Annotated in this window: 56 protein-coding genes (2 of these 56 running past the window's edge); 19 read left to right on the top strand and 37 right to left on the bottom strand. The window is 68.0% G+C overall.

The window, feature by feature from the left end; all coding sequences use genetic code 11:
* The 6 genes from D5S18_RS32135 to D5S18_RS32110 form a co-directional block, all read right to left on the bottom strand.
* Positions 1-639, bottom strand: partial view of an acetylornithine transaminase gene (locus D5S18_RS32135; protein ID WP_120044873.1) — the 5' portion only. It extends 567 nt beyond the left edge of the window; only the first 639 of its 1,206 coding nucleotides appear in the window; it begins with the start codon at positions 637-639; its stop codon lies off the left edge, out of view.
* Positions 636-1,562, bottom strand: coding sequence for an acetylglutamate kinase (gene argB / locus D5S18_RS32130; protein ID WP_120044872.1), 927 nt, complete (start codon positions 1,560-1,562; stop codon positions 636-638). Before argB ends, D5S18_RS32135 begins: the two co-directional genes overlap by 4 nt.
* Positions 1,559-2,770, bottom strand: coding sequence for a bifunctional glutamate N-acetyltransferase/amino-acid acetyltransferase ArgJ (argJ, locus tag D5S18_RS32125; protein WP_120044871.1), 1,212 nt, complete (start codon positions 2,768-2,770; stop codon positions 1,559-1,561). Before argJ ends, argB begins: the two co-directional genes overlap by 4 nt.
* Positions 2,767-3,825: an N-acetyl-gamma-glutamyl-phosphate reductase gene (gene argC, locus D5S18_RS32120; RefSeq protein ID WP_120044870.1), complete on the bottom strand. Its 1,059-nt coding sequence runs from the start codon at positions 3,823-3,825 to the stop codon at positions 2,767-2,769. Before argC ends, argJ begins: the two co-directional genes overlap by 4 nt.
* A gap of 60 nt (positions 3,826-3,885) precedes the next feature.
* The gene (locus D5S18_RS34650; RefSeq protein ID WP_147404328.1) at positions 3,886-4,191 is read right to left on the bottom strand and encodes a hypothetical protein; all 306 of its coding nucleotides are present in this window, start codon (positions 4,189-4,191) and stop codon (positions 3,886-3,888) included.
* Positions 4,192-4,338: 147 nt separating this feature from the next.
* Complete coding sequence (locus D5S18_RS32110) at positions 4,339-5,043, bottom strand: ArsR/SmtB family transcription factor (protein ID WP_239004132.1); 705 nt, start codon at positions 5,041-5,043, stop codon at positions 4,339-4,341.
* Between the two features lie 97 nt (positions 5,044-5,140).
* On the opposite strand from D5S18_RS32110, the gene D5S18_RS32105 reads away from it, so the two are divergent.
* Complete coding sequence (locus tag D5S18_RS32105) at positions 5,141-5,917, top strand: isocitrate lyase/PEP mutase family protein (RefSeq protein ID WP_120044867.1); 777 nt, start codon at positions 5,141-5,143, stop codon at positions 5,915-5,917.
* Positions 5,918-6,000: 83 nt separating this feature from the next.
* Here the strand turns inward: D5S18_RS32105 and D5S18_RS32100 are convergent, their stop codons facing one another.
* Positions 6,001-6,492, bottom strand: a complete 492-nt coding sequence (locus tag D5S18_RS32100) for a pyridoxamine 5'-phosphate oxidase family protein (protein ID WP_120044866.1) — start codon at positions 6,490-6,492, stop codon at positions 6,001-6,003.
* A 62-nt stretch (positions 6,493-6,554) separates the two neighbouring features.
* On the opposite strand from D5S18_RS32100, the gene D5S18_RS32095 reads away from it, so the two are divergent.
* Positions 6,555-7,523: a helix-turn-helix transcriptional regulator gene (locus tag D5S18_RS32095; RefSeq protein ID WP_120044865.1), complete on the top strand. Its 969-nt coding sequence runs from the start codon at positions 6,555-6,557 to the stop codon at positions 7,521-7,523.
* Between the two features lie 58 nt (positions 7,524-7,581).
* On the opposite strand, the gene D5S18_RS32090 is transcribed toward D5S18_RS32095, so the two are convergent.
* On the bottom strand, positions 7,582-8,682 hold the full coding sequence (locus tag D5S18_RS32090; protein WP_120044864.1) for an FAD-dependent monooxygenase: 1,101 nt from the start codon (positions 8,680-8,682) through the stop codon (positions 7,582-7,584).
* Between the two features lie 118 nt (positions 8,683-8,800).
* Here D5S18_RS32090 and D5S18_RS32085 point away from each other — a divergent pair, with 118 nt between their 5' ends.
* The gene (locus tag D5S18_RS32085; protein ID WP_120044863.1) at positions 8,801-9,430 is read left to right on the top strand and encodes a TetR/AcrR family transcriptional regulator; all 630 of its coding nucleotides are present in this window, start codon (positions 8,801-8,803) and stop codon (positions 9,428-9,430) included.
* On the opposite strand, the gene D5S18_RS32080 is transcribed toward D5S18_RS32085, so the two are convergent.
* The 4 genes from D5S18_RS32080 to D5S18_RS32065 are packed head-to-tail and all read right to left on the bottom strand — an operon-like array spanning position 9,387 to position 14,300.
* Positions 9,387-10,790, bottom strand: a complete 1,404-nt coding sequence (locus tag D5S18_RS32080) for a GntP family permease (RefSeq protein WP_120044862.1) — start codon at positions 10,788-10,790, stop codon at positions 9,387-9,389. The genes D5S18_RS32085 and D5S18_RS32080 overlap by 44 nt on opposite strands.
* An 11-nt stretch (positions 10,791-10,801) precedes the next feature.
* Entirely contained in the window at positions 10,802-11,431 is a 630-nt protein-coding gene (locus D5S18_RS32075; RefSeq protein WP_120044861.1) for a bifunctional 4-hydroxy-2-oxoglutarate aldolase/2-dehydro-3-deoxy-phosphogluconate aldolase, read from the bottom strand.
* A complete protein-coding gene (locus tag D5S18_RS32070) occupies positions 11,428-13,041 on the bottom strand; it encodes an N-acyl-D-amino-acid deacylase family protein (RefSeq protein WP_120044860.1) in 1,614 nt (537 codons plus the stop codon). Before D5S18_RS32070 ends, D5S18_RS32075 begins: the two co-directional genes overlap by 4 nt.
* A gap of 11 nt (positions 13,042-13,052) precedes the next feature.
* Positions 13,053-14,300, bottom strand: coding sequence for a type III PLP-dependent enzyme domain-containing protein (locus D5S18_RS32065; RefSeq protein ID WP_120044859.1), 1,248 nt, complete (start codon positions 14,298-14,300; stop codon positions 13,053-13,055).
* A 166-nt stretch (positions 14,301-14,466) separates the two neighbouring features.
* On the opposite strand from D5S18_RS32065, the gene D5S18_RS32060 reads away from it, so the two are divergent.
* From D5S18_RS32060 to D5S18_RS32050, 3 genes are read left to right on the top strand one after another with little or no spacing between them, the layout of a single operon-like run.
* On the top strand, positions 14,467-15,501 hold the full coding sequence (locus D5S18_RS32060; RefSeq protein WP_239004131.1) for a sugar kinase: 1,035 nt from the start codon (positions 14,467-14,469) through the stop codon (positions 15,499-15,501).
* A gap of 31 nt (positions 15,502-15,532) precedes the next feature.
* Positions 15,533-16,300: an IclR family transcriptional regulator gene (locus tag D5S18_RS32055; protein WP_120044857.1), complete on the top strand. Its 768-nt coding sequence runs from the start codon at positions 15,533-15,535 to the stop codon at positions 16,298-16,300.
* Between the two features lie 2 nt (positions 16,301-16,302).
* Positions 16,303-16,704 (top strand): RidA family protein, encoded by a 402-nt coding sequence (locus D5S18_RS32050; RefSeq protein ID WP_120044856.1) that lies wholly within the window; start codon positions 16,303-16,305, stop codon positions 16,702-16,704.
* A gap of 47 nt (positions 16,705-16,751) precedes the next feature.
* On the opposite strand, the gene ppc is transcribed toward D5S18_RS32050, so the two are convergent.
* The 17 genes from ppc to infC form a co-directional block, all read right to left on the bottom strand.
* The gene (ppc, locus tag D5S18_RS32045; protein WP_120044855.1) at positions 16,752-19,580 is read right to left on the bottom strand and encodes a phosphoenolpyruvate carboxylase; all 2,829 of its coding nucleotides are present in this window, start codon (positions 19,578-19,580) and stop codon (positions 16,752-16,754) included.
* A gap of 85 nt (positions 19,581-19,665) precedes the next feature.
* On the bottom strand, positions 19,666-20,226 hold the full coding sequence (locus tag D5S18_RS32040) for a GTP-binding protein (protein WP_120044854.1): 561 nt from the start codon (positions 20,224-20,226) through the stop codon (positions 19,666-19,668).
* Between the two features lie 28 nt (positions 20,227-20,254).
* Entirely contained in the window at positions 20,255-20,701 is a 447-nt protein-coding gene (locus D5S18_RS32035; protein ID WP_120044853.1) for a DUF742 domain-containing protein, read from the bottom strand.
* A complete protein-coding gene (locus tag D5S18_RS32030; RefSeq protein WP_120044852.1) occupies positions 20,698-21,126 on the bottom strand; it encodes a roadblock/LC7 domain-containing protein in 429 nt (142 codons plus the stop codon). Before D5S18_RS32030 ends, D5S18_RS32035 begins: the two co-directional genes overlap by 4 nt.
* Before the next feature lie 64 nt (positions 21,127-21,190).
* The gene (locus tag D5S18_RS32025; protein ID WP_239004130.1) at positions 21,191-23,698 is read right to left on the bottom strand and encodes a sensor histidine kinase; all 2,508 of its coding nucleotides are present in this window, start codon (positions 23,696-23,698) and stop codon (positions 21,191-21,193) included.
* A 388-nt stretch (positions 23,699-24,086) separates the two neighbouring features.
* Entirely contained in the window at positions 24,087-24,590 is a 504-nt protein-coding gene (locus D5S18_RS32020; protein WP_239004129.1) for a hypothetical protein, read from the bottom strand.
* A complete protein-coding gene (locus D5S18_RS36005) occupies positions 24,577-24,897 on the bottom strand; it encodes a hypothetical protein (protein WP_239004128.1) in 321 nt (106 codons plus the stop codon). Before D5S18_RS36005 ends, D5S18_RS32020 begins: the two co-directional genes overlap by 14 nt.
* A gap of 54 nt (positions 24,898-24,951) precedes the next feature.
* Entirely contained in the window at positions 24,952-25,440 is a 489-nt protein-coding gene (locus tag D5S18_RS32015) for a hypothetical protein (RefSeq protein WP_120044851.1), read from the bottom strand.
* Positions 25,441-25,629: 189 nt separating this feature from the next.
* The gene (locus tag D5S18_RS32010; RefSeq protein WP_120044850.1) at positions 25,630-26,406 is read right to left on the bottom strand and encodes an alpha/beta hydrolase; all 777 of its coding nucleotides are present in this window, start codon (positions 26,404-26,406) and stop codon (positions 25,630-25,632) included.
* A 40-nt stretch (positions 26,407-26,446) separates the two neighbouring features.
* A complete protein-coding gene (locus D5S18_RS32005) occupies positions 26,447-26,947 on the bottom strand; it encodes a hypothetical protein (RefSeq protein ID WP_147404326.1) in 501 nt (166 codons plus the stop codon).
* Between the two features lie 47 nt (positions 26,948-26,994).
* Entirely contained in the window at positions 26,995-28,617 is a 1,623-nt protein-coding gene (locus D5S18_RS32000; protein WP_147404324.1) for a hypothetical protein, read from the bottom strand.
* A 517-nt stretch (positions 28,618-29,134) separates the two neighbouring features.
* Positions 29,135-31,642 (bottom strand): phenylalanine--tRNA ligase subunit beta, encoded by a 2,508-nt coding sequence (pheT, locus tag D5S18_RS31995; protein ID WP_120044847.1) that lies wholly within the window; start codon positions 31,640-31,642, stop codon positions 29,135-29,137.
* A gap of 33 nt (positions 31,643-31,675) precedes the next feature.
* Positions 31,676-32,737 (bottom strand): phenylalanine--tRNA ligase subunit alpha, encoded by a 1,062-nt coding sequence (gene pheS / locus D5S18_RS31990; RefSeq protein ID WP_120044846.1) that lies wholly within the window; start codon positions 32,735-32,737, stop codon positions 31,676-31,678.
* A 112-nt stretch (positions 32,738-32,849) separates the two neighbouring features.
* Positions 32,850-33,674 carry a TrmH family RNA methyltransferase gene (locus D5S18_RS31985; RefSeq protein ID WP_239004127.1) on the bottom strand — a complete coding sequence of 275 codons (825 nt, stop codon included), beginning with the start codon at positions 33,672-33,674 and terminating at the stop codon, positions 32,850-32,852.
* A gap of 7 nt (positions 33,675-33,681) precedes the next feature.
* Positions 33,682-34,062 carry a 50S ribosomal protein L20 gene (gene rplT, locus D5S18_RS31980; protein ID WP_120044844.1) on the bottom strand — a complete coding sequence of 127 codons (381 nt, stop codon included), beginning with the start codon at positions 34,060-34,062 and terminating at the stop codon, positions 33,682-33,684.
* 109 nt (positions 34,063-34,171) lie between these two features.
* Positions 34,172-34,366, bottom strand: coding sequence for a 50S ribosomal protein L35 (gene rpmI, locus D5S18_RS31975; protein ID WP_120044843.1), 195 nt, complete (start codon positions 34,364-34,366; stop codon positions 34,172-34,174).
* A 58-nt stretch (positions 34,367-34,424) separates the two neighbouring features.
* Positions 34,425-35,033, bottom strand: coding sequence for a translation initiation factor IF-3 (gene infC, locus D5S18_RS31970; protein WP_120044842.1), 609 nt, complete (start codon positions 35,031-35,033; stop codon positions 34,425-34,427).
* Positions 35,034-35,443: 410 nt separating this feature from the next.
* Between infC and D5S18_RS31965 the strand changes: the two genes are divergently transcribed.
* Positions 35,444-35,782 (top strand): DUF1844 domain-containing protein, encoded by a 339-nt coding sequence (locus D5S18_RS31965; RefSeq protein ID WP_120044841.1) that lies wholly within the window; start codon positions 35,444-35,446, stop codon positions 35,780-35,782.
* 260 nt (positions 35,783-36,042) lie between these two features.
* Positions 36,043-36,759, top strand: a complete 717-nt coding sequence (locus tag D5S18_RS31960; RefSeq protein WP_120044840.1) for an alpha/beta fold hydrolase — start codon at positions 36,043-36,045, stop codon at positions 36,757-36,759.
* A 52-nt stretch (positions 36,760-36,811) separates the two neighbouring features.
* Here D5S18_RS31960 and uvrA read toward each other — a convergent pair whose 3' ends face one another.
* Positions 36,812-39,868 (bottom strand): excinuclease ABC subunit UvrA, encoded by a 3,057-nt coding sequence (gene uvrA, locus D5S18_RS31955; protein ID WP_120044839.1) that lies wholly within the window; start codon positions 39,866-39,868, stop codon positions 36,812-36,814.
* A 203-nt stretch (positions 39,869-40,071) separates the two neighbouring features.
* On the opposite strand from uvrA, the gene D5S18_RS31950 reads away from it, so the two are divergent.
* Positions 40,072-40,701, top strand: a complete 630-nt coding sequence (locus tag D5S18_RS31950; RefSeq protein ID WP_120044838.1) for a response regulator — start codon at positions 40,072-40,074, stop codon at positions 40,699-40,701.
* On the opposite strand, the gene D5S18_RS31945 is transcribed toward D5S18_RS31950, so the two are convergent.
* A complete protein-coding gene (locus tag D5S18_RS31945; RefSeq protein ID WP_120044837.1) occupies positions 40,698-41,492 on the bottom strand; it encodes a sigma 54 modulation/S30EA ribosomal C-terminal domain-containing protein in 795 nt (264 codons plus the stop codon). The genes D5S18_RS31950 and D5S18_RS31945 overlap by 4 nt on opposite strands.
* 89 nt (positions 41,493-41,581) lie before the next feature.
* On the opposite strand from D5S18_RS31945, the gene D5S18_RS31940 reads away from it, so the two are divergent.
* Complete coding sequence (locus D5S18_RS31940; protein WP_120044836.1) at positions 41,582-42,811, top strand: GAF domain-containing sensor histidine kinase; 1,230 nt, start codon at positions 41,582-41,584, stop codon at positions 42,809-42,811.
* A gap of 18 nt (positions 42,812-42,829) precedes the next feature.
* On the opposite strand, the gene D5S18_RS31935 is transcribed toward D5S18_RS31940, so the two are convergent.
* Entirely contained in the window at positions 42,830-43,972 is a 1,143-nt protein-coding gene (locus D5S18_RS31935; protein ID WP_120044947.1) for a beta-ketoacyl synthase N-terminal-like domain-containing protein, read from the bottom strand.
* 226 nt (positions 43,973-44,198) lie between these two features.
* On the opposite strand from D5S18_RS31935, the gene D5S18_RS31930 reads away from it, so the two are divergent.
* A complete protein-coding gene (locus D5S18_RS31930; RefSeq protein ID WP_239004126.1) occupies positions 44,199-45,578 on the top strand; it encodes a diguanylate cyclase domain-containing protein in 1,380 nt (459 codons plus the stop codon).
* A gap of 157 nt (positions 45,579-45,735) precedes the next feature.
* Positions 45,736-48,048, top strand: coding sequence for a HelD family protein (locus D5S18_RS31925; protein ID WP_239004149.1), 2,313 nt, complete (start codon positions 45,736-45,738; stop codon positions 48,046-48,048).
* Between the two features lie 53 nt (positions 48,049-48,101).
* Here D5S18_RS31925 and D5S18_RS31920 read toward each other — a convergent pair whose 3' ends face one another.
* Both D5S18_RS31920 and D5S18_RS31915 read right to left on the bottom strand, forming a co-directional pair.
* Positions 48,102-48,554, bottom strand: a complete 453-nt coding sequence (locus D5S18_RS31920) for a universal stress protein (RefSeq protein WP_120044835.1) — start codon at positions 48,552-48,554, stop codon at positions 48,102-48,104.
* 333 nt (positions 48,555-48,887) lie between these two features.
* Positions 48,888-49,730 carry a helix-turn-helix domain-containing protein gene (locus D5S18_RS31915; RefSeq protein ID WP_120044834.1) on the bottom strand — a complete coding sequence of 281 codons (843 nt, stop codon included), beginning with the start codon at positions 49,728-49,730 and terminating at the stop codon, positions 48,888-48,890.
* 79 nt (positions 49,731-49,809) lie between these two features.
* Between D5S18_RS31915 and D5S18_RS31910 the strand changes: the two genes are divergently transcribed.
* Complete coding sequence (locus D5S18_RS31910; RefSeq protein WP_120044944.1) at positions 49,810-50,280, top strand: VOC family protein; 471 nt, start codon at positions 49,810-49,812, stop codon at positions 50,278-50,280.
* 41 nt (positions 50,281-50,321) lie between these two features.
* On the opposite strand, the gene uvrB is transcribed toward D5S18_RS31910, so the two are convergent.
* A complete protein-coding gene (gene uvrB / locus D5S18_RS31905) occupies positions 50,322-52,496 on the bottom strand; it encodes an excinuclease ABC subunit UvrB (RefSeq protein ID WP_120044943.1) in 2,175 nt (724 codons plus the stop codon).
* A 360-nt stretch (positions 52,497-52,856) separates the two neighbouring features.
* On the opposite strand from uvrB, the gene D5S18_RS31900 reads away from it, so the two are divergent.
* The 5 genes from D5S18_RS31900 to D5S18_RS31880 all read left to right on the top strand — a co-directional run bounded on the left by D5S18_RS31900 (position 52,857) and on the right by D5S18_RS31880 (position 55,483).
* Positions 52,857-53,501 (top strand): ribonuclease FAU-1 family protein, encoded by a 645-nt coding sequence (locus D5S18_RS31900; RefSeq protein WP_120044833.1) that lies wholly within the window; start codon positions 52,857-52,859, stop codon positions 53,499-53,501.
* Between the two features lie 67 nt (positions 53,502-53,568).
* A complete protein-coding gene (locus D5S18_RS31895; RefSeq protein WP_120044832.1) occupies positions 53,569-54,090 on the top strand; it encodes a ribonuclease FAU-1 family protein in 522 nt (173 codons plus the stop codon).
* Positions 54,091-54,182: 92 nt separating this feature from the next.
* Positions 54,183-54,509, top strand: a complete 327-nt coding sequence (locus D5S18_RS31890) for an ArsR/SmtB family transcription factor (RefSeq protein ID WP_120044831.1) — start codon at positions 54,183-54,185, stop codon at positions 54,507-54,509.
* Positions 54,510-54,512: 3 nt separating this feature from the next.
* On the top strand, positions 54,513-55,040 hold the full coding sequence (locus D5S18_RS31885; protein ID WP_239004125.1) for a pyridoxamine 5'-phosphate oxidase family protein: 528 nt from the start codon (positions 54,513-54,515) through the stop codon (positions 55,038-55,040).
* Positions 55,040-55,483: an SRPBCC family protein gene (locus D5S18_RS31880; RefSeq protein ID WP_158608039.1), complete on the top strand. Its 444-nt coding sequence runs from the start codon at positions 55,040-55,042 to the stop codon at positions 55,481-55,483. The genes D5S18_RS31885 and D5S18_RS31880 overlap by 1 nt, the downstream gene beginning before the upstream one ends.
* 7 nt (positions 55,484-55,490) lie before the next feature.
* Here the strand turns inward: D5S18_RS31880 and coaE are convergent, their stop codons facing one another.
* On the bottom strand, positions 55,491-56,696 hold the full coding sequence (gene coaE / locus D5S18_RS31875; protein ID WP_120044829.1) for a dephospho-CoA kinase: 1,206 nt from the start codon (positions 56,694-56,696) through the stop codon (positions 55,491-55,493).
* Positions 56,697-56,995: 299 nt separating this feature from the next.
* On the opposite strand from coaE, the gene D5S18_RS34645 reads away from it, so the two are divergent.
* On the top strand, positions 56,996-57,211 hold the full coding sequence (locus D5S18_RS34645) for a hypothetical protein (RefSeq protein ID WP_147404322.1): 216 nt from the start codon (positions 56,996-56,998) through the stop codon (positions 57,209-57,211).
* Between the two features lie 117 nt (positions 57,212-57,328).
* Here the strand turns inward: D5S18_RS34645 and D5S18_RS31870 are convergent, their stop codons facing one another.
* Positions 57,329-57,671: the final stretch of a phospholipase C gene (locus D5S18_RS31870; RefSeq protein ID WP_120044828.1), read on the bottom strand. Its footprint extends 1,199 nt past the window's final position; 343 of the gene's 1,542 nt are visible here — the last part of the coding sequence; its start codon lies off the right edge, out of view; its stop codon occupies positions 57,329-57,331.

Below are 57,671 nucleotides of genomic sequence, written 5' to 3'. Positions count from 1 at the left end.
GATCTCCCGTGCCCGGACCAGGTAGTCGATCGGCGGGACCACCACGCCGCTCTCCCCCATGATCGGTTCGAGGAAGACCGCGGCCGTCTGGTCGTCGACGGCGCGTTCCAGCGCGTCCGCGTCGCCGTAGGGCACGAATTCCACACCGGGCGGCATGGGTTCGAAGGGGGTGCGCTTGGCGGGTTGGCCGGTGAGCGCGAGCGCGCCCATGGTGCGGCCGTGGAATGCCTCGTGGCAGGCGATGATCTTGGGGCGGCCGGTGAGTCGGGCGATCTTGAAGGCCGCCTCATTGGCCTCCGCGCCGGAATTGCAGAACAGCGCGCGCGAGGTGTGCCCCGGCCCGATCCCGTCACCGAAGTGGGCGAGCAGCCGCTCCGCCAACTCGATCGTCGGCTCGGCCATATAGAAGTTGGAGATGTGCCCGAGGGTGCCGAGTTGGGCGGTGACCGCCTCGATGATCGCCGGATGGGCGTGGCCCAGGCTGTTGACCGCGATACCGCCCAGGAAATCGACGTAGCGCTTGCCGTCCGCGTCGTAGACCACCGCACCTTCGCCTCGGGTCAGCGCCAGCTTCGGGGTGCCGTAGTTGTTCATCAGCGCGGCGGACCAACGCTGCTGCAGGGCTTCGACTTTGGTCATTGTTTCGTTCCGTCCGGTGTGTCCGCACCCGCGGGCGAGGACGTCACCATCGTTCCGATTCCTTCTCCGGTGAACAGTTCGAGCAGGACCGCGTGCGGGACGCGGCCATCGATGACGTGCGCGGTGGGCACGCCCGCCCGGACCGCGCGCAGGCACGCCTCCATCTTGGGCACCATGCCCGCGTCGAGGCTCGGCAGCAGCCGCGCCAGCGCGTCGGTGTCGATGCGGGTGGTCAGCGAGGTGCGGTCGGGCCAGTTCGTGTACAGCCCTTCGACATCGGTGAGCACCACCAGTTTCTCCGCGCCGATGGCGGCGGCCAATGCGGCGGCGGCGGTGTCGGCATTGATGTTGTGCACCACGCCCGCCGCGTCGGGGGCGATGGTGGACACCACCGGAATGCGGCCCGCCGCGATGAGATCCAGCACCGCGTCGGCATTGACGGAGGTGACGTCGCCGACCAGGCCGATATCGGTGGGTGCGCCGTCCACCACGACGGTGCGGCGGGTGGCGGTGAACAGGCGGGCGTCCTCACCGGAGATGCCGACCGCGTAGGGGCCGTGGGAGTTGATCAGGCCGACCAACTCCCGACCCACCTGACCGAACAGCACCATCCGCACCACATCCATCACCTCGGGTGTGGTGACCCGGAAGCCGCCGCGGAATTCCCCCCGCAGGCCGAGCTTTTTCAACATGGCGCTGATCTGCGGGCCACCACCGTGCACCACCACCGGATGCACGCCGACGGTGCGCAGGAAGGCCATATCGGCGGCGAACGCGCGCTTGAGCTCCTCGTCGATCATGGCGTTGCCGCCGTACTTGACGACCACGATCCGATCGCGGAATTTCTGCAGCCACGGCAGGGCGTCGGCCAGCACGTGCGCCTTGTCGAGGGCCGAAAGGTCCTGCACCGCTTGGCCGGTCATGAGCTGTAGGCCGAATTCTCTTCGACGTAGCCGTGCGAGAGGTCGGTGGTGCGGATCATCGCCGAGGCCGCACCGACATTCAGGTCGATGAGCACATCGATATCCGCGCCCGAGAGATCGACCTCACGCGCGCCCGGCGCGCCGACGCTGTCCACGCAGACCGGATTCCCGTTGAACGACACCGAGATCCGGTCCGGATCCAGGGTGACCGGGGCCATGCCGACGGCGGCGAGGACCCGACCCCAGTTCGGATCCGAGCCGAACAGCGCGGTCTTGACCAGGCTGTCGCGGGCCACGCAGCGGGCGGCAGCGACCGCCTCGTCCTCGGTCAGCGCACCCGCCACGGTGACCCGGACACGTTTGGTGACGCCTTCGGCATCGGCCATCAACTGGGCGGCCAAATCGTCACAGACGGCGAGGACGGCGGCATCCAACTCCTCCTGCGAGGGGGTGACCGCGCTCGCGCCATTGGCCAGCAGCAGCACCGTGTCATTGGTCGAGCAGGAGCCGTCCACATCCAAGCGGTCGAACGTTTTCCCGGTGGCCTTGCGCAGTGCCGCGTCGAGCTGCTCCGCGCCGACGACGGCATCGGTGGTGAGCACCACGAGCATGGTGGCCAGCGACGGGGCCATCATGCCCGCGCCCTTGGCCATACCGCCGACATTCCACTTGTCGCGATGGTGGTAGGCGGCCTGCTTGGGCACCGTATCGGTGGTCATGATGGCGTGGGCGGCATCGCTGCCGCCGCAGATGCCGCCCGCCATCTCGTGCACGATCTCGGTGACGGCCGGGATCACCTTGTCCATCGGCAGCCTGTCACCGATCAAACCTGTTGAGCAGACAGCGATTTCGCCCGCGCCGGTGTCGGTGCCCCAGTTGCTCAGCGCCTTCGCCAATTCCTCGGCGGTGCGGTGGGTGTCCTGGAAGCCGAGTGGACCGGTGCAGGCATTGGCCCCACCGGAATTGAGGATCACCGCGCGCAGCCTGCCGGTTTTGAGCACCTGCTGCGACCATCGCACAGGGGCGGCCTTCACCTTGTTGCTGGTGAACACCCCTGCGGCCGCGTACTCCGGACCTTCACTGAAAACCAGTGCCAGGTCCGGCTTTCCGCTCTTCTTGATACCCGCAGCGATACCCGCGGCGCGGAAGCCGAGCGGGGCGGTGACGCCCTGGCTGCGGACCAGCTTGCTGCCTTCGATCGTCGTCACGGTGCCACTCCTACGGTGGAAAGTCCTGCGGTCTCGTCGTATCCGACGGCCAGATTCATCGATTGCACCGCCGCCCCCGCGGTGCCCTTGGTCAGGTTGTCGATCGCGCCGATCACCACGAGCTGTCCGGCGTCGGCGTCCACCGCCACCTGGAGGGTGACGGCATTGGAACCGAGCACCGAACCCGTCTGCGGTAGGCGGCCTTCCGGCAGTAGATGCACGAAAGGTTCTTCGGCGTAAGCCTTTTCGTAGACGGCACGGGCCTGTGCGGCGTCCACGGTGGTGGGTGCGGTGCAGGTGGCCAGGATGCCGCGCGGCATCGGGGCCAACACCGGGGTGAACGAGACCGCGACATCGACACCGCCCGCCGCGCGCAGATTCTGCGCGATCTCCGGGGTGTGCCGGTGCGCGCCCGCGATCCCGTAGGCACGGGCCGAGCCCATGACCTCCGAGGCGAGCAGGCCGGTATCGAGTTTGCGACCCGCACCCGAGGTGCCGCTCACCGCGACGACAGTTACCGAGGGGGCGATGATGCCCGCGGCGATGGCGGGCGCCAGCGCGAGACTGGCCACGGTCGGATAGCAGCCGGGTACGGCAATTCTGATGGCCCCCTTCAGCTTTGCCCGCCCACCCGGCAGCTCCGGAAGCCCGTACGGCCAACTGCCCGCATGCTCGGTGCCGTAGTAGCGCCGCCACGCGGCCGGGTCGGTGAGCCGGAAATCCGCGCCGCAGTCGATGATCACCGTCGACTCCGGGAGTTGCGCGGCGATGGCCGCCGACCGGCCGTGCGGCAGCCCGAGGAAGATCACGTCGTGGCCTGCCAGTTCCGCCGCGGTCGTGGCGGTGAGGACCCGATCGGCCAGCGGCAGCAAATGCGGCTGCGTCTCCCCCAGGGCGGTCCCGGCATTCGAACCGGCGGTCAACGCCCCGATGGTGAGGCGTCCGGATCGGTAGGCCGGATGTCCGAGCAGCAGGCGCAGCACCTCGCCGCCCGCGTATCCGCTCGCACCCGCCACCGCGACCCGCACGGCGGGTCCGTCCGAGATATCTACCATGTGATGATTATGCACAATTGTGCAAGCTCATTCATCACCGCGGGTGACTTCCTTCCGGAATCACGCTATTGTTAGAACATGCGTTCGAATGATTGCTCTGACGATGTGCGTCACGGTGATCAACGCTATAGCGAGCAGCTGACCGCCCTGGAGGAAGCGGTCGCCGGTGTGCGCGGGCTCGACCTCGCCGCCGCGACCGAAGGCGAGGTCGCAGAGCTGCTCCGCCGCGTCGAATCGGCCGCGCGAGGGCTTTCGGGGATGATCGCTCGCGCGGCCGATCGACTTCGTCGGCAATGATTCGATCCGGCGCATCGATGCCCTGACCGTATCGAGGGCACCGATCGGACCAACCGCGGCCCGGCCCACCGGCTGCGGGTATTGGGTTTCGTATTCGGTGAGGTCGATGGGGCCGTCGCGGCGGGTGCGGGCCGTGATCTCCTCGACGGTCGGTCAGTCGGTCGGAGATCCGAATCGGCAGGCAGTCGCTATGCGCAGTCGCCGTCGGCCCGATGATCAGCGCAGAGTCGCCGGATTGATGCCGAGCAGATCGTGGAGCCCGACCTCGCCCGCCGAAGTGGCGCGGACCGCGCGGCCGGTGCCGACCCCGACGATCCAGTCGAGTTCCCGCAGGCGACGGCACAGTTGAGCGCCTGCCGCGCCACCGAGGTGGGTGCGGCGCTCGGTCCAATCCAGGCAGGGACGGGTCAACGGGCGGCGGGTGTGCAACAGGGCGGGATCGATGCCGAGCGGACCTGTGAAGAAGGCCATCCCCGGTGCGGTGAGCGCGAAACCCGGATCGGGTCGCAGGAATTCGCGTTCGGTGAGCGCGTCGGTAATGGCGACGCCGAGTCGACCCGCGAGGTGGTCGTAGCAGGTGCGACCCCTGGATAGGGCGGCCGACGCCGTAGCGGTTTTCAGGCCCGTCACCTTGACCGGGGGCGCGCCGATATAGGTGGCCAACGCCTCGATCAGCTCCGCGGCACGGGCGTCGGCCAGTTCGACATAGCGGTGCCTGCCCTGGCGACGTTCGGCGAGCAGTCCGCCCGCGAGCAGCCGATTGAGGTGTTCGGTGGCCGTCGAGGGCGCGACGCGCACCGTGCGCGCGAGTTCGCCCGCGGACCACGCCCGGCCATCAATCATGGCCAGGCACATCGCGGCGCGGGTGCGGTCGGCCAGCAGGGCCGCCAAACCCGCGAGATCAGCTGCTCGGGCATCCACGACACCATCATGACGCGAGAACATTTCGGCGAGCGCCGAACTATCGCGGCACTAGCGTCACGGACAACCGTTTCGGAACGTAGATGGAGGAGAGCCAGTGAACAAGGCCGAGGTATTTCGCGAATTGCACGGCGGCCCCCAGCCGCTGATCCTGCCCAATGCCTGGGATTTCGGTTCGGCCGCGGTGCTCGCGCAGGAGTTCCCGGCGATCGGCACCACCAGCCTCGGTGTGGCGGTGGCCGCCGGACTCGCCGACGGGATGGGCGTCTCACGCACCGAGACACTGGCCTTGGCGACGCGGCTGGCGCGACTCGCGGTGCCGGTCACGGTCGATATCGAGGGCGGATTCGGCGCCGATCCCAACGAGGTGGCCGAATTCGTCGCCGCGCTCGGCGATTTGGGGATAGCCGGGGTCAATCTCGAAGACAGTCGATCGGATTCGACGCTTGTCACCCCCTCGCAGCACGCTCGAGTGGTCGCCGCGGTGAAGGCGCGCACTCCCGCGGTCTTCATCAATACGCGAGTGGACACCCACTGGCTGCGCCTCGACCAGGACTCCACGCTCGACCGCGCCCGGCGCTACGCCGACGCGGGCGCGGACGGCATCTTCGTACCGGGCGCGACCGATCCCGCGCTCATCGCCCGCATCGTCGCCTCGGTCGATGTGCCGGTGAATATGTTGTACTCGGCGAACGGACCGTCGATCAGGTCACTCACCGACTTGGGCGTACGGCGGATCAGCACCGGCTCCCTGCTGTACCGAGGCGCGCTGGCTGCCGCCTTGGACATCGCCAAAAGCGTCCGCGCCGACACCCCACCCCCTTTCGACCTCATCCCCGACTACCGCCGCATCGCCGCCCTCACCAATTCCTGAGAAGTGTTCACCCTCGGGAGCATAAGTTGGTGGGGCTGTTACCTTTTCACGAATTCCGGAGCTCGCGCGGAACTGTGGTGCGCTCAGTGTTTGCGAACGATTCGTTCGCCTGCACCGGGTTTCCAGATGGTGATGTCGAGGTGGTCGTCTATCAGTTCGACCGTGGAGGCGCCGGTGAGGTCGGCGGTGAAGAAGTGGTCGAATTCGGTGGTTCGGAGGTCGAGGCCGGTGTCCTGGTAGAGGTCTGCGGCGAAGCGGGTGTGCAGGGCCGGGTCTCGGTTCTCGATGGCGGTGCCGAAGAGTTTGGCGTCGCCGTCGCCGACGTGGGTATCAACGGTGGCGGTGTGCAGGCAGAAGCGGGGGTCGCGGGCCAGGTCGCGGAATTTGGTGGTGCCGGGCATGCCGACTATGACGAGCATGTTCTCGAATATGCGGGGTTCGACCGGGCTGATGCGGGGCGAGCCGTCGGCGCGCAGGGTGGCCAGCAGGCACAGGTTGCCGGTGGCGCGGTGCCTGCGCGCGAAGACGGCGGCGATATGCGGTGCTTCCTCGGCGAACTCGATCCAGGTCGTCATGGATGTCACGGTAGTTCGGATACTTGACATCTGCTGTCAGGGTTGCGGGATATTCTCGGACTATGCGGGCGAGCAGACTGGTGCGATTGCTGCTCTTGTTGCAGACGCGCGGACATACGACGGCCGCGCGGCTGGCGGCGGAACTCGAGGTTTCGGTGCGGACGGTGTATAGGGATATCGAGGCGCTGTCGGAGGCGGGGGTGCCGATCTATTGCGAGCAGGGTCGCGCGGGTGGGGTTCGGCTGGTCGACGGGTACCGAACCCGGTTGACCGGCCTGACCTCCGAGGAGGCCGATGCGGTGCTGCTGGCCGGATTGCCCGGTGCGGCAGCCGATCTCGGGCTCGGCACCGTGTTGGCCACCGCCCAGCTCAAGGTGCTCGCCGCGCTGCCGCCCGAATTGCGCGGCCGCGCCACCCGTATCGCCGATCGGGTGCACATCGATGCGCCCGGCTGGTTCCACCGCGCCGAGGAAACGCCCGCGTTGGCCGCGGTGGCGGATGCGCTCTGGGCGGATCGCAGGCTGCGAATCCGCTACGGTCGCAAAGATAAAGAGGCCGCCCGCACGGTCGACCCGCTCGGCCTGGTCCTCAAGGCGGGCACCTGGTATCTCGTCGCCGCGCACGGGGACGAGATCCGCTCCTATCGCGTCGGCCGCATCGCCGAGGTCGAACCCATCGAGGAAACCTTCGACCGCCCACCGGATTTCGACCTGACCGCCCACTGGGACACCGCCGCGGCCGAATTCGCCCGCACCATGCTGCGGGTGCGGGCCCGCCTGCGGGTCTCGGCGGCGCACCTGTTCCTGTTGCGCTCGGGCAACGATCCGGCCGCCGTGACTGCCGCGTTGGAATCCGCGGGTCAGCCCGACGCCGACGGCTGGGTGGAACTCACCCTGCCTGCCGAGTCGTATGAGGTGCTGGCCCACGGGATTCTGCCGCTCGGCGAGTATGCCGAGGTCCTCGAACCTCCGCAACTGCGCGCCCGTATGGCGACCATCGCCGACAGGATGCGCGCACGCTACGTCGACTGAGGTCGTGCCGTTCACGGGTTTTCGGCCGATACCACCGATCGGCCGGATTCGCGCGGTGTCAGCGGGTCCAATTGAGCAGCGGACCCATGGCTTTCAGTTGCGGACCCTCGGGAATGCGCCGCATGATCGCATCGCGGAGCGCAACCGCGGGCGGCCAGGACAGTTGAGCGAGGGTGCCGACCCACCGCGATTGATTGACGACCATGGTGGTGCGCGGACCCCGTTCGGCGTCGTAGCGGGCGAGATCACCACCGGAGGTGGCGATCTCGGTCAGCACGACGGCATCCTCGAGCGCCTGGCAGGCCCCCTGACCGAGATTCGGGGTCATGGCGTGGGCGGCGTCACCGGCCAGGGCGATCCGGCCTGCCGAAAGCCGCTTCAGTGGGGGCAGATCGTAGATATCGTGTTTGAGGACATTCGCTTCCGAGGCGGCCGCGATCAGGCCCTGCACCGGCTCCGGCCATCCGGCGTAACGACGGCGGAGTTCGGCGAGCCCACCGCCGGGGCTACCCTCGGGCATGGCGGCGACGGCGAAGCAGTAGACGCGGCCGTCGGGGAGCCCGCCGTAGCCGAATCGTTGACCGCGACCCCACATTTCGACGATCTCGCGGACCGGTTCTTTGGGGGTGACGACCATGCGCCAGGTGGTGTAGCCGCGGTAGCGCGGCACCATCTCGCCGCAGACCGCCCGCCGCGCGACGCTGCGAATCCCGTCCGCGCCCACCACGATATCGCCGACCGAAGCGCCCGCCGAGTGCTCGACGGTCCCGTCGAGCCCGGCCGAGCGAACCGAGATACCGGTTCGCAGCATCGATTCCGGCACCGCCTCGCGCAGGATGTCGAGCAGGTCGGCGCGGTGCACCATGATCGGCAACCCGTAGGTCGCCTCGAGCTGCGCCATGTTGTAGCGAGTCAGCCACCCGCCCTTGGCATCCTGGATCCCGGCGGCCCGGCAGTCCCCGGCCCGCCTGCGCACCTCGTCCCCGAGTCCGAGCGCGTCTAGTGCGCGAACAGCGTTGGGCCACAGCGATAGTCCCGCACCGACCTCAGCGATGCGGCTCGCCCGCTCCAGCACCTCCACCTCCCACCCCGCGCGCACGAATCCGACCGCGCAGGCCAGACCCGCGATTCCTCCGCCGACCACGACCGCCTTGGGCATAGCGCAACCTCCCACCGAATCGTCGGGCACCGCGCCCGAACTGGCTCGAGATTAATGCCGCCCGCACCGAAATTCACTACTTCTGTAGTAATGATCACTACTGATGTAGTGTGCAGGGATGTCGACGAAACGGGAGCGGGCGCTGGACGCCGCGATCGAGATCCTTGGCACCCAGAGCCTGCGCGCCCTCACCCATCGCGCCGTCGACGAACGGGCCGAACTTCCCCCCGGCTCCACCTCGAACTATTTCCGCACCCGCGAGGCACTGCTCACCGGTGTCGTGGCCCGGCTGGAGGAGCGTGACCGCGCGGACTGGGCGGCGCAGAACCGCACCCGGATACCCACCACCGTCGACGAACTGGTGGACGGCCTCGTCGTCCTGGTCGAATTCATGATCGGTCAGGACCGGGTGCGCAATATGGCCAGGTACGCGCTGCTGCACGAAACGGCGCACCTGCCCGCGCTGCGGCAGGCACTGCGGCGCGGGCACGAGAACATCACCGACTGGGTCGCGCGCACCCTCGGCGAAATACACGTCGTGAATCACACCGAGGACAGGCGCGCCGCGGATCGTGCCGTCGAACAGCGGCTCGTCGCCAAGGCGCTCATCGACTACCTCGACGGCTTGGTTCTGCACCAACTGACCACCCCGACACCGGGTTTCGCACCGCGGGCCGGGGTGGATCTGGTGGTGCGCGCCCTGCTCAGCCGACGATCGCGAACAGCGCCGCCGCCACCGCGAAGCTGACCACCGACAGCACCGTCTCGAGCACGGTCCAGCTCTGCAGGGTCTGCTTGACGGTCAGGTTGAAGTACTTCTGGATGATCCAGAAGCCGCCGTCGTTGACATGGCTGAGCACGATCGATCCGGCCGCGATGGCCATGGCGATGAGCGCGATCGCCGCCTGGGAGTAGCCGTGGCCCGCGACGAGCGGCGCGACGATACCGCCGGTGGTCACGATGGCCACCGTGGCCGACCCCTGGGCGATGCGCAGTCCGCAACTGATGAGGTAGGCGAGCACGATCACCGGCAGTCCGGCCGCGGACATGGTGTTCGCCAGCGCCGCGCCGATCCCGGTGGCCGCGATGACCTTTCCGAAGAACGCGCCCGCGCCGACCACCAGCAGCAGCATGCCGACCGGGCGCAGGGATTCGGCGGTGAGCGTGCCCAACTGCTGCACGCTCGCGCCGCGCCGGACACCGAGCACGTAGAACGCGATCAGCACCGCGATGAGCAGCGCGACGGCGGGTGTGCCGAGGAAGGTCAGCACCTGGAGCAGTCGGGAATTCTTGTCCAGCAGTTGGGTGCCGAAGGTCGCGCCGAGGATGAGCACCAGCGGGACGGCGATGATCGCGCCGATGGTCGCGACGTGGGGCGCGGCCTTCGGGTCCTCGGTTCCGTTCTCCTCGCGCACCAGGAATTCCTCGGGCACCTCCACCTGGATCCGCCGGCCGATCCACGAGCCCCAGACCAGACCCGCAGCGATGAAACCCGGTACGCCGCAGACGAATCCCATCAGGATCAACCAGCCGAGACTCACCTCGAGCAGTCCGCCGAGCGCGACCGGACCCGGATGCGGCGGCAGGAAGGCGTGGGTCATGGACAGACCGGCCAGCATCGGCATGGCGTAGAGCACCAGTGAGCGCCCGCCGCGTTTGGCCGCGACGTAGATCAGCGGCGCGAGCACGAAAATGCCGATATCGAAGAACACCGGGATGCCGAGGATGAGTCCGAGCAGGCCCATGGCGATGGGCGCGCCCCGCTCCCCGAACAGGCCGAGCAGTTTGCCGGTCAAAACATCGGCGCCACCGGATCTTTCGAGGATCGCGCCCAGCACCGTACCCAGCCCGATGATCACCGCGATATGGCCGAGGATGCCGCCGAAGCCGGTCTCCAGCAGCGAATCGCCGCTCTTGATCGCCGTGCCGACGATCTTGTTCACCGGTAGGCCCGCGGCCAGCGCGAGCGCGAGGCCGGTCAGCAGCAGCGCGATGAACGGCTCCAGTTTGACCTTGATGATGGCCAGCAGTAGTACAGCGATGGCCAGACCGCACAGCACCAGCAATCCCGGTGTGGTGGTGCGCAGCCAATCGACAGTGGCGCCCATGGGGGTACCCCTCACTTCATGGATCGAACAAAAGTTGCCGCGCGAGCGGCGATTTCGGGCCAGCGGCCCGCGGCGACCTCGGTGGGCGCCACGACGTCGGTGCCCGCGGTCACGGCCGCGGCGCCGTTGGCGAGGAATTGCGCGGCATTGCCCGCGTTGACTCCACCCGACGGGATCAGCGGCACGTTCGGAAACGGGCCGCGCAAATCTTTCAGATAGCCCGGTCCGAGCGCGCGGGCCGGGAAGATCTTCACCGCCGCCGCGCCCAGGTCGAGCGCGGTCAGCACCTCCGAGGGCGTGAAAGCGCCCATGACGACAGGGATGCCGCGCTCCCCCGCCACCCGCGCCACCTCGGCGCGCACGCCGGGGGTCACCAGGAAGCGCGCGCCGTGATCGATGGCCGCGCGCGCCTGATCCCCGGTGAGCACCGTGCCCATGCCGAGCACCGCATCCGATGCGGCACCGGCCTGTTCGAGATATTCGAGCACGCCGGGTGTGGTGAAGGTCAGTTCGAGTGCGCGAATCCCGGCTCCCGCCAAGGCCTGTGCGAGTGCGACCGGATCGGGTATCGCGGGTGCGCGAACCACGGTGAGCACCCGGTCGGCCCGGATGACGGCCAACGCGTCGGTGGTGTCGGTCAACGGGTTTCCTTCCGCGAGGGGTCCATGCGCAGCGCGCGGCCGGCGAGTATGCCGGTGGGCGCGCCGTTTTCGAGGGCGAAGCGGCCATTGACCAGGACATGCCCGATACCGCCCGCCTGCTGTCTCGGATTGTCGAAGGTGGCGGTGTCGGTGATCGCGGCCGGATCGAACAGCACCAGGTCGGCCGCGTAGCCGGGGCGGATGAGTCCGCGCTCGCGCAGCCGCAGCCGCCGCGCCGGGCGGCCGGTGAGGTGGTGCACGCATTCGGCCAGACCGAGTACGCCGAGTTCGCGCACGTAGCGGGCGAGGAAGCGCGGGAAGGCGCCCCAGGCCCGAGGATGCGGCCGCTCGCCGACCAGCAGCGCGTCGCTGCCGCCCATATGTCCGGCGTCCACCATGATGGCGCGCACATTCGCTTCGTGGCCGACGTGCTGAAGGATGGTGGTGGCCAACTGATCCCGGCGCAGCAGGTCGAAGAACAACTCCTCCGGCGCCACCCCCTGTTCGGCCGCCGCTTCGGCGACGGTGCGGCCCACGTACTCGCGCAGCGCGGTATCGCCGACACCGCTGATCTGAATGGTTTCCCACTCCACCGTCACCCCGTGGCAACCGTCGGAGCCATTGACGTTGACATCCACCGCGATGCGCGCGCACTCGGCGGGATCGGCCAGTCGGGCCAGCGCCGCGTCCGGTCCGCCCGACATGACCCAACTGGGCAGCAGCGCCGAAAGTGTGGTCGAGCCGGGCAGATACGGGTAGGTGTCCAGCGTGATATCGCAGCCGTCGGCGCGCGCCGCCGCGATCATGGCGAGGAATTCCGGTGCGCGGCCGCGGTTCACGCCGAAGTTCATGGTGGCGTGGGTCAGGTGCAGCGCGCAGCCGGTGCCGCGGGCCAGTTCGATCATCTCGGCGTACGCCTCGAGCGCGCCCTTGCCGTAGGAGCGGGTGTGCGGCGCGTAGAAGCCGCCGAATTCCGCGACCACCTCGCACAGCGCCGCCAATTCCGCGGTGTTCGCGTACATTCCGGGCGTGTAGGTGAGTCCGCTCGACATACCGACCGCGCCGTCACGCAGGCCCTGCGCCAAAAGTTCGCGCATGCGCCGGATCTCGGCGTCGGTGGCGGAGCGCTGTTCGGCTCCCACCACCATCAGTCGCAGCGTGCCCTGTGGCACCAGGTACGCGGCATTGGGGGTGATTCCCCGGTCGAGCCGGTCCAGGTATTCGGCCACGGTGCGCCAGGAGAAGTCCAGATCGGCGGGATTGCCGTTCCAGCCCGCGATTTGGCGGCGCACCACGGCCAGGGTGGCGTCGTCGATCGGGGCGTAGGACAGTCCGTCCTGGCCTATCACCTCGGTGGTGACGCCCTGACTGATCTTGGGCAGGTGTCCCGGCTCGGTGAGCAGGTGCAGATCCGAATGCGCGTGCATATCGATGAATCCGGGCGCGAGCACCGTGCCCGGATCGGATTCGACGATCCGGCCCGCACCGGAAAGCGTCGCGGGCGCGGCGATCTCGGCGATGCGCCCGTCTACGACGCGCAGATCGCCGCGATAGCCGGGCGCGCCGGTGCCGTCGATGATCTCGACATCGCGAAAAATGAGCTCTGTCATGGTGTTCCGGTTCAGAAGAAGGTGTGCACCAGGTCGACCACGCGCGGGTCGGCGGCGGCGGCATCATCGAGGACGGGGATGAGCCGCCACTTGTCGAAGGCGGTGCACGGATGCGAGAGGCCGAGCCGCACCACACTGCCCACCGCGACCGCGCCCGGTGCGCGCAGGAAGGTGTGCTGATCGTTGAGCGCGCTCACGACGGCGGCCGAATCGAGCCTGCCTGCTTGCGGTCCCGCGATGATCTGCGGGACCGGAAGCCCCTCATCGAACGGCAGGTCGCGCTTGCCCGCGTCGAGCAGCGCCAACTCCGGTTCCGGTCGGGATACGGCCCGCGCCCAGCCGTGCATGGCCGAACGCAGCGAACCCGCCAGCGGCGAGATGCCCGCGTAGAAGCCGTCGTCGTGAATGAGGTACGCGCCGGAGCGCAGGATCACCTGCGCGCCTTCGAGTCCCGCGAGCCGATCCAGCACGAGATCCGGGTAGGAGCTGCCGCCCGCGGTGAGGATGGCCTGCTCGGCGGCGAACATGCCCGCGAGTTCGCGGTGCAGCCGGGCCATTTCGTCCAAATAGTGGCCGATCGCGTCCAGCGCGCGGGATCCGCGATCATGTCCGAGCGCACCCTCGTATCCGGCCACACCGGCCAGTTCGAGCCGCGCGGAGGCGGCGACGGCACGCGCCACCTCGACCGCCCGGTCCACCGTGCGCGCACCCGTGCGCCCGTGCGGCCCACCGAGTTCGACCAGCACCCGCAGCCGGGGTCCCGGCGCTTCGCGCAGATGCTCGTCCATCCACGCGACCGTCTCGACGCTGTCGACCCAGCTCAGGAATTCGAATTCGGCATCGCGGGCCTGTTCGGCGGCGACCCAGCGCAGCCCGACCGGATCGACCAGCGCGTTGGCCAGCAGGATCCGGCCGACACCGAAGGCGCGCGCCACCTGCGCCTGCCACGGCGTGGCCAGGGTGATGCCCCAAGAGCCCGCCGCGAGCTGCCGCGCCCAGAGCTGCGGGGCCATGGTGGTCTTCCCGTGTGGCGCCAATGCCACCCCGGCCGCGCGGGTCCAATTCGCCATGACCGCGAGATTGTTCGCGATGGCGGATTCGTCGAGGGTGAGGACGGGGGTGCTCAGGTCCGTCAATCGTGGTGCGCCCGCGAGGAATTCGCGTGCGGTGCGACCCCAGGCCGAGGGCGGGAGCGCTTTGTGCTCCGGTCCCAGCGTGCGATCCGCCAGCGCCGCAACGACTTCGCTGTCGATGGTCACAGCCGTTCCTTCCCGCGGATTCGACACCCGCCGCGTTGAAGTGGCTCATGCCCGAGCGAGAGACCCGGGACATTGCACTATGTGCAATCGATGTTGCGCATAGTGTTTTGGTGTGGCTATTCTGCACGTACTGTCCCATGACCGCAAGCGAGATAAGGAGTTCGGTGTGACCCCGCGTACACCGCCACGGGCGGTGACCGTCGGCGAGGGCCTCGCCGTCCTGGTCGCCCATCCGGGTCCGCTGGAGGATTCGGCGAGCTTCGAACGCGCCGCGGGCGGGGCCGAGGCGAATGTCGCCACCGTCCTCGCCCAGCTCGGCGTCGAGACCGCGTGGCTGTCCAGGGTCGGCGCGGACGGCTTCGGTCGGTATCTCATCGACAACCTCGCCGCGCGCGGGGTGGACGTCTCCGCCGTCACCACCGATCCCGCCCGCGCCACCGCCCTCTACATCAAAGAACGCGGCGGCGGCTCCGCCCACCCCACCGACCTGGCCGCCGGGCAGAGCCGAATGCTGTACTACCGCACCGGTTCCGCCGCGAGCGCGCTCGCACCCGCCGACCTCGCCGCCCCCGCCGCCGCACGCCTGCTCGACGGCTGCGACCTGGTGCACTTCAGCGGGATCACCACCGCCCTCTCCCCCGCGACCACCGCACTCACCGAGGCCATCGTGACGATGCCGCGCCGCGGCAGACTGGTCGGCTTCGACCTCAACTATCGACCCCGCCTGTGGTCCGGGCGCGCGGACGCGGCCGCCGATATCTTGGCCCGACACGTGCGCGCGGCCGATATCGCCTTCCTCGGCGCCGACGAGGCGGGCGAACTGTTCGGCGTCGACGATCCGGACCGACTGCGCGCCCTGTTCCCGGAGCCGAGGACGCTCATCGTCAAGGACGACGCCCGCGCCGTCATCGGCTACGAAGGAACGCACCGGATCTCGGTGCCCGCGCTGCGGATCGAGGTCACCGAGCGGATCGGCGCCGGTGATGGCTTCGCAGGCGGCTACCTGGCCGCCATGCTGCACGACCTGCCGCCGGCACAGCGGCTGCGCTACGGCCATCTGTGCGCCGCCGCCGCGCTCACCGGCACCGGCGACGCCCCCGTGCTCCCGCCCGCCGCGACGCTGGCCGCATTGGCCCGCCTCGACGACCACGCGTGGGCGCGACTCGACTTCACCGCCGCCACACGGGATGTCGCATCGTGAATCCGGCGCGGAAATCGACTATGGGTGATACATGAGTCAAAGTCTGCTGCGCGCGCTCACCATCCTCGTCGCCCTGGGATCGGACACCCAGTCGCTCGATCAACTGGCCGCCCACCTCGGCGTCCACAAGTCCACCGTGCTGCGGCTGCTGCAGACCATGGAATCCGAACGCTTCGTCACCCACGACGCCCAACACCGCTACGCCCTGGGATCCAGACTGTTCGAGCTGGCCAATCAGTCGCTGGAACACCGCGACGTGCGCGCGCTGGCGCGCCCGCACCTGGCACAGTTGAATTCCGCCACCGGCCAGACCATTCACCTGGCCACCTACGAATCCGGCGACGCGGTCTACATCGACAAGTTCGACGCCATCCACAGCGTGCGCATGTACTCCAGGATCGGTCGGCCCGCCCCGCTGCACTGCACCGCCGTCGGCAAGGTGCTGGTGGCCGCCCAGCCGCGCGCCGAATGGCGTGCCATCGCCGAGCGGCTCGACTACCACCGGTTCACCGAACGCACCATCGGATCCGCCGCGGACTACCTGACCGAGTTGGACAAGGTGCTCGCCCAGGGGTACGCGGAGGATCACGAGGAGCACGAGAGCTTCGTCAACTGCATCGGCGTCCCGGTCCGCAATGGCACCGGCGCGGTGGTGGCCGCGATCTCCATGTCGGTGCCGGACATGCTGCTCGACCACGACCAGGTGCTGGCCGCCCTCCCGCAGGTGCGCGCCGCCGCCGACGCCGTCTCCACCGAACTCGGCTGGACCTCCGGCCGTCCCGCACACACGAAAGGGTAGTAATGACCGAGAAGATCGCCATCCGCACCGAATTCGCCCCCGCCCCGGCCCACACCTTCTCCCAGGGTGTGCGCAAGGGTCCGTTCCTGCAGGTGTCGGGTCAGGGTCCGGTCGACCCGTTGACCAACGAATACCTGCACCAGGGCGATGTCGCGGCGCAGACGCTCCGCACCCTGGAGAATGTCAAGGCGATCATCGAGGCGGGCGGGGCGAGTTTCGACGATGTGGTGATGCTGCGCGTCTACCTGACCACCCGCGACGACTTCGCCACCATGAACGACGCCTACGGAGCGTTCGTCGCCGCCAACACCAGCGGGGTGCTGCCCTGCCGCACCACGGTCTTCACCGGGCTGCCCAGGGCCGAGATGCTGGTGGAGATCGACGCTGTCGCCGTCATCGCCTAATCGATGTGGAATGCGCGGGCCGAACACTATTCGGCCCGCGCGGGCGACTATCCCGAATTGCGCAGCGCCGTGGCCAGACCGTTCATGGTCAAGAGGATGCCCCGCTTGACCAGTTCCGAATCATCGCCCGCCCGCAGCCTTTTCAGCAGTTCCACCTGCATCTGATTCAGCGGTTCCAGATACGGGAACCGATTGTGGATGGATTCCGACAGGGACGCGTTATCGGCGAGCAGCCGCGCGTTGCCGGTGATGGCCGCGTGCATGCGCAGCGTGCGGGCGTGCTCGTCGCGAATCATGCCGAAGATCCGCTCCCGCAATCCGACATCGGTCACCAGTTCGGCGTAGCGGGCGGCGATGGCCAGATCCGATTTCGCCATCACCTGAGCCAGATTCGACAGCACCGTGCCGAAGAACGGCCACCGCCGATACAGCTGCGACAGTCGCGCCAATCGGGCCGGATCATCGCCGACCCATTCCTCGAGCGCGGTGCCGGTCCCGTACCAGCCGGGCAGCATCACCCGCGCCTGACTCCACGCCATCACCCACGGGATCGCGCGCAGATCCGCCACCGAATTCGTGGGTTTGCGCGAGGCGGGGCGGCTGCCGATATTCAGATCGCCGACCTCGGCGACCGGCGTCGACTGGCGGAAATACTCGACGAATCCCGGAGTCTCGTGCACCAAGCGGGAGTAGGCGGCGCGAGCGCGCGCGGCCAACTCGTCCATCAGTTCGTAGGACGGTTCCGCGTCCGAACCCAGACCCTCCACATCGAGCAGTGTCGACTCCAGCGCGCCCGCGATGAGCGATTCCAGATTACGGTGCGCCGCACCGGGTTCGGCGTATTTGGCGGCGATGACCTCGCCCTGTTCGGTCAAGCGCAGCGCGCCGCGCACCGCGCCCGCGGGCTGGGCCAGGATGGCGTCGTAGCTGCGCCCGCCGCCCCGGCCGACGGTGCCGCCGCGACCGTGGAACAGCCGCAGGCGAATTCCGCTCTTGCGGGCCGTGTCGACGAGATCCAACTCCGCCCGGTACAGCGCCCAGTTGGCCGCCAGGTAGCCGCCGTCCTTGTTGGAATCGGAGTAGCCGAGCATGACCTCCTGCCGCATCCCGTTGGCGGCCACCAGATCTCGATACACCGGAACCTCCAGCGCGGCCGACAGCGTCGCCGCGCCCGCGCCCAGATCCTCGATGGTTTCGAACAGCGGCACGATCCCCAGCGGACTACTTGGCGCGCCGTCTCCCGGATCGAGCAGCCCGCCCTCCTTCAGCAGCAGCGCGGCCTCCAACATATCGCTGACCGAGGTGCACATGCTGATGATGTAATTCGGCACCGCCTGCGGACCGAAGGTGTCCACCACCTCCTTGGCCGCGCGAATGATCCCGAGTTCCTTCGCCGCGAGCTCGCTCAGCCGGGCGTCGGGTCCGAGCAGCGGACGGCGGGTGCGCAACTCGGCCGAGAGCAGTTCCACCCGAACCTCTTCGGGCAGGCTCGCGTAGTCCGGATGCACCCCGGCCCAGGCCAGCAGCTCGGCCACGACCTGTTCGTGCACCTCCGAGTTCTGCCGCATATCCAGGCCCTGGAGATGAAAGCCGAAGGTCTGTACCGCGTCCCGCAGCGCGACCAAACCATCCTCGGCCAGCAACTCGTCACCACTGGCTCGCAGCGAGGCATCGATCGCGTCCAGATCTTCCAGCAGCTCCTGCGGCGACGAATAGGGCTGCGCCGCAGGCGCATCCGGCAGGCCATCGGCCCCGGTCGGTGCGAGGACGAAACCGGGCAGGGTATGCGAGGCGGGTGCGCCCGTGGCCTCCCCGCCCTGCACCGGAACACCGCCGAGGGCACGCTGCGCGGTGGCCGTCAACCGGGACCGAATCCCGTGCAGCGCACGGCGATACGGTTCGTCGGCATGCGCGGCCGGATCGGTGTATCCGACCTCGGCCAGCGCCGCCACCCGCGGACTCACCGCGACCAGCCGGGCCGAGAGCGCCAGCGACTTCTCCAGATCCACCAGCTCGTCGAGGTAGCGACCGAAGGCGACCGCCGCCGCCGAGCGCGCCGCATGCCGCACGATATCCGCTGTCACATAGGGATTCCCGTCGCGGTCGCCGCCGATCCAGGAACCGGGCCGCAATATCGGGGGCAGGTCCACCTCGGGCCACCGGGCGCGCACTGCCGCGCGCACCTGCGCGTTGATCGCCGGGATGACCTCGAACAGGCTCAGGTCGTAGTAGCGCAGACCCACCGCGATCTCGTCCTGAATCCGCAGGCGCGCCAGGCGAATCAGCGCGGTCCGCCACAGCGTCAGCACCAGCCTGCGCAATTCCCGATCCAGATCGGCGCGCTCGCCCTCGGTGTAGCGCCGCCGCTGCCGCATCAACTCGGTGATGCGCGCCTGCACGTCGAAGACGCTGCGCCTGCGGGTTTCGGTCGGATGAGCGGTGATGACCGGCGAAACCAGCGCGTCCGCCAGCAGATCCGCGACCAGATCCCCGCTCAATCGCGCGGCATCGAGTTTGGCATAGGTGGCCGCGAGCGAGGAATCCTGCGGCGGCTCCCCCGCCGCCACATGCGCCGCCCGCCGCCGATCGCGCTGAATATCCTCGGCCAGATTGGCCAGCAGCACGAAATAGCTGAACGCCCGGATCAGCGGCAGCGCCACCTGGATATCCACCCCGTCGAGCATCCGCGCCACCGCGCTGCGCCCCACCTCCTCGCGGCGCACCCGGAACGCCTCCACCCGCACCCGCTCGATCAGATCGAAGACCTCGGGACCTTCGTGATCGCGAATCGTCTCGCCCAGCAGCCCGCCGAGGAATCGGATATCGTCCCGCAGCGGCCGGATCGCATCCTGTACCGCATCGATGGATTCACCCATGTTCAGACAGTATCCAACCACAAGCATTCCGGCCGCGACCCCTCCGGTATGCGAGCAAGCCCACATACCGCGTGGCAGCCGGACCCTACCCGACCCGCTCGGCCGAGAGCCGATGGAACAGAACCTGCTCCAGCAGCGCGACCAGCACCTCCTTGACCGACTCCCGTTTGCGCGCGTCGCACTCCAGGACCGGGATCCAGTCGTCCAGATCCAGGGCCTCGCGGACCTCGCCCAAATCGAATTGCGCCGCACCGTCGAAGCGATTGACCACCACCACGAACGGGGTGTTGCGCTCCTCGAAATAGTCCAGCACCGGATAGCAGTCCTCGACCCGGCTGGTATCCACCACGATGACCGCGCCGAGCGCGCCGTCGGTCAGATCGTCCCAAAGGAAGACGAACCGATCCTGCCCCGGCGTGCCGAACAGGTACATGATCAGCGAACTGTCCAGCGTGATCCGGCCGAAATCGAGCGCGACCGTGGTCTGCGTCTTGTCCGCCCGCCTGCCAGGATTGTCGATGCCGAGCGCGACCTCGGTCATCGCCGCCTCGGTGACCAGCGGCTCGATCTCGGAGATCGCGCCGATGAAAGTCGTCTTCCCGACCCCGAATCCACCGCTCACCACGATCTTGACCGAGGACGGCATGGGCCGCTCGGCCGAGGGTGTGCGATATTCAGAGTGCCCGTACAAGGTCCCTGATCCTCTCGATCGCTGCGGTGGATAGCTCCGGTGCGTCGCGCACCGTCACATGCCCGGCCGCCGCGAGATCACTGACAATGACCTTCGCGACGCCGACCGGGACATGCAGCGCGGTCCCGATCTCGGCGATGGAATGCGGTTTCTGACACAGTTGCACCACACTGCGCTGTTCGAACTGCAGCGGCGCCGACAGCGCCGCCGGCGGCGCGTGCACCAGCGTCTCGATGCGCAACCCGTCCAGCAGCGGAGTGGTGCGGCCCGCGGTGACCACGAAGGGCCGCACGAACCGATCGGACGGATCGTCCTGCGGTTCGGGCTCCTCGTTGCGGGCGATGGGGCGATCCCCGCCGAACCAGCCGAAATTGGTCGGCGGCGGGATCATCCTCGGGTCCGGCAGCCGTGGCCGGTCTGGATCTCTCATCGGCGTAAGGTCTCTCGTAGTTCGGAGATGAGCGCCGGATCGAGCAGGGCACCGGCCCGCTCGGCCAGCACGGCCATTTCGTAGCCGACCAGACCGACATCGCAACCGCCGTCGGCGATCACGCCGAGGCACGAGCCGTCGCCCAGCGCGGAGACCAGCAGGAATCCGCGCTTCATCTCGATCATGATCAGTTTCAGACCGTCGAACTGGTAGCTGCGCGAGGCGCTCTTGGCCAGGCTGGCCAGCCCGGACACCATGGCGGCCAAGCGATCCGCGCCCGTGCGGTCCAAACCCTCGGACATGGCGATCAGCAGACCGTCGGAGGAGACGGCGACGGTATCGCGCACCCCGTCGGTATTCCGAACGAAATTGGCCAGCAGCCAGTTGAAGGTGTGCGGGTCGGCGCTCTGTAGATGGGGTGTCACCGAATCTCCTCTGCGGTGTAGCTCATGGCTGTGGCTGCGCCCATGGCTCTTCTCGATTCCGAGCTCATGGCTCCGGCCAATTCTGCGCCGAATCCTCGGCGCGCGGGTCGATCTCGGGGGCGCCCGCGCCGCGCTCATGGCCCGCACGGAAGGACGAGAGCATGCTGCGCACGTCATTCGGGGTGCGCGGGGCGGCGGGCCGGAATTCGGCGCGCGCGGAATCCGAGCGCGGCGCGCCGGGTTCCGGATCGCGGGAACGCTTGTTGCGCTTGACGAGTCCATTGCGGGTGCGTTCCGTCGCGGCCGATGCCTCCGGCAACCGCCACTGGCCGGTGTCATTCGGCAGCACCGGCGTGGCGCCCGTCGGCGGGTCGACCGGGGAGACGAAATGCGAGTACGCCGAGGCGGGCGGCGACGGAACCGGCGATTCGGCCTCCACGATCCGCGACGCCACACCGGTGTCGTAGCGCGCGTCCCGCTCGGTGTCGGTGCGCGCATCCGACGCGACGTCCGTTCGTACCGCCTGCGTGGTAGCGCCGAGAGCGTGTGCGGGATGGGCGGATTCGTGCTCGACACCATTGCGGGTCGGCGCGTCGCGCACCAGCAGCGCGCCCTCGGCGGGCGCGAGCTCGTGGCGGGCGTGCGCCGGACGACGCTCGGCGGCGGGCAGCGCGGGCGGCGGCTCCGGGGCGGGCGCGGCGAGGGCGGCGCGCGGCGCGGCGGCCAGCGGATCCTGCTCCGAGGCAAGCACTTCCGTCGGCATGAACACCCGCGCGACAATGCCGCTGACCGGTGACACATTCAGCTCGACCTCGACCCCGAGCCGCTGCGCGAGCCGACCGACCACGTAGTGGCCCAGGTAGCGCGAGGGCGAGACGATGAAGTCCTGTTCGCCGCGCAACCTGGCATTGGCGACGGCCAACTGCTCGGGCGGCATACCCACCCCGTGATCGACCACCGCGAGCAGATAACCGCCCTGCACCTTGCGGCCGTAGATCTCCACCTCCAGATCCGGTGGGGAGAAAGCCAATCCGTTCTCGATCAGCTCGGCGAGCATATGCGCCAACTCGCTGACCACCGCGCCCTGCACGGCGATATCGTCCACCCGGCGCAGCGCCACCCGGCGATAGTCGTCGACCTCGGACAGACCGGCCCGGATCACATCGGTGAGCGGAATCGGATCGGCCCAGCGGCGCGGGCTGCCCTCACCGGTGAGCACCAGCAGGCTCTCGGCATTGCGGCGCATGCGGGTGGCCAGATGATCGAGTTCGAACAGATTGGCCAGACCCTTGGGATCGAGTTCCTCGCGCTCGAATTCGGAGATCAGACTCAACTGGCGACGCACCAGATTCTGATTGCGGCGGGCCAGGTTGGCCATGGACTCGGTGGTGTTGCGGCGCACCAGCGCCTGCTGCGAAGCCAATTCGAAGGCGGTGGTCTGCACATTGTCCAGCGCGCCCGCCACCGCCTCGATCTCCACCGTGGCGCCCGCGGGGGTGCGCACCCTCGCGGGTGGATCCGGGTGATTGTCCGAGGATTTCAGCCACGCGTCGATGACCTCGGGCAGGCGGCGCGAAGCCACGTCGTCGGCCTCGGCGGCCAGACCCGCCAGCGGGCGCACGATACCGCGCACCGAACTGATCACCAGCGCCACCATCGCCGCGATGGCCACGGCCGCGCCGAACAGGAAGAGGAACAGGTTGCGCGCCGCGGCGGTCTGCAGGTCATCGGCGCTGGTCTGCACCTCGTTGCCGATGGCCTGCTGCACATTGCGCTGATCATCGATGATGCTCGAGATCTGCGACCACCACGAGATCGGATCCACCTCGTGCACCAGTCGCCCCTCACTGGAGGCGATGGCGATATTCTCGGCTTGCTCGGCCTTGGTGGCGTTATCGGTCAGCAGTGAGGCATCCAGCTTGGCCTGCTGGGTCTTGGTGGCGTACTGGGTGAACGAGGCCAGCGCCGAGAGCTTGCCCGCGCGAATCTCCAGGAACTGCATGTACTCCGCGCCATTGAAACCCTCGGCGGCGAAAACACCGTTGAGGAAGCCGCGCTCCTGCGCCGACTCCTCCTTGGCGCGGCCCAGCGCGTACAGCGCCTCGAGTCCGTGGCGCACCTGCGAGTCGCGCGCCTGATCCAGGCCGAGTTGCAGGTGGGTGAGGGCCTGGATGGCATCGGTGTAGAACTGGAACGCGCCCTGCTTGGTGATGCGGCGAGCGTCGATCTCGGCGCGGGTGCCCGGCAGCGCGTTGAACTGGTTCAGCGCCGCGCGCACCTGCCCCGCTCCGGGTCCGTTCTCACCCAGCGCGCCGCGCAGCACCTCGATGGCGTGATCGACCCGGCCGCGCTGCTCCACCACCGGCTGCTGCTGACGGTTGTCACCGCCGAGCAGGCCGGTGCTCAGACCGCGTTCGCGCTGCGCCTCGTGGATCAGGTCCTGCACGGTGAGCGCGAGCGAGACCGCGCGCACCGTGTCGCCCGCCTCGCCGTAGTCGGAAACCTCTTTGTAGACCGTGACTCCCAGCAGACCCAGCACGAGAGCCAGTGCCAGCACCAGGATTCGGGCCAATTGGCCACCAATGGTACGCGGCCGTACTATTTTGCCAGGGGACATCCGCTGTTCACCGGCGGCGACCGCGGGCTCTAGTTCGGTGGCGCCCCCGGACTCCGGCCGTCGCTGACGTTCGCGCACCAACCTTGCCACTCCTCCGAAAAGCCAAGCCGTGACTGCTCCACGACGAGCGCACGGGAAGTCATCGAGCAAAATCCCATACGCTCGAACACTCGTCAACTCGAGATGGCTTCGTATACGACTTTGTTCATAGTTTTCGGTCGAGGAGAAATCTGTAGCTACCGACCGGTTCGGTTGAGCAACCCTGGTCGATCCCGTGATCAGCTGTGGCCCAAGTCATCCCACCATGGGATGGCTATTCATCGGCGAATGTTTGCTGGATGGGTCAGGAGGTCGCGAGGATCGCCAAAACCTCATCGGAACAATAGAACGGCTCGAGCTGATCGCGAATCAGCTTCGCCAGCACACCATCGCGCTTGGCCGCCTCGATCACCGCGGGTCCGTAGCGCAGGATCTCGCCGACGATATCGTCTGCGGTCAGACCGAGTTCGGGAAGCATTGCCGCCAGCGAGAAGTCACCGTATCGAGCCAGGAAAACCGCGACGCACTCGTCCACCAGCACCCGCAGGAACTCCTTCTCGCGCGTGGTGACCGCGATCTCATGACACAGCAGCACCAGATCACACAGATCCTGCCGCGACAGATACTCGCGCAGACCGCTCACCGGCTCGTCGGCGTGCAGATCCCAGAACTCCATCGCGGCCTCGTGCACCGGCGCGTCGCGCAGCACCTCCCGGATCGCGCCGGTGGTGCGCTCGAGCGCGAAACTCGCACCCTTGCCCGCCATATCGCCGAGGAAGGTGCTCTCCGTGGCTTTACGCGCGGTCATAGATCGCCTCGGCGAAAACGCCGACCATATCGGCGAATACCGGACTGCCGCCGTTCAGATCCAGCACGATGGCCACCGACTGTTCGGCCTGATCGGCGGAGATGACCTCGCGGACCGCGATGGTCTCGGCGACCGCGAGGGCGGCGGCCACATCGCGGGCCACCACCTCGGCCAGACGCTCGCCGCTCACCTCCGCCAGCAGGAACGCCACCTGAGCGTCGAGCAATCGTGCCGCGATCTCGCGCGATCGTGCTGTGATCTCGTCCGGCTCGCCCAATCGTGCTGGGACCTCGCGCGGCTCGCTCATCGACAAACTCACACCACCCTCGCACTCCGGCGCGCGCCGGACCGAAGTCGCGGGTCAGTCGTTGCCGTGCAAGGACTTCCGGATCCGGTCCAGGCGCTCGCGGGCCGCCTTCTCCCGCGCCTGCCACTGTTCGTCGACGCCGCGGCCCGCCGGGGTGTCGCGATCGAGTTCGCCCATCCCCTGCGCCGTACCGAAGCGCCGCTCGACCTTATCGCGAACTGACTCGAAAGTAGGGACACCGCCCGGCGAATACCCGCCGAGATCGGCGACCGACGGAATACCGGCGGCCGGTATCGGCGACGGCACCGCGTCGACCTGCCCGGATACCGAAGGCTCCGGGCTCGTTTCGGCCGCGTAGGTGGGTTCGGTGGCGGGACTCACAATCTCGCCCGAGACGACATGGCCCAGGACACCCGCCAAATCGTTCAGCGCGGCACGCACCGGCCAGAACGCCGGGCGGCCCGCGGTCGCGGCGAAGAGCACCGCCGCCAGTTCGGCGTCGGGCAGCGCGGCCAGGCTCGCGGCGATCTCGTGATCGCTCATGCCCGCGCCGCGCTGACGCTCGGCACCGGCATGCGCGACGCGCGCCGCACTATGACTCGCTCACTACGTTCGCTCATGAACCCAGGCTACGCAGCGCCATATTTGTCCAGGTCCGACGGCCGGGATAGGCGTAGCTCCGCCTTCGCTCCGGCCATACGCAGGTCTGCGGACAGCTTCGCCGACAGCGCCCTAGGTGAAGGCGCGGGCGGTCCACTCCTGGATCAGATCGAGCCAGCGCTCCGCCGCCGTGACGATCAGATCGTTGTGACCCGCGCCGGGAAAGATGGCCAGCCGCTTGGGTTCCGGTGCGGCGGCGTAGAGGCGTTCGGCGTGCCGAAGCGGCAGCAACTCGTCCCGGTCACCGTGCATGATCAACACCGGTGCGCGCAGATCGCGAATCCGGCGCAGACTCGGATAGGCGTCCGGGACCAGCGGACTCGGCAGATACGGGTAGATGGATCGCGCCGCGTCGCGCAGACCGGTGAAGGTGGACATCAGCACCAGCGCGGCAGGCGGCACGGCGCGGGCCAATTCCACCATCACCCCGCCCCCCAGCGACTTGCCCAGGTACACAATGCGGTTCGGATCGACACCGGGTCGCTCGCGCAGCGCCCGCAGTGCCGCGCGGGAATCCAGATAGGTACCCGCCTCGGTCGGCCGCCCCGTACTGCGACCGTAACCCCGATAGTCGAAGGCGAGCACATCGAATCCGGCCGCCACCAGCAGCGCGTACACCGGGATCCGATCCCCGATATTCCCGGCATTGCCATGCGCGAACAGAATGTGCCCCACCGGATTCCGCCCGGTCCGCGAGGCGGGCAGAAACCACCCGGATACCGTCTCCCCATCCTCGGTGCGCGAGGTCACGGCATGAAACTCGAGCCCCAGCACCGAAGGATCCTGTGCGATCGTCCGACCGGGGAGATAGGTGAGCGAATGCAGAATCGGTCGAGCTGGATGCCACATGGGGTTACCTTAGCGCGAGGATGCGCAGGCGGGCATGTCGCTATTGCCACCCACAATTTCCGATGGCCAATTCCATGAATACCGAGGCCCCTCGCCGCACCGACTCGATCTGCTCGGGCGATATCACCTCTATCATGTGCTGACCTCGAAGACTGTACTCCCACTGCTTCGGATTCGATATGAATGCCACACCGGCCCCGCATCCATCCGGGCGTTTCCCATACGCAACAGCGAAATCGCTATCATCATACTTCTTCTTTTCCAACTCCGACATGTACGGCGGCGGCTCCAACGGAGACAATTTGATCGTCGGCACCGAAACCACTGCCAACGCATCAGGCTTCGGCGCCGGACCAATGAAAAATGCCGTTGCATGGGGTGGATTGTCGCCATCCGACACATCGATAATCGCCGTACGTACAAATCCGACCACCGAGGCCGCTTCCGCAAGCCGCCTCGCCTCGGTCGGTTGATGTCGCCAACTCTGAAACCAATGGATTCCATAGGTCACGAGCCCCCCGAGAACAAGAAAGACAATCATGCAAAGCATCCATCGACGCAGTCGCCTACTGCCGAACAAGTTCCTCATCACCGGTAGGCCCCACTACCGCACAGGATCTGGTTTGCCAGAGCCACCAAACTCACCGAACTACGCCCATGCTCCACCTCATTGTTGCCACCATCGCTCCCATCACGGAAAGAGTCCACACCGCGTGCTACCTGTTCGGAGCGGCCAACCAGTCCTCCAGCGTTGTAGCCGGAACCCAAGAACTGATCCAAAGGCTGACCTGCCTTAACCCGGGACTCCGCGTGGGAGGCGGCTTCCTCATTCAACATCTTCAGGTTATAGGCAGCCGCCTTCATCGCCAGGTCATCATTACCAGCCAGATCCGACCAACTCTGCCCGGAGAATTTATCCTGATACCTTGTCGCGATCTCATTGAATGGATCCTCCTTCATATTCGTCAGCCCAATCGAATTACCGGGTCCGTCATAGTTGAATATCGGCCTCCCATGCTTGCTGGCACCCAATCGACCGGAATTCAACCGCAACTCGTCATACATCACGCCCGCCTGCGGACCTTTCGGATCGGGGTGAAAGGACCCCGGATCCGACAATGCCTGCGGCAACGTCACCCCATCCCTCGGATAGCCCGTGCGCAACGGCGCACCCTCCTGCAATGCCATTGCCAGCACCATTCGAGGATCGACACCGGCCTCATTCCCGTACTTCACGGCCAGCATCGCCCAGTTCTTCACCAGCGGGCCGTACTTGTCCAGAGCATTCGGATCGACGGCCGTCAAAGCTGCCTGTGGCGCTTCCCAAGTCGCGATGACATCCATGGTCGATACCGGCTTGCCGTCATTGTCCCGGCGTTCGAGGCTGTCGACATTGGCCCTCGGATCCCCCGACACCGTCGTCAGCGGCAACTCTTTCAACGCCCGCAGCTGTGGCACGTATTTCAGCACATCAGCGCCGACGACTCCGCGAAACCCATCACGATCCGCGCAGTGCGCCAAATAGTCGAACAGGCTCGTATTCGACGCAGCTGTGGTGAAGTGACTGTACGCGGCGCGAACATCGTCACCGCTGAGTTCCGCGTCGACCGATACCCGCACCACTGTGTTGTCCACCGTGGTGCTCACCGCACCGGGATGGCGGGTGAAGGCAGCAGGCGCGGTGGCGGACAGCCGCTGACGAGCGTCGAGGAGACCATCGTGATGGTTGCGCAGTTCGGTGGCCAGCATGGCGGCGCCGTCGCGGATGCCGTCGGCCCCGCCGGCCAGAACATCGAGCGCCTCCTTGATATCGGGCACCTCCGGAGCGTGGATCACTTCGAAGGAATCACGAATACCCCGCAGTATCGTTGCGGCATTGTCGAGTTCATGGCTGCGGGAGAAGGCGGTCCATGCGGTCGCGGCCGCGTCGAGGGCGTCGGCACGCCCATTCGGCGCACCCTCCCACGTCTCCACAGTCCCGGCACCCCGGATCACCAGACCCGCGCCATTGTCACCCTTCGGATCCGGCATCGGCGGGAACCCGGCATCACCCATCGGCGTGACAGCGGCGCGAGGGGGCAGGGCCGGTGGTGCGCCTTTCGCACCGATCGTGGCGTTGTATTCGGCTGTGCCCCAGTTGTATCCGCAGATGTTCAGGACGTCACCGAAGTGCGCGAGCGCCCCCGCGTACGCCACGATCGCGGTGCGCACCGCACCGGCGAGCTTGTGGCAGGCGGTATTCCAGGCCCGCACCGCCGGATAGTCGCCACCCATTCCCGGATAGGACGGCCAGGGCAGCAGGTCCCGCCCGACAGCGGTATTGATCTCCTCGGTCAAGGAGATCAGCTTTTGTGCCGCCCCGTAGTACACGGCCGGATTTACCGACACCGAATTGTAGGGGCTGGTCATCCGCCATCATCCCCATGCAGGCAGAGCGAAAACACCTGTCAACACCCCCACTTCGAGCCGCCAGAGTCAACGACACAGTACAGCGCCCGAACTCGTAAAGAGCCCTCGAAAGCGAGTTTCCACGGCGCGTCGCGTGGACTCGTCCTTGCGCCGCCGAAGATTCCAGCGCGGCAGAGAAGAACCGGTGCGGCGGGTGCTGTCGCGACACCACCCGACGCACGGGCATCCGGTGGCTGTGGACGCGGCGATACCCGCCCACAGCCACACCGAAAACATTTGCACCGCGATATCTCTCAGGGAATCGCCGTGGATCGGCGACTCAGCGCAGCGCGGCCCCAACGGATTCCGCGGCCGCGGCGACCGCCGCGTCGCGGGCAGCACTGGCCTCGTCCTCGGTGAGGGTGCGGTCGGGGGCGCGGAAGCGCAGGGCGTAGGTGAGGGATTTGCGGCCCTCGCCCGCCTGGGCGCCCTCGTATACGTCGAACAGGGCGATGTCCTCCAGCAGCGTGCCGCCGCCCGAGCGCAGCGCCGTCTCGACCGACGCGGCGGGAACCGTCTTCGGGACGCTCACCGAGACGTCCTGCAATACCGCCGGGAACGGGGAAACCGTTGGCACCGGGCGGGATTCGCGCAGGGGCAGGGCGTCGAGGTCGAGTTCAAGCGCGCAGGTGCGCGGCGGCAGGCCCGAGCGCTCGAGCACGGCGGGATGCAGTTCGCCCGCGTGCCCGATGACCACGCCGTCGACCAGCAGTTCCGCGCAGCGGCCCGGATGCCAGGGCAGATAGGCCCCGGCCCGGCGCTCGATGACGACACCGGCCGCATCGCCGATGGCGTCGGCGAGGGCGAAGGCGTCGGACGCCTCGGCCTGGCGGCCCGGACCCCACGGGCCGCGCGGTTCGCGCCGACCGGTCAGCACCGCGCCGACCCGCACGGGCTGGGCGGGCAGCGAATCGAGCAGTTCGGCGATCTGGGCGTCGGTCGGGCGGCGATCGACAGGCAGTGCCGCCACCGGGCGGGTGCCGGGTCCGGGCAGCACGACCTGGGCGATCCCGTAGAGGGTCAGATCGCGGACGCCGCGCGAGATATTGCGCTGCGCCACCTCCAGTAGACCGGGAAGCAGGGTGGTGGCCAGTTCGGGGCGTTCGGCGTCGAGCGGGTTGAGCACCTCGGCGGTCTCGCGGCGCGGGTCGTCGGCGTCCAGACCCCACGCGTCGAAGACGCCCGCGGGCAGGAAGATCGGCGCGGGCACCTCGACCGCGCCCGCGAAGGCCAGCGCCCGACTCACCGCGCGACGACGGCGCTGGGTCGGGGTCAGCCCGCGTCCGGCGGGCGCGGCGGGCAGCACCGACGGGATCCGCTCCAGTCCCTCGAGTCGCAGCACCTCTTCCACGAGGTCGGCGGGCTGGGCCAGATCGGGTCGCCAACTCGGCGGGGTGACCACCAGCTGACCGTGTCCGGTCGCCTCGTTCACCCCGATCTGCACCTGGCAGCCGATCTGCGCCAGCCTGCGCGCGGAGGTGCCGGTGGGGTAGGTGACCCCGGCGACCCTGTCGGCCAGATCCAGATCGATGCGGATCGGCTCGGTGGCGGGCAGCGGCAGCCGAATATCGGTGAGTGCGGATTCCACAGTGCCACCGGCGATTTCGGCCAGCAGCGCGGCGGCGCGATCGAGGGCGGCGAGGTTGATCTCGGGATCGACGACCCGCTCGTAGCGCTTGCCCGCCTCGGAGACCAGCCGGTGCCGCCCCGCGGTCCGATATACCAGCAGCGGATTCCACACCGCCGCCTCGAGCACGATATCGGTCGACTCCGGACCGACCTCGGTGCTCGCGCCACCCATGACACCGGCCAGCGAGATGACACCGGAGTCGTCGGCGATCACCACATCCTCGGCATCGAGCACCCGCTCGGCCTCGTCCAGGGTGCGCAGCGTCTCGCCGGTATGCGCCCGGCGCACCATGAGTCCGCCATTCAGCTTCGAAGCGTCGAAGGCGTGCAGCGGCTGCCCCAGTTCGAGCATGACGTAGTTGGTGACATCGACGGCGGGCGAGATCGGCCGCACTCCCGACAGCAGCAGCCGCCGCTGCAACCACAGCGGGCTCACCGCCATCGGATCGATGCCGGTGACCCGCCGCACGCCGAACCGGGTGCAGCCGGACTCCGCGTCGACCCGCACCGGCCACGCCTCGCCCGCCGGGGCGGGCAGCGCCCGATCGCGCACGGCGGGGTCGGCGTATTCGAGGTCGAAGCCGCAGGCCAACTCGCGGGCCAGGCCGCGCACGGAGAAGCAGTAGCCCCGGTCCGGGGTGATATTCAGCTCGATGACCGTATCGTCGAGTCCGAGTAGCTCATTGGCGTCGGCGCCCGGCTCGGCCAGGCCCGGTTCCAGCACCAGGATGCCCGAATGATCCTTGCCGATACCGAGTTCGGCGACCGAGCAGATCATGCCGTTGGAGACGTGCCCGTAGGTCTTGCGCGAGGTGATCTCGAATCCGCCGGGCAGCACACCGCCGGGCAGCACCACGACCACCAGATCACCGACGGCGAAATTCCGCGCGCCGCAGATGATTTCCTGCAGCTCCGGCCCGCCGACATCCACCTTGCAGAAGCGGATCGGCTTCTTGAACTCGGTGAGTTCGGTGATCTCGGCGACCCGACCGACCACCAGCGGATGCGCGGACGAACCCGAGATCCGCGTCAGCTTGTCGACCTCTTCGACCTCGAGGCCGACCCGGACGAAGCCCGCGTCGAGTTCCTCCGGCGTCACCGACCACTCGGGCACGGTGCGCCGGATGATTTCCGTCAGCCAGGACTGCGCTACTCGCACTTGACGTTTCGCTCTCTCGCTGGAAGGGGGTTGTCAGGACCGGATGCCGAAGGGCAGCGTGAAGCGCACGTCGCCCTCGACGATATCGCGCATATCCGGGATGCCATTGCGGAACTGGAGTGTGCGCTCGAGCCCCATACCGAAGGCGAATCCGCTGTACACCTCTGGGTTCACACCGCTGGCGATGAGCACCTTCGGATTCACCATGCCGCAGCCGCCCCACTCGACCCAGCCCGCGCCGCCCTTCTTGTCCGGGAACCACACGTCGACCTCGGCGGAGGGTTCGGTGAAGGGAAAGTAGTTGGGGCGCATCCTGGTTCGGGTATCCGGGCCGAACAGCGCGCGGGCGAACGCGTCGAGCGTGCCGCGCAAATGCGCCATCGTCAGGCCCTTGTCCACGGCCAGACCCTCGACCTGGGAGAACACCGGGGTGTGGGTGGCGTCCAACTCGTCGGTGCGGAAGGTGCGACCGGGGCACACCACGTAGATCGGTAGGTCGCGCTCGAGCAGGGTGCGCACCTGGACCGGCGAGGTGTGGGTGCGCAGCACCTGGCGCGACCCCTCCGGCGCGAGATGGAAGGTGTCCTGCATGGTGCGGGCCGGATGGTCCGGCAGGAAGTTGAGCGCGTCGAAATTGAAGTGCTCGGTCTCCACCTCGGGACCCTCGGCCACCTCCCAGCCCATGGCCACGAACACGTCGGCGACCTGCTCGGAGATGACGGTGATCGGATGCCTGGCGCCCGGCGCGGTGCGACGGGCGGGCAGCGTGACATCGATGGTCTCGGCCACCAGGACCGCGGCATCGCGTTCGGCGAGCAGCACGGCCCGGCGCGATTCGAACGCCTCCGAGATGCGCGCCCGCGTCGCGTTGACCCGCTTGCCCGCCTCGGACTTCTCCTCCTTGGGCAGGCTGCCCATCGCCCGCTGCGCCAGCGCGAGCGGCGCCTTGCCGCCGAGGTGTTCGGTCTTCGCGACCGCGAGCGCGTCCAGATCGGCGGCCGCCGCGAACGCCTTCTCCGCCTCCGCCGCCGCCGCGGCCAAGGCCGCCTCGGTCAGCGGCGCGCCCTGCTCGACTCCGTCGTTGTCGGCCACGATCGTTCGTCTCTCCCCTGGGGATCGGTACGCGGACGGCCCGCGCCGCCCACATTGCTGCTGGTGGAATCCTATGGGATGACCCGATGCCGATTCACACCGATTACCGGCGGCCCTACCTCGCGTGCTGGACGCGCGACCCGGCGTAGAGGCAGATCGCCGCGGCCGCCGCCAGATTCAGACTCTCGGCGCGACCGTGAATGGGTATCCGGATCCGATGATCGGCCCGCGCGGCCACGGCCGGATCCAGCCCGTGCGCCTCATTGCCGAACAGCCACGCCACCGGGCCGCGCAGCAGTTCGTCGGCGTCGTCGAGATCGACCTCACCGGTGGCGGCGGTCGCGAGCACGGTGATCCCGGCCGCGCCCAACGCGGCCAATACCGCGTCGGTGTGGCGCTCGCGGGCGATGGGCACATGGAAGAGGCTGCCCGCGCCGGACCGCACACATTTACCATTGTGCGGATCGACCGAATCACCGGCCAGCACAACACCATTCGCGCCGACCGCGTCGGCCACCCGGATGAGCGTGCCCGCATTGCCCGGATCGGCGATGCCGACCGGCACCGCCAGCAGGCGCGGGGCCGCGTCCAGCACCGCTGCCAGCGGCACATCCACCTGACGGCACACCGCGACCAGGCCGGGCGGGGTCACCGTCTCGCCCAGCGACTGGGCGGCGCGCTCGCTCACCAGCGTGGTGCGCACACCGAGCGCCGCCGCGCCCGCGACCAACTCGGTCTCGCGGGCGGCCGCGCCCTCGGTGTAGAACAGCTCCGTGACCCGCGCGGTATCCAGCGCCGCCGCAACCGAATTCGCGCCCTCGGCGAGAAACAGTCCCGAACGCCGCCGCCCCGCCGTGCGCTGGAGCTTGACAGCGGAAACGACCCGCGGATTGCGCTCGGAGAGCGCGTCCGCGGGCCGTTCCCGATGCTGGGTCACCACCGAGGAATCAGGCGGCGGGAGCGTTGACGTCCTGCGGCAGGGCGGCCTTGGCCACCGCGACCAGGCCGGCGAACGCCTCGGCGTCCGACACCGCGAGCTCGGCCAGGATCTTGCGGTCCACCTCGACACCCGCGGCCTTCAGGCCCTGGATGAAGCGGTTGTAGGTGATGTCGTTGGCGCGGGCCGCCGCGTTGATGCGGGCGATCCACAGCTTGCGGAAATCACCCTTGCGTGCCCGGCGGTCCCGGTAGGCGTAGGTGAGCGAGTGCAGCTGCTGTTCCTTGGCCTTGCGGTACAGCCGCGAACGCTGCCCGCGGTAGCCCTTGGATGCCTCGAGGATGGAACGGCGCTTCTTCTGAGCGTTGACGGCCCTCTTGACGCGTGCCACTGGTCAGTCCTGTCGATCTAGGGGGCGCGACGAGGCGCCCGGAGAATTGGTCGGAGTTGGCGTCCGGAATCCGGATCGCGGTGTGCCGTACGGCAGATCCCGTGGGGGATCAGAGGCCGAGCAGCTTCTTCACGCGACGGACGTCGGCCTTCGCGACGACCTCCGTGCCGTCCAGACGACGAGTCCGGCGGGTGGGCTTGTGCTCGAGCAGGTGGCGACGGTTCGCCTGCTGACGCAGCAGCTTGCCGCGGCCCGAAACCTTGAAACGCTTCGAGGCGCCGCTGTGGCTCTTCATCTTCGGCATGGATTCCTCATATCTGTCGTACCGGCGCTCGCGCGGAACGCCGGTGTGCTGATCGGTATTACTGCGGGGCGGCGGTCTCGGCCTGCGCCGGAGCCTGCGCGGGAGCGGGGGCCGGACGGGACTGCGCGGCCTGTTGCGCCTTCACTCGCGTCTTCGCGCCCTTGTGCGGGGCGAGGACCATGGTCATATTCCGGCCGTCCTGCTTGGCCGAGGTTTCGACGAAACCGAGCTCGGCGACGTCGGAGGCCAGTCGCTGCAGCAACCGGAACCCGAGTTCGGGTCGGGACTGCTCACGCCCACGGAACATGATCGTCACCTTGACCTTCGACCCGGCCTCCAGGAAGCGCACCACGTGGCCCTTCTTGGTCTCGTAGTCGTGGTCGTCGATCTTGGGGCGGAGCTTCTGCTCCTTGATCACGGTCTGCTGCTGGTTCTTGCGGGACTCGCGCGCCTTCTGCGCGGTCTCGTACTTGAACTTGCCGTAGTCCATGATCTTGCAGACCGGTGGACGTGCATCGGGGGCGACCTCGACCAGGTCGAGATCCGCCTCCATGGCGACGCGTAGCGCATCTTCAACACGCACGATCCCAACCTGCTCACCACCGGGTCCGATGAGACGAACCTCGGGGACGCGGATGCGATCGTTGATGCGGGTCTCAGTGCTGATGGGGCCTCCTAGGTCAAGCGGTGTCGTCTAACGACCGCGCGCAATAACTGCAACCCCTTATTTCAACACGAAGGCCCCGGTGCGGTATTTCGCCGCCTCGGGGCCCGATGTCGACCGGTCCGTCCACGGGGGACGTCTCGCGCGATCGGGTTCTGCCGAGAGAACCATCGCACAAGAAAACCGCCCCCGAAAGGGCGGGTGACCGGACCGTTCGACCTGTTCGGTGAAACGGTGGGAGTCGGGCTCCACTTATCTGCCCCGCGTACACGGGGCGGTCGTCGGGCAACAGTTTAACAGTCCGAACTGCTATCACCGAATCGGCGGGTCAGCGCCCGGTGCGCCGCTGCTCGCACCCCGCGCCGCCGACCCCGTCGGTCGCAGCCGCACACCAGTTTGTCATCCTCATTGTCATGAGTGAGGAAGCCACCGACATTCGCGAACTCGCCGATATCCCCGCGATCGAGGTGATCAGCCGCGCCGCGGTGATGCTGATGAGTTCGGCCGCCGAGAAGCTCGGCCTCGCCGACGCGGATCCCGAGACCAGCCCGCGCAAGGATCTGGACGAGGCGCGGCGGGTCATCACGGCGCTGGCCGGGCTGGTCAGCGCCTCGGTGGAATACCTCGGCCCGCACGCCGGTCCCATTCGCGAGGGTCTGCAATCGCTGCAGCGGGCCTTCCGGGAGGCGTCGGCGCATCCCGACGAGCCCGGCAAGGGGCCGGGCGAGAAGTACACCGGCCCGGTGTACTGACCGCGCGACGCGCCCGGCCGGACCCGTTGAAATTCCTGCGGGACAAGGCAATCGATGGAATCATGTGGTCCACGCTTTAGGCGACGACGAGGTCTGCCTGCGCGGTGGAGCAACACAGCGGTGTGGCAACCCAGCGGTGTCGCTGTGTCACACCCCGGCTCGCCCCCGGACCCTCTGCCTCCGACGCCGCCCGATCCCCGGATTCCGGCACCGCGCCCGGCTGATCGCGTATCAGGATCAACCCAACTGACGGGGGTTTCATGACGACACGAATTCTGCTGGTGCCCGGTTTCTGGTTGGGCGCATGGTCGTGGGACGAGGTGGCCGCCGAACTGCGGGCGCTCGGACACGAGGTGACCGCACACACCCCGCGCGGCCTGGATCCGGCCGATCCGGACCGGCTCACGGTCACGCTGGAGGAGCAGGCGCGCGGCATCGTCGACGCGGTCGCCGAGGACGAGCAGGTGGTGCTGGTGCTGCACAGCGGCGCGGGCGTCACCGGTTACCTGGCCACCGATCTCGCGCCGGAGAAATTCCTGCGCGTGGTCTATGTGGATACCGCGCCGGGGCACGAGGGGTTCGCGGTGAATCCCACCCTCGATCCGGTGTTGAAAGCGTGGGAACTGCCCGAATGGGCGGAATTCCGCGCACAGGGTCCCCAGCTGCTCGACGGCCTGAACGAGCAGGCGTTGGCCCGCTTCCGCGAGCGCGCCGTCTCCGAACCGGCGGGCCTGGCCGCCGTGCCGCTGAAGCTCAGCGCGGAGTCCGAGCGATTGACCATCCCCAGCACCATCGTGTGCTGCACCTTCACCGAGGCGCAGATGCGGGCCGAACTCGCCCGGCCCGAACCGTCGTGGCTGTTCGAGGAGGTGCGCCGCATCGACGTCGACTGCCTCGAACTCCCCACCGGACACTGGCCGCAGTTCAGCCGCCCGAAGGAACTCGCCGCGCTCATCGAGCTGGTGGCCGACCGCTGATCGCCCTGCGGCGCGGCGGGTTTCGGCGCACACCGAAACCCGCCGCCCGCGATCAGCGCAGCGCGGCCGCCTTCCGGGACGCCCGCTTGGCCGCCGCGCGCGCGGCCGCGGCCGGATCCTCCTTGTCGGCCTTGCCTTTGTCGGCCTTGGCGGCGGGCGCCTTCTTGGCGGCCGCCGCCTGCTTCGGGGCCGCGGCCTTCTTGGCCGACTTGCGCACGGGCGCGGCGGATTTCGCGGCGCGCGCCGAGGCCGCGGGCTGGGCCAGTGCCTCGCGCAGGAACTGCCCGGTGTAGCTCTGCGGCACCTCGACCACCTCCTCCGGGGTGCCCTCGGCCACCACGGTGCCGCCGCCCGCGCCGCCCTCCGGCCCCATATCGATCACCCAGTCGGAGGTCTTGATGACATCCAGGTTGTGCTCGATGACAATGACCGTATTGCCCTTGTCCACCAGGCCATTGATCACCAGAAGCAGTTTGCGGATGTCCTCGAAGTGCAGGCCGGTGGTGGGCTCGTCGAGGATGTAGACGGTGCGGCCGGTGGATCGCTTCTGCAACTCGGCGGCCAACTTCACCCGCTGGGCCTCGCCGCCGGACAGGGTGGTGGCGCTCTGGCCCAGCCGCACATAACCCAAGCCCACGTCGACCAGCGTCTTGAGATAGCGGTGGATCGAGGTGATCGGCTCGAAGAACCCCGCCGCCTCCTCGATCGGCATATCGAGCACCTCGGCGATCGTCTTGCCCTTGTAGTGCACCTCCAGCGTTTCCCGGTTGTAGCGGTCGCCGTGGCAGACCTCGCACGGGACATAAACGTCCGGCAGGAAGTTCATCTCGATCTTCAGGGTGCCGTCGCCCGAGCACGCCTCGCAGCGACCGCCCTTCACATTGAAGGAGAATCGGCCCGGCTGGTAGCCGCGCACCTTGGCCTCGGTGGTTGACGCGAACAGGGTGCGGATTTTGTCGAAGACGCCGGTGTAGGTGGCCGGATTGGAACGCGGGGTGCGGCCGATGGGCGACTGGTCCACCTGGACCAGCTTGTCGAGATGATCGAGGCCGTTGACCCTGGCGTGGCGCCCCGGCACCTGACGCGCGCCATTGAGTCGATTGGCCAGCACGGTGGCCAGGATGTCGTTGACCAGGGTGGACTTACCCGATCCGGAGACACCGGTGACCGAGGTGAGCACGCCGAGCGGGAACGCGACATCGATCCCGCGCAGGTTGTGCTCGGTCGCGCCGACGACGGTGAGTTTGCGTTTGCGGTCGATCGGGCGGCGCACCATGGGCACCTCGATCCGCTCGCGACCGGAAAGATACGCGCCGGTCAGCGAATTCGGCTCGATGAGCAGGTCGGCGTAGGTGCCCGAATGCACGACGCGGCCGCCGTGCTCCCCCGCCAGTGGGCCGATGTCGACCACCCAGTCCGAGGCGCGAATGGTGTCCTCGTCGTGCTCGACCACGATCAGGGTGTTGCCGAGATTGCGCAGCCTGCTGAGGGTTTCGATGAGTTTGCGGTTGTCGCGCTGGTGCAGGCCGATGGACGGCTCGTCCAGTACGTAGAGCACGCCGACCAGACCCGATCCGATCTGGGTGGCCAACCGGATGCGCTGCGCCTCACCGCCGGAGAGGGTGGCGGCGGCCCTGGACAGCGACAGGTACTGCAGGCCGACATCGAGCAGGAAGCCGAGGCGGGCCTGGATCTCCTTGAGCACCTGTCCGGCGATGGCGGCCTGGCGGGTGTCGAGGGTCAGCGCGGTCAGGAACTCGGAGCAATCCCCGATGGACAGCTCGCTGACCTCGGCGATGCTGCGGCGCTGCCCGTCGGCGGTGAGGGTGACGGCCAGGATCTCCGGCCGCAGCCGCGCGCCGTGGCACACCGGGCACGGCACATCGCGCATGTAGCCCTCGTAGTGCTCCTTCATCTGCTCGGATTCGGTGCCGTCGAGGCGCCGCTGCAGGAAGGGCATGACGCCCTCGAAATCGGCGTAGTACGAGCGCTTTCGGCCGTAGCGGTTGGTGTAGGAGACGTGCACCTGGTCCGAGCTGCCCTCGAGGACGGCCTTGCGCGCCCGCTGCGGCAACTGCTGCCACGGGGTGTCCATGGAGAAGCCGATGGATTCGGCCAGGCCCGACAGCAACCTGGTGAAGTACTCGGCGGTCTGGCCGCGCGACCACGGGGCGATGGCCCCCGCGTTCAGGCTCAGTTCCGGATCGGGGACGACGAGGTCCGGATCCACCTCTTTGCGGATACCCAACCCGGTGCAGTCCGGGCACGCGCCGTAGGGCGAGTTGAAGGAGAACGAGCGCGGCTCCAGATCCTCGATATCGAGCGGATGACCGTTGGGGCAGGCCAAACGCTCGGAGAAGCGGCGCTCCCGGTCGTGGGCGTGCTCGTCGCGGTCCACGAAATCCAGCACCACGATGCCGTCGGCGAGCCGCAGCGCGGTCTCGATCGAATCCGTCAGGCGCTGTTTGGAATTCGGCTTGACCTGGAGGCGGTCGACCACGACCTCGACATCGTGCTTCTCCTGCTTCTTGAGCTTGGGCGGGTCGGTGAGGGAATGGACCACGCCGTCGACGCGCACCCGCGAATAGCCCTGGGAGTGCAACTGGTCGAACAGGTCGACGAATTCGCCCTTACGGGTGCGCACCACCGGGGCCAGCACCTGGAACTTGATGCCCTCCTCCATAGCGAGCACCTGGTCCACGATTTGCTGCGGGGTCTGCTTGGCGATGAGCTCGCCGCAGACCGGGCAGTGCGGGGTGCCGGCGCGCGCGTAGAGCAGGCGCAGGTAGTCGTACACCTCGGTGATGGTGCCGACCGTGGAGCGCGGGTTGCGGTTGGTGGATTTCTGGTCGATGGAGACCGCGGGCGAGAGGCCCTCGATGAAATCGACATCGGGTTTGTCCATCTGGCCCAGGAACTGGCGGGCGTAGGCCGACAGCGATTCCACGTAGCGGCGCTGCCCCTCGGCGAAGATGGTGTCGAAGGCCAGGCTGGACTTGCCCGATCCGGACAGCCCCGTGAAGACGATGAGGCTGTCGCGGGGCAGGTCCAGGTCAACCCCCTTGAGGTTGTGTTCCCGAGCTCCGCGCACAGTGAGGCGTTCCGCCACGGCCGTCCCTTCATTCCGTATCCGACATGCCACCCCCCGCGCCATGCTAAGCGCGACCACCGACAAGTTCCGTAGAGCGGGCTGGTTCGCCGGGATCGATGGTGTGCGATCGGTGGGGCGGCTACTTTTGAGCGGAGAGATATCCGGCAAAATAAACCGGACGCCCGAGTAGGTGGGTCTGGGGCACGGGACTGGAGGCGGATGTGATCAGTGTCTTCTTGGTCGACGATCACGAAATCGTGCGGCGGGGGCTGATCGATCTGCTGGACGGCGACCCGGAACTCGATGTGATCGGGCAGGCGGGTGATGTCGCACACGCCATGCCCGGCATCCGCGCGGCGCGCCCCGATGTCGCGGTGCTGGATGTGCGACTGCCCGACGGCAACGGCATCGAACTCTGCCGCGACCTGCTGGCCGAACTCGACGGGCTGCGCTGCCTGATCCTCACCTCCTACACCGACGAGCAGGCCATGCTCGACGCCATCCTGGCGGGCGCCAGCGGCTATGTGGTCAAGAACATCAAGGGGATGGAGTTGGCCGCGGCCATCAAGCAGATCGGCGCGGGCCGCTCGCTACTGGACACCAGAGCGGCGGCGGCACTGCGGGAGCGCTTGCGCCACCGCGCCGAGGCCGTCGCACCGGCCGGACTCACCGATCAGGAACGTCGACTGCTCGACCTGCTCGGCGAGGGCCTGACCAATCGGCAGATCGCGGAGCGCATGTTCCTTGCCGAGAAGACGGTGAAGAACTACGTCTCCAGGCTGCTGGCCAAACTCGGCGTCCAGCGACGCACCCAGGCGGCGGTACTCGCCACGAAACTCCGTGGCAGTTAATGGAATTCGCGTCGTTCCGGCATCACGACGGCCAAGTCCCCGTCGTAGCGGCGGTAGAGCAGCCCGCCGCGACCGCTGCGCGCGTCGGTGAAGAACAGGAACGGCAGCCCGGCCCGGCACATACCTGCCGCGGCATCGGATTCGCGCAGCACCGGGGCCGGATCCGGATGCGCCTCGATCGCGGGGGAATTCGCGAGGCCCGCGCCGCGCGGCGGATGGGTGGCGCGCTGGCGCAGCAGCCGAATTCCGGTGGGATCGGCCCAGTGCACGACCGCGTCCTCCCCCGTCTCGGCATCGGTGAACAGATAGGCGTCGTAGTCCATCGCGTCGAGCACCGCGGCCGCCTCGCGCGGCGAACCCATCAGCAGCGCACAGGTTTTGCGGCGGGTCACCGCGCGCGGCTCGCTGACCCGCGCCAGCGGCGGCCGCGCCGGATCCGGCCACGGCCTGACGCGGCGGGTGGCCAGCCGATCGATCTGACGGTCGAGCCGCTCGGCGGCGAAGGTGACCGCGAAACCGCCCGGACCGCACACCTGCACCCTGGTCGGAATGCCGCGAAAGCGAATATTGGCCTGCACCAGGGTGGGTTCGTCGGCCGCCGCCGGGGCGGTGACGCGCACTCTGGCCGCGGTATCGAGGCGATGCCTGCGCAGAATGAGTCCGATGGCGCGCACCGCCCTGGTCACCTCGCGGGCGGGCACCGCACCGCTGGTGGTGACGGCCAACTCGGGTTCGGCCGCACTGGTCCAGTGCTGAGGCTCCCCTTGCGTTCGATACCGGGGCGCGTTCATCCGGTAATGCCACCATCGCCACGCCGCGGCGAACAGGGCCTAAAGTCCCCGATCGACCGAACGCGCCACGCCGAGCGACGGAAGCCGTGATGACGCGCGATCAGGGTGCGCAACCCGCGGCACGCGATACCCTCTCGCCGCTGCGACTGCGCGAATTGCTCACCGAGGTGCAGGATCGGGTCGAGACCATCCTGGACTCCCGCTGCGAATCGGCGCGGGCCTGCCAGGCGTGGCTCGCGGCGACCCGCACCCTGACGGCGCGACTGCTCGTCGATCCGGATCTCGACCGCGCGCTCGGTTACGTCGTCGACCGGATCCGCACACTGACCGGCTCCGCCCAAACCTTCTTGGCCGCAGCGGAATCCGAGGACGACGCGCTGATCATCACGCACTGGTCCGGTCCGGAGGACGAATACCTCGGGCGGACAATCGATCTCGCGAATACGCTACCGGGAGCCGCGTTCTCCGCGCGCTCCCCCGCCCGTACCGACGATTGCACGAATCTCGGTGTGCCGCTGGAGAATATGGGGCACGCACTGATCCTGCCACTCGGCTGCCCCGAATCCGTCCTCGGCGTGGCGGTCGCGGTCCGCCCCGCCGAGGAGCTCCCCTACTCGGAGGAACTGGTGGAACTCGCCGTCGGATTCACCGAACAGGCCGCGCTGACCCTGTGCCTGGCGGGTGCGCGGCCCGCGACGCCCGATCTGGTCGCCGACCGCGACCGCATCGCCCGCGATCTGCACGACCACGTCATCCAGCGCCTGTTCGGCATCGGCCTCAGCCTGCAGGGCGCACTGCCGAAGGCGATGGTTCCCGAAGTGCGCCAACGTCTTTCGACAGCGATCACCGACCTCCAAGAGGTGGTGCAGGATATCCGCGGCTCCATCTTCGACCTGCACGGCGGCCACGACGGCGAGCGCGGGCTACAGCAGCGCCTGGAATACGCCATCCGCCAGCAGACCGCCGATACCGCGCTGCGCGCCACCATCCAGGTCACCGGGCCGCTGTCGGTGCTGGACCGGCAACTCGCCGACCACGCCGAGGCGGTGGTCCGCGAGGCCATCAGCAATGCGGTGAAACATTCGGGGGCGGACACGGTCTCGGTGGAGATCGGCGTGGACGACGATCTCACCATCGTGGTCACCGACAACGGCTGGGGCATCCCCAATCATGTGATCCGCAGCGGCCTGCGGAATCTGGAGCAGCGCGCCGAAAAGGCCGACGGCACCTTCACTCTCGGACCGGGCAGCCGCGATCCGGAAGGTGTGGCGGGCACCCGACTGTGCTGGTCGGTGCCGCTGCCGACGGGCGCTTCGTGAATCTTCGCGCGCGGGTGCTCATGCAGGCCCCAGCACCACCATCGAATTGTTGCCGCCCATGCCGAGCGACAGCTTCGCGGTGATCCCGCCCTCGAAGGGCGTCGGACCGTCGAGCAGTCCGGGATGGGACGGCGCCACGATCGGCGCGGCCGGGACGACGCCGCGGTCGTAGCCGAGGGCCGCAGCGGCCACCTCGATCCCGGCCGCCGCGCCTTGGCAATGTCCCGCAAGGGGTTTGACGGCGTAGATGTGCGGGCGGTCACCGTAGAGGTGCGTCAGCAGATCCCGTTCGGCCAGATCACACTGGCGGGTGCCGGTGCCGTGCGCGTTGAAATAGGCCACCTCGTCGGGTTCGACTCCCGCGTCGGCCATCGCCAACTGGGCGCAGTCGAAGATGTGCTCGTGCGAGGGGTCCACCGAGACCACGTGGTAGGCGTCGTTGGTCATGGCGCCGCCGCGCACCGCGCAATACGGCATCTCGGCCTCGCGGCTGAGCACGAAGGCCACCGAGGCCTCACCCATGCTGAATCCCCGGCTGCCCTGCTGGAACGGGCGGCAGGCCTCCAGCGGTTCGACATCGGTGACCGCCGCGCCCAACTGCACGAAATGCTCCACCATGTCGGGAGTCGCCGACATATCGGTGGCGACGCAGATCACATCGTCGGCGCGCCCTCGCTCCAGCCAGTCCCGCGCGGTGATCAATCCCACATTCGCGGAACTGCACGCCGCGGACACATTTATGGCAGGGCCGTGGAACCCGTACTCCTGCAACAGAACCGATATCGGCGTGGAAGGCAGCAGACGCATGTAGTCGCGGGAACGTCGGTGACCGTGATCGCGCAGGTAGAACTCCCGCCAATTGACCACATCCCCCAGGACGATGGCGTGCACCAACCCCACGGTGCGACCGGGTCGCCAACCGCGCGCCAACGCGTCCTCGATCGCCTCGCGCGCCGAATCGTGCATGGCCCGCCCGTACCTGCTGGTGCTCACCGCCGGGTCGCCGCCCTCCGGCACCAGGGCCACCCAGGCGTTTTCGTCGCGCCCGGCCCCGTAGCCGGGCTGCACCGTCGCCGCCGACTTGCCGCTGAGCAGGCCCTGCCACAGGGCCTCGCGCCCCCAGCCATAGCCACTGATCGCGCCGATACCGGCAATCGTCATATGCTTTTGATATTGCGGGTGATTATTCGGGATGGTGCCCGGCATGACATCGCTCCTTCACCGGCTCCCGAGGATCGATCCGTGATCGATCCGACATCATCGGAGAGAACCGGGTTCTGTAATGATCACCAGACGGAGCCCGATGAAGTGCCCGGATCGTGATCGACGCTATAGCATCGACGGCGTGATCTTGTGCCCGTCGATACCAGAATAGTCCCATGCTCCAATGACCATGACGGGTCGACGATCGGGGGTTCGAGTGGATCGCGAGGGTGAGGAGAAGGACATCGCCACCGTTGGTGCCGTCGAGCAACTGGCGCAGCGGTACCGCTCTCTGGTCGAACACACCCCCGACGGGATCTGCGTGCACGAGCGCGGCATCGTCGTCTACGCCAATCCGGCCATCGTCGCGCTCCTGGCCGCCGAATCCGCCGAGGAGATCGTCGGCCGCCCGCTCACCGATTTCGTCGATCCGGCCTCGATACCGCCCATGCTGGACCGCATTCGCCATCTGAACACCGCGGGCGCGGCCTCCGAACCGACCGAGATGCTGCTCATCCGGATGGACGGGGTGATCGTCCCGGTGGAGACGGTCTCGGTGCTCACCGTCTGGCACGATCACCTCGCCTATCAGGTGGTCATCCACGATCTCACCGCGCAGAAGGTGGCCGAGGCGGCGCAGCGCAGGGCCGAACAGCACTTCACCACGGTGGTGTCCCAGTTGGAAGAGGGTGTGGTGGTGGTCGATCCCGACGGCCGCATCGAATCCATCAATCCGGCGGCCAAGCGCATCTTCGGCACCGAGACCATCGCCGACGCCGAGTTGATCGGCCGCCGCATCCAGACACTGCCGCTGACCCTGCTCGACGCCAATGCCCAACCGCTGCCGCCCGCCCGGCATCCGATGGCGCGCACGCTGGTCACCGGCGAGACCCTCACCGGCTACATCTTCGGTGTGGACCGGGTGGACGGACAGCGGCGCTGGCTCTCGGGCAGCAGCCGCCTGCTCAATCCGGACGATCCGGGATCCTCGGCGGTGTCCTCCTTCGCCGATATCACCGAATTCCGGGCCAGCCGAAGGCAATTGGAGTACCAGGCCACCCACGACTCGCTGACCGGCCTGGCCAATCGGTCGCTGATCCTCTCGCAGTTGGCCGCCGCGTTGGCCAGCAGCGCGGAACTGCCGGTATCCACGGTGCTGTTCATCGATCTCGACGGGTTCAAAGCGATCAACGACACCCTCGGGCACGCCATCGGCGACACCGTGCTCCAGATCGTGGCCCAGCGGCTGCAACGCGCACTGCGCACCGACGACCTGGTCGGCCGCCTGGGCGGCGACGAATTCCTGGTGCTGCTGGCGGGGCGCTCGCGCATGGTCGATGTCGAGGCGCTGGTGCGGCGGTTGCGCTCCACCATGGCCGACCCGATCATCGCGCGCGGGCACCGCATCGAGGTCAATGCCTCGATCGGGGTGACCGCGCTGACGCCGGGCGATCCGCGGACCCCCGAATCGGTGCTGCACGACGCCGACCTGGCCATGTACCGGGCCAAGCCGAGCGCGCACCGCGACGGCAGCCGCAGGCCCAACAGCACCCACGCCTCCTGAGCGTCGCGGTGGTTCGGCTCCCCTACCCGCGGTTCCGGCGCGGATCCCGACGCGGCAGTAGACTCGACAACTCTGTTTCGCGCAGCCCGCTGCGCCCGGCCCATCCGCGGTGACAAGGAGTTCAGTTTTGCCCGACCCCAGTCCGGAGCGTGTCGAGGTGGATCCGGCCCCGCCCGCCGATCCGACCGACACCGTCGAGATCGATCGGGAACAGGCCCACCTATCGGTGCTCTACCAACGTCTCGACGCCATGCGCGCCTACGCGAACGACCGGCTGCGCACGGTCCTGCTGGAGACCGGCGGCACCCCGCAGGCCCGCAGCGAACGCGAATCCTTCACCCAGCTCTACTCCGAGGATCTGTCGAAATACGATGCGGCCGAACACGGTCTGTGTTTCGGTCGGATCGATCTGGCCGAAGCCGACGCAGACGGGGACGAGCAGGCCGATACCGGCGGCACCCGCTACGTCGGCAGGCTCGGCATCCTCGACGAGGCCAACGACTACGCGACCCTGCTGCTGGATTGGCGCGCGCCGCTGGCCCGGCCGTTCTACCTGGCCACCACCGCCGCACCCGACGGGGTGGTGCGCCGCAGGCATATCCGGTCGCGCAATCGCCGAGTCACCGCGATCAACGACGAGTACCTGGACCTCGACGCGGCCGAACAGGCGGGCGCGCTCGTGGGCGACGGCGGCGTCGGCAGCGAGAGTGCGCTGCTGAGCGCGCTCAACGCCGCCAGAACCGGCCGGATGAACGACATCGTGGAGACCATCCAGAGCGAGCAGGACGCCATCATCCGCTCCGAACACAAGAGCGTGCTGGTGGTGCAGGGCGGTCCCGGCACCGGCAAGACGGCCGTGGCGCTGCACCGCGCCGCCTACCTGCTCTACACCTACCGTCAGCAGTTGGCCAAGGCGGGCGTGCTCATCATCGGGCCGAATGCCACCTTCCTCGACTACATCGGGCAGGTGCTGCCCTCCCTCGGTGAGACCGGCGTCCTGCTGTCCACCATCGGCAACCTGTATCCGGGTGTGCGGGCGACCAGGGAGGATTCGCTGCGCGCCTGCGCGATCAAAGGGTCGTTGACCATTGTGGAGGTGTTGAAGAAGGCGGTGCGGGACCGGCAGGAGGCGCCCGCCGAACCGATCCGGCTGCGCTTCGACGGCTACGAGGTGCGACTGGACCGCAAGATCGCCACCAAGGCCCGCGGGCGCGCCCGCTCCTCGCGGCGGCCGCACAATCTGGCCCGCCCGATCTTCGCCTCGTCGGTCATCGACGCGCTGACCGAGCAGTTGGCGCAGACCATGGGCGCGGATCTGTCGGGCGGCCAATCCCTGCTCAGTTCGGCCGATCTCACCGAGATCCGCGACGAGATGCGCGCCGACGCCGAGGTGCAGGCCGCGATCACCCGACTGTGGCCGATCCTGTCCCCGCAGGAGGTGCTGGCCGATCTGCTCGCCGACCCGAAGCGCCTCGACCGCGCGGCCGGTGCGCTGCCTGCCGCCGACCGGGCCGAACTGGTGCGCCCCGACAACGGCGAATTCAGCGCCGCCGACGCGCCGCTGCTGGACGAACTGGCCGAACTGCTCGGCGTCGACGACGCCGAGGAGCGCGAGCGCGCCCGCCGCCGCTGGCGCGCGCAGCTGGCCGAGGCGCAGGACGCACTCGACATCCTGACCGGTTCGGCCCCGCAGGATCTCGAGGACGATCTCGATCCGGAGATCCTCATGGCCTACGACCTGATCAATGCCGGTCAACTCGCCGAGCGTCAGAATGTGCGATCCAGACAGACCACGGCCGAACGGGCCGCGGGCGACCGCACCTGGACCTACGGGCATGTCATCGTCGATGAGGCACAGGAACTTTCGGAGATGGCGTGGCGAATGGTCATGCGGCGCATCCCGAATCGCTGGATCACGGTGGTCGGCGATGTCGCCCAGACCGGCGATCCCGCGGGCGCGTCCTCGTGGCGGCAGATCCTGGAACCCTATGTGGCGCAACGGTGGAAGCTCACCGAGCTGACGGTCAACTACCGCACCCCCGCCGAGATCATGGCGGTGGCCGCCAAGGTGCTCGCCGAGATCGATCCGGGCGTCTCGGTGCCGCGCTCGGTGCGCGAGACCGGCAATCCGCCGCGCGCGTATCGGGTCACCGAGGCCGAATTACTCGGCACCGTCAAGGAATTGGTGGCCGGGGAGACCGGTCCCGGCACCACCGCGGTCCTCGCGCCGCACGCGCTGATCGGCGACTTCGCGCCGCTGGCCGAGGAATCGGTGCGGGTCCTGACCGTCACCGAGGCGAAGGGCTTGGAATTCGACGCGGTGTATGTCGTCGCGCCGCAGCAGATCCTGGCCGAATCGCCGCGCGGGATGAACGATCTCTATGTGGCGCTGACCCGCGCCACCCAGCGGCTGGCCGTGGTGCATACGGGCGATCTGCCCGCGGTGCTGTCGGATCTGGTCGCGGCCTGATCCTCGAGCTCGAAGGGTGTCGGCCCGGCGATTCGGGCCGACACCCTCGACTTTCAGCGCACAGTGTGCACGATAAGAACGTCCGAACCCGATTTGCGCGCCACATCCGAGGGGACCGAACCGAGCAGGCGGCCGGTCAAAGTATTGAGGCCGCGATTGCCGACGACGAGCAGATCGGCCGAGACCTCCTTGGTCAGCGCCAGCAGCGATTCCACCGGTTCGCCGATGACGGCGCGCTCGACCACCTCGGTCGCACCCGCCGCGACGGCCCGATCCCTGGCGGTGCGCAGGATGTCGTTGGTCGGCGCGGAGCCACGCACCTGGTAGGCGTCCTGTTTGAGCACATCGGCCGCAGCCGCGATATCGCGCTCGTCGGTCGGGTAGTACGCACAGGCCACCACCAGGGTCGCGCCCGAATCCGCCGCCAGCGCCGCGGCCTTCTCGACGGCGACATAGGACGAATCCGAGCCATCGGTACCGACGACAATGGTCCGGTAGGCGGTCATGTCTCCTCCAACTATGCGTGGGTCGGATGCGGCGCGCGGGACCACGGAAAGTCGGAGCCCCGGTGCAGCGACTGGGCTCGACCCTAGCGGCTAACGGTGCGGAAACAACAGATAACGTGGCACATCACAATCGGGGCTTTCCGATTTCCGCGCACCGGACCGCGCCCGAATTCCGGGATGGCCTCGGCAACCTGCGCGGACCCCAAATCCCGCCCGATACGCTGTGATTCACCCCAAATACGGTGAACATCCCTGCGGCGCTGGGACTCCCGTCACACCGCCCTGTCCGGGCACCCGCCCATACGGCTTCCGTTGGGGACCTTCCGCGTCACGCTACCAGGGCACCTTCGGACCGCGCCGGGCATGCTTGGCGTACTCGGCGGGCGTGATGCCGATCTCCGCGCCGAATTCGCGGGAGAAATGCGCCTGATCGAAATAGCCGAGGTCGGCGGCCAGCGTCGCCAGATCCGCCACCCGACCCCGATCGATCAGGTCCGCGCCGTCCTGGAGGCGATAGCGACGCAACACCCATTTCGGACCCGCGCCGATATAGCGGCGGAACAAGCGTTGCAGCGTGCGCACCGGAATGTCGAAACGCTCGGTGACCTGATCGACCCTGGTCAACTCCGGATCCGCGGCCATCGCCGCGACCACGCGCAGCACCAGCAGATAGTTGGCATCCGGGGTGCTGCGGCGCCGCGACAGGAAATCCTCCAGCAGCGCCCGACGCGCGACATCGGTTCCGGCGGCCAACACGGCCTCGGTGAGCCCATCGGCCTCGGGCAGCACCTCGGTCAGCGGCAGCACCGCATCGCGCAGGGCGCCCACCTCGCGTCCGGTGAACGCACCGAATCCGCCCGCGCGGAAAAGCACGGCGAAGGTCTCCCCGACACCGCTGAGCTCGCGCACCGACTTGGTGGTGCAGACGCCGTAGACGAATCCGCCGGTCGCGGCGGCGGTGCGCTCGAAGGCGAGAATCACACTCGGATAGGGCAATACCTGCGCGTAATACGGCGGGCGACCGCGCAGATCCCAATCCACCGCCCAGTACCACTCGACGAAATGCCCCGTGACCGGTCCCGGTTCCAGCCGCCGCAGCGTGCGGAATCGGGCCTGCTCGTGCGGGTACAGAATGGCCTTGGTCGCGCGCAGGTCGGCGGACGCCCGCGGCGGCATCCCACTCGGAGATCCGTGGTCAGTCATGGTGTCGCGTTTCTACAAGATTCACGCGGCGGAACCGACGAAGCTCGAGGCCATGAGCAATTCCGTGAACCCCATCGCCGACGGCTACCACTCCATCACCTGCTTCCTCGCGGTGCCGGACGGCAACAAGGCCATCGAGTTCTACACGGCGGTATTCGGCGCGGAGGTGGTCAGCCGCAACGACCTGCCCGACGGCCAACCCGCGCACGCCGAACTCCGCATCGGCGACTCCACCCTGCAACTGGGCCAACCCATCCCGGAGAACAACGTCCTCGCCCCCAACGGCGAATGGGTGCACACCTCGATCGTGCACTACTGCCCCGATGTGGACGCCGTCGTCGCGCGCGCCATCGCGCACGGCGCGCGCTCGGCCGAGGAACCGGAAACCTTCGTCACCGGCGACCGGTTCGGCGTCGTGATCGACCCGTTCGGGCATCGGTGGGCGGTGCTCACCAAGGTCGAGAACGTCTCCCCCGAGGAGGCCGAGCGCCGCGTGAACGAATGGATGGCCGCCCAAGGCTGAGCAGGCCACCGGCGATTCGGCGAAAGGCGGTGACGCCCCGGTCATTTCAGACCGGCGGCGTCCATGCCGCGCAACTCCTTCTTCAAGTCGGCGATCTCGTCGCGCAGCCTGCCCGCCAACTCGAACTGCAATTCGCGGGCCGCGTTCATCATCTGGTCGGTCAATTCCTTGACCAGATCGGCCAATTCGGCGCGCGGCATCGACTTGATATCGCGCCCCTCGAAGACGCCCGCGCTCACCGCGCGGCCCGGCTCGCCCTGGGCGCGCCGACCACGACTGGCATTGCGACCAGAGCCGCCGACCTCCACCACCTCGTCCTCGGCCTCCCGGTACACCTGATCGAGGATGTCGGCGATCTTCTTGCGCAACGGTTTCGGGTCGATACCGCGTTCGGTGTTGTAGGCGACCTGCTTCTCGCGGCGGCGCTCGGTCTCCTCGATGGCGTGGCGCATGGAATCGGTGACCGAATCCGCGTACATGTGCACCTCGCCCGAGACATTGCGCGCCGCGCGGCCGATGGTCTGGATGAGGCTGGTGGCGCTGCGCAGGAAGCCCTCCTTATCGGCGTCCAGGATGGCGACCAGGGAGACCTCGGGCAGGTCCAGACCCTCGCGCAGCAGGTTGATGCCGATCAGGACGTCGTACTCGCCGAGGCGCAGTTGCCGCAGCAACTCCACTCGGCGCAGCGTGTCGATCTCCGAGTGCAGGTAGCGCACCCGGATACCGAGGCCGAGCAGATAATCGGTCAGATCCTCGGCCATCTTCTTGGTCAGGGTGGTGACCAGCACCCGCTCGTCGCGCTCGGCCCTGGCGCGGATCTCGTGCACCAGGTCGTCGATTTGGCCCTTGGTGGGTTTGACCACGACCTGCGGGTCGACCAAACCCGTGGGGCGAATGACCTGTTCGACGACTTCGCCGCCGACCTGGCCCAACTCGTAGGGACCGGGCGTGGCCGACAAGTACACCGCCTGGCCGATTCGATCCGCGAACTCCTCCCAGGTGAGCGGCCGATTGTCGACCGCGGAGGGCAGCCGGAAGCCGAACTCCACCAGGTTGCGTTTGCGCGACATATCGCCCTCGTACATACCGCCGATCTGCGGCACCGTGACATGCGATTCGTCGATGACGAGCAGGAAATCCTCCGGGAAGTAGTCCAGGAGGGTGGCGGGCGCCGACCCGGCCGGGCGGCCATCGATATGGCGCGAATAGTTCTCGATACCGGAGCAGAAGCCGACCTGACGGATCATCTCCAGGTCGTATTGGGTGCGCATGCGCAGGCGCTGGGCCTCGAGCAGTTTGCCCTGGCGCTCCAATTCGGCCAGGCGCTCGGCCAGTTCGGTCTCGATATCGCCCACGGCGCGCTCCATGCGCTCCGGACCGGCCACATAGTGGGTGGCGGGGAAGATGCGCAGCCGATCCACCTGACGCACCACATCGCCGGTGAGCGGGTGCAGGTAGTACAGGGCCTCGATCTCGTCGCCGAAGAATTCGATGCGGACCGCGAGTTCCTCGTAGGAGGGGATGATCTCCACCGTGTCGCCGCGGACCCGGAACGAACCGCGCACGAAAGACAGATCGTTGCGGGTGTACTGCACGTCGACCAGCAGGCGCAGCAGCGCGTCGCGATCGATCTCGCCGCCCACCTCCAACTGCACCGACCGATCCAGGTAGGACTGCGGGGTGCCGAGGCCGTAGATGCACGACACCGAGGCGACCACCACCACATCGCGGCGCGAGAGCAGACTCGACGTCGCCGAGTGGCGCAAACGCTCCACATCGTCGTTGACCGAGCTGTCCTTCTCGATGTAAGTGTCGGTCTGGGCGATATACGCCTCTGGTTGGTAGTAGTCGTAGTACGAGACGAAGTACTCGACCGCGTTGTTGGGCAGCATCTCGCGCAGCTCATTGGCCAACTGGGCGGCCAGCGTCTTATTGGGGGCCATCACCAGGGTGGGGCGCTGCAATCGCTCGATGAGCCAGGCCGTGGTGGCCGATTTACCGGTGCCGGTCGCACCGAGCAGGACCACATCGCGCTCCCCCGCCGTGATCCTGCGCTCGAGTTCGGCGATCGCGGCGGGCTGGTCGCCCGCGGGCTTGTGCTCGCTGACCACCTCGAATCGCCCATCGGCCCGCTCGACCGCGCCGATGGGCCGGAATTCCGAATGCGCGAGCGGTGGCGACGCGTTGCCCGCGGGGATCTCCGTTGCGAAAGCCATGGTCCCCAGCCTAGAACCCCGCACCGACAAGTCGCCGACGAGCATTTTCCCCGGTCGAACGGGCGCTGGAGTCGAAACTGGTCGGTCGGGTTGCCGGCCGGGTGCCTATAGCGCCCACCAACCGTTTCCAAAGGGTTGACCAAAATCAGCAATGAACTCGAAAAGCCCTTGGCCCCAAGGGTATTCGAATCCGTATAGACCTCGTCACAGACCTGTCCGGCGGGGTTGCCCGGTTGTACTCTGAACTGGTTGTCCAGACTTTGGTGAAGGGACGGGAGCCATGAGCGAACGCAGTGAGCGAATCGTCAACGCAGCGCGCCACGCGCGTATGCCGAGGCCGAGCGCCAGCGAGGTCTCGGCATGAGCGCGCTGCTGCCATTGCTCGTCGCCGCACCGGCGGTCACTGGGATCGCCGGCTATGTGGCAAGGGATTTCCGTGCTCTCGCGTGGGCGCACGGCGCCAACGGAGCCAAGGAGTCCGCCACCGCACCACCGGGGCCGCGCACACCCGCCCGCCCCAAGATCGAATACTTCAATGTCGCCGAGTTGACCAACACCGACGCCAAGGGCTTCGTCCGCCAGGTCGAGCGCTTCCATGTCGAGCCCTGGGGTCTCTACATGGCACGCACGGCCGGTCCCGAATTCCACTACGTGGAATCCTGGCTGCTGCCGGACCTATCGATCCGCGCCACCATCGCCCACCGGCACGCCGGTGACCACCACGGGCGCGATTACAGCCTGGATATCGGCGAATACAGCCGCATCGAACCCAAGCGCTGGCGGGCGGTGCACCACTACCTCGATATCAAGGTCTCCGGCGGCCACCGGGCCGAACTGCGCGGCGTGGAGGATCTGCTCGCCGCGCACGCCGCGGGGCTGGTGCCCACCGATCAGGCCCATCGCGCCCTGGAACGGGCCACCGCCGCGATGGACGGGCTGGCCTGCCACGATCACGATATGGACAGTTGGTTGTCCGCCAGAGGCATCGGGCTGACCTGGATGTAGCAGCGGTGTGCGCCCACTCGTTCGGTGCGTACCACATCGGCCGCGTGGTTGGCGGTAGATTCACCGCATGACGCAGGTGACGGTGGATTTACATCGACCGAAGGTCGAGTACTTCGACGTGGCGGGCCTGACCAATACGGACCCGAAGGGTTTCGTGCGCCCGGTCGAGGAGTACCGCACCGAACCGTGGGGTCTGTACATGGCGCGCACCGCGGATCACCCGCAGTTCCACTACATCGAATCCTGGCTGCTGCCTGAGCTTTCGATTCGCGCGACCATCTTCCACTATCACCCGGCGCATGCCCGCGATCAGGACTACTACCTGGATCTGGGCGAGTTCACCCGCATCGAGCCCAAACGGTGGCGCTCGGTGGATCACTACCTCGATATCGTGGTGCGCTCCGGCCGCGACACCGAACTGCTCGATGTGGACGAGTTGCTGGCGGCGCACGCCGCCGGACTCATCGACGCGGACGCGGCCGAGGCGGCGGTGGCGCACGCGGCGGCGGCCATCGACGGTATCGCCGCCAACGGTCACTCCTTCGATGCCTGGACCGCCTCCCTCGGTATCAGCCTGACCTGGCGCTGATCATCACCCCTTGACAGATTCCGCCACTCTCTGCATCATTTAACCAGTCAGTTAATTACCCACTAGGTTAAATAAGCTGGTTGAATGGACACATGACGGATGAACTCAGCAGAACCTTCGCGGCACTCGCCGATCCGACTCGGCGCGCGATCCTGGCCCGCCTCACCGAGGGCGAGGCCACCGTCACCGAACTCGCCGAGCCGTTCGCCATGAGCCTGCCCGCCATCTCCAAACACCTGAAGGTGCTCGAACGGGCCGGACTCATCACCCGAGGCCAGAACGCCCAGTGGCGACCGTGCCGACTCGACGCCGCGCCCCTGGCCGAGGCGACCGACTGGCTCGACCGCTACCGCCGGTTCTGGGATCGGCGCTTCGACCTGCTCGACACCCACCTGCGACGCCTGCAACAGAAGGAATGACCCGTGCTCGACACCCTCCCCCAAGGCGATCCGCGCCTGCTCGAAACCCCGATGGCCCAGCGGCTGCTGGCCGCGAACATCCCGGCCCGCCTCGCCTTCACCGCCGCCGACGGCACCCCGCGCGTGGTGCCGGTCTCCTACTGGTGGAATGGAACCGAACTCGTCATCTGCGGCTTCGCGCCCTCGCACAAGAACCGCATGCTGCGGGCCAGACCCGACGCCGCGATCACCATCGACACCAATGACAACCCGCCCGAGGTGCTGCTGATCCGCGGCCGCGCCGAGATCACCGAATCCGAAGGCATACTGCCGGAATACCTCGCCGCCATGCGCAAGGGCGGCGAAGGCGTCGAAGAGTATCTGCGCACCGTCACCGCCCTCGCGCCGCGCATGGAACGCATCGCGATACGCCCGACCTGGGTCGCGCTCATGGATTTCCGGACCCGCTTTCCCAGCGGCGCGCCGGACTGGATGACCGGTTCGGTCATGCCCAATTCCACCGAAACCGAAACGATCGACAAGGAGCAATAGTGTCCACCCGCGAAATCACCCTCGTCCGCCACTTCGACGCGCCGCGCGAACTCGTCTTCCAGGCCTGGCTCGATCCGGCACAGCTCACCCAGTGGTCCGGTCCGGACGGATTCACCTGCCCGCCCGACAGTTTCGTGGTCGAACCGCACGCGGGCGGACGCTACGACGCGGTCATGGTGTCCGACACCGATGGCGCCTCATATCCGACTCGGGGCGTTTTCCGCGAGGTCGACGAGCCCGAGCGGCTGGTGTTCACCTGGGGCGACCCCACCGGAGACGGCTCCCCCGAGCGGGAATCGGTCATCACGGTGACCTTCGAGGAGACCGCATCGGACAAGACCACCATGACCTTCCACCTGCTGGCCCCCGGCTCGCTCAGCGCCGAGGACGGCGCGCGCGAGGGTTGGAGCCAGACGTTGGATCGGTTGGTCGCGCTGTTCTGAGCGTCTTTCAGCGCGCGGCGGCCCATGCCGCCGCGCGCTCGTAGGCGGAGTCGAACCACGGCTCCTTGTTATCCAAATACGCGTCGATCGCGTCCGGGCCGTCGTGCGCGAGCGCCGCCCGCTCCCCTGCCCGCTTCACGGCCAGGTATTCCGCGCGGGCGGCGGGATCGGCACGCAACCAGTCGCGAAACAGCAGCGCGTAGCGCTGACCGGGTGAACCTGCCACCCGCACATGGACATTGGCCGGGCGGCCCGGATCCGCGCTCATATGGAGGCGTTTGGCCCACAGCGTCGCGTCCGTGCCCGCCGGGTCCTCGGGGGTCGGCTTCGGATTGTCACCGGTGATCCGCGGGCGCACCGGAAAACCGGCCGCCGCCAGCGCATCCCGGAATCCGTCGGCGGCGGCCAGATCCGCCACCGTGATCTGCAGATCGATGACGTCCTTGGCGGGCAGGTCCGGCACCGCGGTGGAGCCGATGTGGTCGATGCGCGTCGCGGCCGAACCGCACGCCACCCACAGCCGGGCGATCAACCGCCGCGCCTGCGCGGACCACTCCGGATCCGGTGCCACCAATCGCACCTCGGTGCGGCGCGCGGGCTCCCCGGCCCGCAGATTCGCCTCGAACGGCGCCAACCGCTCATCCCAGAGTTCTCGCACCGACTTTTCGATGGATTCGGCAGGACCGGAATTGTCGAGCAGTACATCGGCGACCGCGCGCCGCTGTTCATCGGTGGCCTGCGTCGAAATTCGGGCGCGTGCGTCGGATTCGGCGATACCGCGAAATTCGACGAGTCGGCGAATTCGAGTTTCCGCGTCCACATCCACCACGACGACGAGATTCATCAGCGGCGCGAGACCATTCTCCACGAGCAGCGGAATATCCTGCACCACAATCGCGTCCGGCGCGGCCGAGGCAATGAGTTCCGCGGTGCGCGCGCCGACCAATGGATGGGTGATGGAATTCAGTCGCGCGCGGGCGGAGTCGGAGGAGAAGGCGACCGCGGCGAGCGCGGGCCGGTCCAGCGCGCCGTCCGGGGCGAGTATGTCCGCGCCGAACGCCTCGACCAGCGCCGCCAGCCCCGGCGTGCCCGGCGCCACCACCTCGCGCGCGAGCACATCGGAATCGATGACCACCGCCCCGAGTTCGGCCAGCACCCGCGCCACCGTGGACTTGCCCGCTCCCATGCCTCCGGTGAGGCCGATCCGCAACATTGTCCAAGTCTCGCATCCGAGTTCGCGCGCGCCGATCCGGGAACCCTGCGCCGTGCAATCCCGGTATTGTTCGCGCGCCCGCGCGCGAAAGCCGAACGCGCATTGTTCGATCCGTGACGCCGCCGAGACCTATTCGCAACAATTCATCGGCGAGAACGCCGTGCCGACGGTAACTTTCCGACACGCCGGGGCAATCGCGTCGGCAAAATACTGTGTTCCACACCGGTGTCGGCTAATCTTCGCCGTGGCGGCCGAGCGAACCGCGCATCAAGCAGGCACCAGCAAGCAAAGGAACACCATTGGGCACCAGAAACATCCAGACGGGTCGCCACCGGCTGGGCATGGCGGGCGGCGTGCACTGCGTGCGTTTCCCCGCCGTCGCGGCGGCTCTCGACGAGCATCGCCGCACGTGGTTCACCGCGCTGATCAATCCGGCGCGACACAGCTTCGCGGCCATGCGAAGGCGCTCCGCCGCCTCCTTCCCGCTGCGCTGGGCGCCCGCCACCGCAGGCTAGGCGCACCTCCACCTTCGCTCCGCCATGGGACGGCTGCGCCGACAGCGCCCATCGGGCTCCGATACCGCTGTGGCCCAGCCGAATTCGTCGGCCGGGCGCACGCCGTCGCGTAGGGGTTCAGCGCGCCAATCCGCTCGGCCTGCGCGTGGTCCCCGGCTGCTGACGCGGCATCTCATTGGGCGGCACCGGATACGGCATACCCACGGTCGCGGTGCCGAGCGCGACATTCGGACCGCACTGGGCGATGGCCGCGTCCATCTTCGGCCTCGGATCGCTGAGCGCGGGCTTGGCCGGATTCGGCGCGGAACCGAAATCGAAGGCGGAGGTCATATCTCCGGTGACACCGCGCCGCCACGGGGTGAGATTGGGCACCTCGACCCCGAACCTTGTCTCCAGCAGACGTAGCTGCGAGGTGTGGTCGAAGGTTTCCGAGGCGACCAGACCACCCCGGCTGTACGGC

It is taken from the genome of Nocardia panacis, assembly GCF_003598715.1.
Lineage (GTDB): Bacteria > Actinomycetota > Actinomycetes > Mycobacteriales > Mycobacteriaceae > Nocardia > Nocardia panacis.
The sequence above is the reverse complement of the archived record's forward strand: the minus strand, read 5'-3'. Positions and strand labels throughout refer to the sequence as shown.

Coding starts and splice junctions, on each gene's coding strand:
- argB (WP_120044872.1), bottom strand. CDS start 1,562: ATGACCGGCCAAGCGGTGCAGGACCTTTCGGCCCTCGACAAGGCGCAC.
- argC (WP_120044870.1), bottom strand. CDS start 3,825: ATGGTAGATATCTCGGACGGACCCGCCGTGCGGGTCGCGGTGGCGGGT.
- D5S18_RS32100 (WP_120044866.1), bottom strand. CDS start 6,492: ATGACGACCTGGATCGAGTTCGCCGAGGAAGCACCGCATATCGCCGCC.
- D5S18_RS32095 (WP_120044865.1), top strand. CDS start 6,555: ATGCGGGCGAGCAGACTGGTGCGATTGCTGCTCTTGTTGCAGACGCGC.
- D5S18_RS32090 (WP_120044864.1), bottom strand. CDS start 8,682: ATGCCCAAGGCGGTCGTGGTCGGCGGAGGAATCGCGGGTCTGGCCTGC.
- D5S18_RS32085 (WP_120044863.1), top strand. CDS start 8,801: ATGTCGACGAAACGGGAGCGGGCGCTGGACGCCGCGATCGAGATCCTT.
- D5S18_RS32080 (WP_120044862.1), bottom strand. CDS start 10,790: ATGGGCGCCACTGTCGATTGGCTGCGCACCACCACACCGGGATTGCTG.
- D5S18_RS32070 (WP_120044860.1), bottom strand. CDS start 13,041: ATGACAGAGCTCATTTTTCGCGATGTCGAGATCATCGACGGCACCGGC.
- D5S18_RS32055 (WP_120044857.1), top strand. CDS start 15,533: ATGAGTCAAAGTCTGCTGCGCGCGCTCACCATCCTCGTCGCCCTGGGA.
- D5S18_RS32050 (WP_120044856.1), top strand. CDS start 16,303: ATGACCGAGAAGATCGCCATCCGCACCGAATTCGCCCCCGCCCCGGCC.
- ppc (WP_120044855.1), bottom strand. CDS start 19,580: ATGGGTGAATCCATCGATGCGGTACAGGATGCGATCCGGCCGCTGCGG.
- D5S18_RS32040 (WP_120044854.1), bottom strand. CDS start 20,226: ATGCCGTCCTCGGTCAAGATCGTGGTGAGCGGTGGATTCGGGGTCGGG.
- D5S18_RS32035 (WP_120044853.1), bottom strand. CDS start 20,701: ATGAGAGATCCAGACCGGCCACGGCTGCCGGACCCGAGGATGATCCCG.
- D5S18_RS32020 (WP_239004129.1), bottom strand. CDS start 24,590: ATGACCGCGCGTAAAGCCACGGAGAGCACCTTCCTCGGCGATATGGCG.
- D5S18_RS36005 (WP_239004128.1), bottom strand. CDS start 24,897: ATGAGCGAGCCGCGCGAGGTCCCAGCACGATTGGGCGAGCCGGACGAG.
- D5S18_RS32015 (WP_120044851.1), bottom strand. CDS start 25,440: ATGAGCGATCACGAGATCGCCGCGAGCCTGGCCGCGCTGCCCGACGCC.
- D5S18_RS32010 (WP_120044850.1), bottom strand. CDS start 26,406: ATGTGGCATCCAGCTCGACCGATTCTGCATTCGCTCACCTATCTCCCC.
- D5S18_RS32005 (WP_147404326.1), bottom strand. CDS start 26,947: ATGATTGTCTTTCTTGTTCTCGGGGGGCTCGTGACCTATGGAATCCAT.
- rpmI (WP_120044843.1), bottom strand. CDS start 34,366: ATGCCGAAGATGAAGAGCCACAGCGGCGCCTCGAAGCGTTTCAAGGTT.
- D5S18_RS31965 (WP_120044841.1), top strand. CDS start 35,444: ATGAGTGAGGAAGCCACCGACATTCGCGAACTCGCCGATATCCCCGCG.
- D5S18_RS31960 (WP_120044840.1), top strand. CDS start 36,043: ATGACGACACGAATTCTGCTGGTGCCCGGTTTCTGGTTGGGCGCATGG.
- D5S18_RS31945 (WP_120044837.1), bottom strand. CDS start 41,492: ATGAACGCGCCCCGGTATCGAACGCAAGGGGAGCCTCAGCACTGGACC.
- D5S18_RS31940 (WP_120044836.1), top strand. CDS start 41,582: ATGACGCGCGATCAGGGTGCGCAACCCGCGGCACGCGATACCCTCTCG.
- D5S18_RS31935 (WP_120044947.1), bottom strand. CDS start 43,972: ATGACGATTGCCGGTATCGGCGCGATCAGTGGCTATGGCTGGGGGCGC.
- D5S18_RS31930 (WP_239004126.1), top strand. CDS start 44,199: ATGACCATGACGGGTCGACGATCGGGGGTTCGAGTGGATCGCGAGGGT.
- D5S18_RS31920 (WP_120044835.1), bottom strand. CDS start 48,554: ATGACCGCCTACCGGACCATTGTCGTCGGTACCGATGGCTCGGATTCG.
- D5S18_RS31915 (WP_120044834.1), bottom strand. CDS start 49,730: ATGCCGCCGCGGGCGTCCGCCGACCTGCGCGCGACCAAGGCCATTCTG.
- D5S18_RS31910 (WP_120044944.1), top strand. CDS start 49,810: ATGAGCAATTCCGTGAACCCCATCGCCGACGGCTACCACTCCATCACC.
- uvrB (WP_120044943.1), bottom strand. CDS start 52,496: ATGGCTTTCGCAACGGAGATCCCCGCGGGCAACGCGTCGCCACCGCTC.
- D5S18_RS31900 (WP_120044833.1), top strand. CDS start 52,857: ATGAGCGCGCTGCTGCCATTGCTCGTCGCCGCACCGGCGGTCACTGGG.
- D5S18_RS31895 (WP_120044832.1), top strand. CDS start 53,569: ATGACGCAGGTGACGGTGGATTTACATCGACCGAAGGTCGAGTACTTC.
- D5S18_RS31890 (WP_120044831.1), top strand. CDS start 54,183: ATGACGGATGAACTCAGCAGAACCTTCGCGGCACTCGCCGATCCGACT.
- coaE (WP_120044829.1), bottom strand. CDS start 56,696: ATGTTGCGGATCGGCCTCACCGGAGGCATGGGAGCGGGCAAGTCCACG.